This window comes from Thermus caliditerrae, from assembly GCF_021462525.1.
GTDB classification, from domain to species: domain Bacteria; phylum Deinococcota; class Deinococci; order Deinococcales; family Thermaceae; genus Thermus; species Thermus caliditerrae.
Genome location: NZ_JAKEDT010000016.1, coordinates 1 through 51155 on the forward strand (window position 1 = coordinate 1; position 51155 = coordinate 51155).

Annotated in this window: 63 protein-coding genes, 2 tRNA genes and 1 pseudogene (1 of these 66 running past the window's edge); 26 read left to right on the forward strand and 40 right to left on the reverse strand. The window is 67.5% G+C overall.

Going from position 1 to position 51155, the window contains the following annotated elements:
• Window positions 1-1045 (forward strand): TGS domain-containing protein (locus L1088_RS08815; RefSeq protein ID WP_234554612.1); only part of this gene is annotated, 1045 nt, incomplete at its 5' end.
• Window positions 1046-1088: 43 nt separating this feature from the next.
• Here L1088_RS08815 and L1088_RS08820 read toward each other — a convergent pair.
• The 3 genes from L1088_RS08820 to L1088_RS08830 form a co-directional block, all read right to left on the reverse strand.
• The gene (locus L1088_RS08820; RefSeq protein ID WP_234554613.1) at window positions 1089-2024 is read right to left on the reverse strand and encodes a hypothetical protein; all 936 of its coding nucleotides are present in this window, start codon (window positions 2022-2024) and stop codon (window positions 1089-1091) included.
• Window positions 2025-2320: 296 nt separating this feature from the next.
• Entirely contained in the window at window positions 2321-2701 is a 381-nt protein-coding gene (locus L1088_RS08825; RefSeq protein ID WP_234554614.1) for a secondary thiamine-phosphate synthase enzyme YjbQ, read from the reverse strand.
• 10 nt (window positions 2702-2711) lie between these two features.
• Window positions 2712-3515 (reverse strand): class I SAM-dependent methyltransferase, encoded by an 804-nt coding sequence (locus L1088_RS08830; protein ID WP_438948064.1) that lies wholly within the window; start codon window positions 3513-3515, stop codon window positions 2712-2714.
• 22 nt (window positions 3516-3537) lie between these two features.
• Between L1088_RS08830 and L1088_RS08835 the strand changes: the two genes are divergently transcribed.
• The 3 genes from L1088_RS08835 (at window position 3538) to L1088_RS08845 (ending at window position 6055) form a co-directional block, all read left to right on the forward strand.
• Complete coding sequence (locus tag L1088_RS08835; protein ID WP_234554616.1) at window positions 3538-4584, forward strand: glucose-1-phosphate thymidylyltransferase; 1047 nt, start codon at window positions 3538-3540, stop codon at window positions 4582-4584.
• A gap of 35 nt (window positions 4585-4619) precedes the next feature.
• Entirely contained in the window at window positions 4620-5507 is an 888-nt protein-coding gene (locus L1088_RS08840) for a biotin--[acetyl-CoA-carboxylase] ligase (RefSeq protein ID WP_234554618.1), read from the forward strand.
• A 119-nt stretch (window positions 5508-5626) separates the two neighbouring features.
• Window positions 5627-6055: a DUF2203 domain-containing protein gene (locus L1088_RS08845; protein WP_234554620.1), complete on the forward strand. Its 429-nt coding sequence runs from the start codon at window positions 5627-5629 to the stop codon at window positions 6053-6055.
• On the opposite strand, the gene L1088_RS08850 is transcribed toward L1088_RS08845, so the two are convergent.
• A complete protein-coding gene (locus L1088_RS08850) occupies window positions 6000-6398 on the reverse strand; it encodes a metallopeptidase family protein (protein WP_234554622.1) in 399 nt (132 codons plus the stop codon). The genes L1088_RS08845 and L1088_RS08850 overlap by 56 nt on opposite strands.
• Window positions 6395-6808 carry a 23S rRNA (pseudouridine(1915)-N(3))-methyltransferase RlmH gene (locus tag L1088_RS08855; RefSeq protein WP_234554623.1) on the reverse strand — a complete coding sequence of 138 codons (414 nt, stop codon included), beginning with the start codon at window positions 6806-6808 and terminating at the stop codon, window positions 6395-6397. The genes L1088_RS08850 and L1088_RS08855 overlap by 4 nt, the downstream gene beginning before the upstream one ends.
• A gap of 130 nt (window positions 6809-6938) precedes the next feature.
• Between L1088_RS08855 and L1088_RS08860 the strand changes: the two genes are divergently transcribed.
• From L1088_RS08860 to lpdA, 6 genes are read left to right on the forward strand one after another with little or no spacing between them, the layout of a single operon-like run.
• Window positions 6939-8042, forward strand: a complete 1104-nt coding sequence (locus tag L1088_RS08860) for a thiamine pyrophosphate-dependent dehydrogenase E1 component subunit alpha (RefSeq protein ID WP_234554625.1) — start codon at window positions 6939-6941, stop codon at window positions 8040-8042.
• A 12-nt stretch (window positions 8043-8054) separates the two neighbouring features.
• Window positions 8055-9029, forward strand: coding sequence for an alpha-ketoacid dehydrogenase subunit beta (locus L1088_RS08865; protein WP_038040546.1), 975 nt, complete (start codon window positions 8055-8057; stop codon window positions 9027-9029).
• Window position 9030: 1 nt separating this feature from the next.
• Window positions 9031-9240: a type II toxin-antitoxin system HicB family antitoxin gene (locus L1088_RS08870; protein WP_038040548.1), complete on the forward strand. Its 210-nt coding sequence runs from the start codon at window positions 9031-9033 to the stop codon at window positions 9238-9240.
• The gene (locus L1088_RS08875; RefSeq protein ID WP_234554627.1) at window positions 9237-9482 is read left to right on the forward strand and encodes a type II toxin-antitoxin system HicA family toxin; all 246 of its coding nucleotides are present in this window, start codon (window positions 9237-9239) and stop codon (window positions 9480-9482) included. Before L1088_RS08870 ends, L1088_RS08875 begins: the two co-directional genes overlap by 4 nt.
• 8 nt (window positions 9483-9490) lie before the next feature.
• Window positions 9491-10855 carry a dihydrolipoamide acetyltransferase family protein gene (locus L1088_RS08880; protein ID WP_234554629.1) on the forward strand — a complete coding sequence of 455 codons (1365 nt, stop codon included), beginning with the start codon at window positions 9491-9493 and terminating at the stop codon, window positions 10853-10855.
• 10 nt (window positions 10856-10865) lie between these two features.
• Entirely contained in the window at window positions 10866-12251 is a 1386-nt protein-coding gene (gene lpdA, locus L1088_RS08885; RefSeq protein WP_234554631.1) for a dihydrolipoyl dehydrogenase, read from the forward strand.
• Between the two features lie 379 nt (window positions 12252-12630).
• On the opposite strand, the pseudogene L1088_RS08890 reads toward lpdA, so the two are convergent.
• The 4 genes and pseudogenes from L1088_RS08890 to lipB form a co-directional block, all read right to left on the reverse strand.
• A pseudogene (locus L1088_RS08890) lies at window positions 12631-13404 on the reverse strand (NAD(P)-dependent oxidoreductase); the annotation flags it as partial.
• Between the two features lie 9 nt (window positions 13405-13413).
• Window positions 13414-13764 (reverse strand): DUF3054 domain-containing protein, encoded by a 351-nt coding sequence (locus L1088_RS08895; RefSeq protein WP_234554633.1) that lies wholly within the window; start codon window positions 13762-13764, stop codon window positions 13414-13416.
• The gene (lipA, locus tag L1088_RS08900) at window positions 13761-14735 is read right to left on the reverse strand and encodes a lipoyl synthase (RefSeq protein WP_234554634.1); all 975 of its coding nucleotides are present in this window, start codon (window positions 14733-14735) and stop codon (window positions 13761-13763) included. Before lipA ends, L1088_RS08895 begins: the two co-directional genes overlap by 4 nt.
• Window positions 14719-15381: a lipoyl(octanoyl) transferase LipB gene (gene lipB, locus L1088_RS08905; RefSeq protein ID WP_234554635.1), complete on the reverse strand. Its 663-nt coding sequence runs from the start codon at window positions 15379-15381 to the stop codon at window positions 14719-14721. The genes lipA and lipB overlap by 17 nt, the downstream gene beginning before the upstream one ends.
• Before the next feature lie 94 nt (window positions 15382-15475).
• Here lipB and L1088_RS08910 point away from each other — a divergent pair, with 94 nt between their 5' ends.
• Window positions 15476-15670: a hypothetical protein gene (locus L1088_RS08910; RefSeq protein ID WP_038040563.1), complete on the forward strand. Its 195-nt coding sequence runs from the start codon at window positions 15476-15478 to the stop codon at window positions 15668-15670.
• Between the two features lie 98 nt (window positions 15671-15768).
• Here L1088_RS08910 and L1088_RS08915 read toward each other — a convergent pair whose 3' ends face one another.
• The 9 genes from L1088_RS08915 to L1088_RS08955 form a co-directional block, all read right to left on the reverse strand.
• Window positions 15769-16593 (reverse strand): SDR family NAD(P)-dependent oxidoreductase, encoded by an 825-nt coding sequence (locus L1088_RS08915; RefSeq protein WP_234554636.1) that lies wholly within the window; start codon window positions 16591-16593, stop codon window positions 15769-15771.
• A 58-nt stretch (window positions 16594-16651) separates the two neighbouring features.
• Window positions 16652-17095, reverse strand: a complete 444-nt coding sequence (gene rplI / locus L1088_RS08920; RefSeq protein WP_234554637.1) for a 50S ribosomal protein L9 — start codon at window positions 17093-17095, stop codon at window positions 16652-16654.
• A gap of 9 nt (window positions 17096-17104) precedes the next feature.
• Window positions 17105-17371 carry a 30S ribosomal protein S18 gene (rpsR, locus tag L1088_RS08925; RefSeq protein WP_234554638.1) on the reverse strand — a complete coding sequence of 89 codons (267 nt, stop codon included), beginning with the start codon at window positions 17369-17371 and terminating at the stop codon, window positions 17105-17107.
• Window positions 17368-18180, reverse strand: a complete 813-nt coding sequence (gene ssb, locus L1088_RS08930; protein ID WP_234554639.1) for a single-stranded DNA-binding protein — start codon at window positions 18178-18180, stop codon at window positions 17368-17370. Before ssb ends, rpsR begins: the two co-directional genes overlap by 4 nt.
• A gap of 9 nt (window positions 18181-18189) precedes the next feature.
• Window positions 18190-18495: a 30S ribosomal protein S6 gene (gene rpsF, locus L1088_RS08935; RefSeq protein WP_135260584.1), complete on the reverse strand. Its 306-nt coding sequence runs from the start codon at window positions 18493-18495 to the stop codon at window positions 18190-18192.
• Between the two features lie 97 nt (window positions 18496-18592).
• A tRNA-Asn gene (locus L1088_RS08940) sits at window positions 18593-18668 on the reverse strand.
• A gap of 90 nt (window positions 18669-18758) precedes the next feature.
• The gene (locus L1088_RS08945; RefSeq protein WP_135260570.1) at window positions 18759-20111 is read right to left on the reverse strand and encodes an NAD(P)(+) transhydrogenase (Re/Si-specific) subunit beta; all 1353 of its coding nucleotides are present in this window, start codon (window positions 20109-20111) and stop codon (window positions 18759-18761) included.
• Window positions 20111-20413, reverse strand: coding sequence for a proton-translocating transhydrogenase family protein (locus tag L1088_RS08950; RefSeq protein ID WP_038040591.1), 303 nt, complete (start codon window positions 20411-20413; stop codon window positions 20111-20113). The genes L1088_RS08945 and L1088_RS08950 overlap by 1 nt, the downstream gene beginning before the upstream one ends.
• Window positions 20413-21540: an NAD(P) transhydrogenase subunit alpha gene (locus L1088_RS08955; RefSeq protein ID WP_135260571.1), complete on the reverse strand. Its 1128-nt coding sequence runs from the start codon at window positions 21538-21540 to the stop codon at window positions 20413-20415. The genes L1088_RS08950 and L1088_RS08955 overlap by 1 nt, the downstream gene beginning before the upstream one ends.
• Window positions 21541-21646: 106 nt before the next feature.
• Here L1088_RS08955 and L1088_RS08960 point away from each other — a divergent pair, with 106 nt between their 5' ends.
• From L1088_RS08960 to L1088_RS08970, 3 genes are read left to right on the forward strand one after another with little or no spacing between them, the layout of a single operon-like run.
• A complete protein-coding gene (locus L1088_RS08960) occupies window positions 21647-22534 on the forward strand; it encodes a DMT family transporter (protein ID WP_135260572.1) in 888 nt (295 codons plus the stop codon).
• Window positions 22531-23343 (forward strand): EamA family transporter, encoded by an 813-nt coding sequence (locus L1088_RS08965; RefSeq protein ID WP_234554641.1) that lies wholly within the window; start codon window positions 22531-22533, stop codon window positions 23341-23343. Before L1088_RS08960 ends, L1088_RS08965 begins: the two co-directional genes overlap by 4 nt.
• A gap of 1 nt (window position 23344) precedes the next feature.
• Window positions 23345-24484, forward strand: coding sequence for an MFS transporter (locus L1088_RS08970; protein ID WP_234554643.1), 1140 nt, complete (start codon window positions 23345-23347; stop codon window positions 24482-24484).
• Here the strand turns inward: L1088_RS08970 and L1088_RS08975 are convergent.
• Window positions 24464-25558, reverse strand: a complete 1095-nt coding sequence (locus tag L1088_RS08975; protein WP_234554645.1) for a Fic family protein — start codon at window positions 25556-25558, stop codon at window positions 24464-24466. The two genes, L1088_RS08970 and L1088_RS08975, sit on opposite strands and share 21 nt — an antisense overlap.
• Window positions 25559-25641: 83 nt before the next feature.
• Here L1088_RS08975 and L1088_RS08980 point away from each other — a divergent pair, with 83 nt between their 5' ends.
• Window positions 25642-27126, forward strand: a complete 1485-nt coding sequence (locus L1088_RS08980) for a YifB family Mg chelatase-like AAA ATPase (RefSeq protein ID WP_234554647.1) — start codon at window positions 25642-25644, stop codon at window positions 27124-27126.
• On the opposite strand, the gene mgsA is transcribed toward L1088_RS08980, so the two are convergent.
• On the reverse strand, window positions 27123-27500 hold the full coding sequence (mgsA, locus tag L1088_RS08985; protein ID WP_135260577.1) for a methylglyoxal synthase: 378 nt from the start codon (window positions 27498-27500) through the stop codon (window positions 27123-27125). The genes L1088_RS08980 and mgsA overlap by 4 nt on opposite strands.
• Before the next feature lie 22 nt (window positions 27501-27522).
• Between mgsA and L1088_RS08990 the strand changes: the two genes are divergently transcribed.
• From L1088_RS08990 to L1088_RS09010, 5 genes are read left to right on the forward strand one after another with little or no spacing between them, the layout of a single operon-like run.
• Window positions 27523-28554, forward strand: a complete 1032-nt coding sequence (locus L1088_RS08990) for a M42 family metallopeptidase (RefSeq protein WP_234554650.1) — start codon at window positions 27523-27525, stop codon at window positions 28552-28554.
• Between the two features lie 9 nt (window positions 28555-28563).
• Window positions 28564-28887 (forward strand): nucleotide pyrophosphohydrolase, encoded by a 324-nt coding sequence (locus L1088_RS08995; RefSeq protein WP_234554651.1) that lies wholly within the window; start codon window positions 28564-28566, stop codon window positions 28885-28887.
• Between the two features lie 9 nt (window positions 28888-28896).
• Window positions 28897-29802 carry an ABC transporter ATP-binding protein gene (locus tag L1088_RS09000; RefSeq protein ID WP_234554654.1) on the forward strand — a complete coding sequence of 302 codons (906 nt, stop codon included), beginning with the start codon at window positions 28897-28899 and terminating at the stop codon, window positions 29800-29802.
• Entirely contained in the window at window positions 29795-30547 is a 753-nt protein-coding gene (locus L1088_RS09005; RefSeq protein ID WP_234554656.1) for an ABC transporter permease, read from the forward strand. The genes L1088_RS09000 and L1088_RS09005 overlap by 8 nt, the downstream gene beginning before the upstream one ends.
• Entirely contained in the window at window positions 30537-31610 is a 1074-nt protein-coding gene (locus L1088_RS09010; RefSeq protein WP_234554658.1) for a YbfB/YjiJ family MFS transporter, read from the forward strand. Before L1088_RS09005 ends, L1088_RS09010 begins: the two co-directional genes overlap by 11 nt.
• Here the strand turns inward: L1088_RS09010 and L1088_RS09015 are convergent.
• Window positions 31598-33133, reverse strand: coding sequence for a carboxypeptidase M32 (locus tag L1088_RS09015; protein WP_234554659.1), 1536 nt, complete (start codon window positions 33131-33133; stop codon window positions 31598-31600). The genes L1088_RS09010 and L1088_RS09015 overlap by 13 nt on opposite strands.
• A 63-nt stretch (window positions 33134-33196) precedes the next feature.
• Here L1088_RS09015 and L1088_RS09020 point away from each other — a divergent pair, with 63 nt between their 5' ends.
• Together L1088_RS09020 and L1088_RS09025 are read left to right on the forward strand one after the other, a co-directional pair.
• A complete protein-coding gene (locus L1088_RS09020) occupies window positions 33197-34264 on the forward strand; it encodes a prepilin peptidase (protein WP_234554661.1) in 1068 nt (355 codons plus the stop codon).
• Between the two features lie 8 nt (window positions 34265-34272).
• On the forward strand, window positions 34273-35199 hold the full coding sequence (locus L1088_RS09025) for a nitroreductase family protein (RefSeq protein ID WP_267961170.1): 927 nt from the start codon (window positions 34273-34275) through the stop codon (window positions 35197-35199).
• A 15-nt stretch (window positions 35200-35214) separates the two neighbouring features.
• Here L1088_RS09025 and L1088_RS09030 read toward each other — a convergent pair whose 3' ends face one another.
• Window positions 35215-36021: a C40 family peptidase gene (locus tag L1088_RS09030; RefSeq protein ID WP_234554663.1), complete on the reverse strand. Its 807-nt coding sequence runs from the start codon at window positions 36019-36021 to the stop codon at window positions 35215-35217.
• Window positions 36022-36089: 68 nt separating this feature from the next.
• Between L1088_RS09030 and L1088_RS09035 the strand changes: the two genes are divergently transcribed.
• Window positions 36090-36165, forward strand: a tRNA-Trp gene (locus tag L1088_RS09035).
• A 27-nt stretch (window positions 36166-36192) separates the two neighbouring features.
• A complete protein-coding gene (locus L1088_RS09040; RefSeq protein ID WP_135260976.1) occupies window positions 36193-36891 on the forward strand; it encodes an FAD-dependent oxidoreductase in 699 nt (232 codons plus the stop codon).
• Here L1088_RS09040 and L1088_RS09045 read toward each other — a convergent pair.
• The 14 genes from L1088_RS09045 to L1088_RS09110 form a co-directional block, all read right to left on the reverse strand.
• A complete protein-coding gene (locus tag L1088_RS09045; RefSeq protein ID WP_234554665.1) occupies window positions 36802-37785 on the reverse strand; it encodes an A/G-specific adenine glycosylase in 984 nt (327 codons plus the stop codon). The genes L1088_RS09040 and L1088_RS09045 overlap by 90 nt on opposite strands.
• Window positions 37786-37805: 20 nt before the next feature.
• Complete coding sequence (locus tag L1088_RS09050; protein ID WP_234554666.1) at window positions 37806-38216, reverse strand: CoA-binding protein; 411 nt, start codon at window positions 38214-38216, stop codon at window positions 37806-37808.
• Window positions 38213-39058, reverse strand: a complete 846-nt coding sequence (locus L1088_RS09055; protein ID WP_135343794.1) for an NAD+ synthase — start codon at window positions 39056-39058, stop codon at window positions 38213-38215. Before L1088_RS09055 ends, L1088_RS09050 begins: the two co-directional genes overlap by 4 nt.
• On the reverse strand, window positions 39055-39921 hold the full coding sequence (locus L1088_RS09060) for a nitrilase-related carbon-nitrogen hydrolase (protein WP_234554667.1): 867 nt from the start codon (window positions 39919-39921) through the stop codon (window positions 39055-39057). The genes L1088_RS09055 and L1088_RS09060 overlap by 4 nt, the downstream gene beginning before the upstream one ends.
• 16 nt (window positions 39922-39937) lie before the next feature.
• Window positions 39938-41506, reverse strand: a complete 1569-nt coding sequence (locus L1088_RS09065; RefSeq protein ID WP_234554668.1) for a 1,4-alpha-glucan branching protein — start codon at window positions 41504-41506, stop codon at window positions 39938-39940.
• A gap of 4 nt (window positions 41507-41510) precedes the next feature.
• Window positions 41511-42320, reverse strand: a complete 810-nt coding sequence (locus L1088_RS09070; protein WP_234554669.1) for a [LysW]-aminoadipate kinase — start codon at window positions 42318-42320, stop codon at window positions 41511-41513.
• On the reverse strand, window positions 42317-42715 hold the full coding sequence (locus L1088_RS09075; protein WP_135257412.1) for a type II toxin-antitoxin system VapC family toxin: 399 nt from the start codon (window positions 42713-42715) through the stop codon (window positions 42317-42319). Before L1088_RS09075 ends, L1088_RS09070 begins: the two co-directional genes overlap by 4 nt.
• Complete coding sequence (locus L1088_RS09080; RefSeq protein ID WP_135257411.1) at window positions 42712-42945, reverse strand: ribbon-helix-helix domain-containing protein; 234 nt, start codon at window positions 42943-42945, stop codon at window positions 42712-42714. The genes L1088_RS09075 and L1088_RS09080 overlap by 4 nt, the downstream gene beginning before the upstream one ends.
• A 33-nt stretch (window positions 42946-42978) precedes the next feature.
• Window positions 42979-44013, reverse strand: a complete 1035-nt coding sequence (gene argC, locus L1088_RS09085) for an N-acetyl-gamma-glutamyl-phosphate reductase (protein WP_234554670.1) — start codon at window positions 44011-44013, stop codon at window positions 42979-42981.
• Complete coding sequence (gene lysX / locus L1088_RS09090; protein WP_234554671.1) at window positions 44006-44851, reverse strand: lysine biosynthesis protein LysX; 846 nt, start codon at window positions 44849-44851, stop codon at window positions 44006-44008. The genes argC and lysX overlap by 8 nt, the downstream gene beginning before the upstream one ends.
• Before the next feature lie 89 nt (window positions 44852-44940).
• On the reverse strand, window positions 44941-45105 hold the full coding sequence (gene lysW, locus L1088_RS09095; protein ID WP_038040644.1) for a lysine biosynthesis protein LysW: 165 nt from the start codon (window positions 45103-45105) through the stop codon (window positions 44941-44943).
• On the reverse strand, window positions 45099-45416 hold the full coding sequence (locus tag L1088_RS09100) for a paraquat-inducible protein A (RefSeq protein WP_234554672.1): 318 nt from the start codon (window positions 45414-45416) through the stop codon (window positions 45099-45101). Before L1088_RS09100 ends, lysW begins: the two co-directional genes overlap by 7 nt.
• A 9-nt stretch (window positions 45417-45425) precedes the next feature.
• Entirely contained in the window at window positions 45426-45917 is a 492-nt protein-coding gene (locus L1088_RS09105; RefSeq protein WP_234554673.1) for a LeuD/DmdB family oxidoreductase small subunit, read from the reverse strand.
• A complete protein-coding gene (locus L1088_RS09110; RefSeq protein ID WP_234554674.1) occupies window positions 45910-47175 on the reverse strand; it encodes a 3-isopropylmalate dehydratase large subunit in 1266 nt (421 codons plus the stop codon). Before L1088_RS09110 ends, L1088_RS09105 begins: the two co-directional genes overlap by 8 nt.
• 22 nt (window positions 47176-47197) lie before the next feature.
• Here L1088_RS09110 and L1088_RS09115 point away from each other — a divergent pair, with 22 nt between their 5' ends.
• Together L1088_RS09115 and L1088_RS09120 are read left to right on the forward strand one after the other, a co-directional pair.
• A complete protein-coding gene (locus L1088_RS09115; RefSeq protein WP_234554676.1) occupies window positions 47198-47419 on the forward strand; it encodes a type II toxin-antitoxin system HicB family antitoxin in 222 nt (73 codons plus the stop codon).
• Window positions 47409-47615, forward strand: a complete 207-nt coding sequence (locus L1088_RS09120) for a type II toxin-antitoxin system HicA family toxin (protein ID WP_234554678.1) — start codon at window positions 47409-47411, stop codon at window positions 47613-47615. Before L1088_RS09115 ends, L1088_RS09120 begins: the two co-directional genes overlap by 11 nt.
• A gap of 2 nt (window positions 47616-47617) precedes the next feature.
• Here the strand turns inward: L1088_RS09120 and lysS are convergent, their stop codons facing one another.
• The 4 genes from lysS to L1088_RS09140 form a co-directional block, all read right to left on the reverse strand.
• Window positions 47618-48748, reverse strand: a complete 1131-nt coding sequence (gene lysS, locus L1088_RS09125) for a homocitrate synthase (protein ID WP_234554679.1) — start codon at window positions 48746-48748, stop codon at window positions 47618-47620.
• A gap of 143 nt (window positions 48749-48891) precedes the next feature.
• Window positions 48892-49683: an isoprenyl transferase gene (locus L1088_RS09130; protein WP_234554680.1), complete on the reverse strand. Its 792-nt coding sequence runs from the start codon at window positions 49681-49683 to the stop codon at window positions 48892-48894.
• 41 nt (window positions 49684-49724) lie between these two features.
• Window positions 49725-50843, reverse strand: a complete 1119-nt coding sequence (locus tag L1088_RS09135) for an acyl-CoA dehydrogenase family protein (protein ID WP_234554681.1) — start codon at window positions 50841-50843, stop codon at window positions 49725-49727.
• 121 nt (window positions 50844-50964) lie between these two features.
• Window positions 50965-51155, reverse strand: partial view of a UbiX family flavin prenyltransferase gene (locus L1088_RS09140; protein ID WP_234554682.1) — the 3' end only. The gene runs 382 nt beyond the window's last position; 191 of the gene's 573 nt are visible here — the last part of the coding sequence; the start codon falls outside the window, past its right edge — the gene reads right to left on this strand; the stop codon is at window positions 50965-50967.

Here is a 51155-nt window from a genome sequence, read left to right on the forward strand (position 1 = left end):
GAGGGGTGCGGAATGTGGGATCCAAGAATGGCAGCAGGAGTTTTCCAGCTCCCGGGAGTTCGTGGAGGCCGTGACCCGGGACCTCCTGGGGGGCCGGGTCTTCGTCTTCACCCCCAAAGGGCGCATCATCAACCTCCCCAAGGGGGCCACCCCGGTGGACTTCGCCTACCACATCCACACGGAGGTGGGCCACCACATGGTGGGGGCCAAGGTCAACGGGCGCATCGTCCCCCTCTCCTACGAGCTGCAAAACGGGGACATGGTGGAAATCCTCACCAGCAAAAGCGCCCACCCCTCCAAGGGCTGGCTGGAGTTCGCCAAGACCCGAAGCGCCAAGGGCAAGATCCGCCAGTACTTCCGCACCCAGGAGCGGCAGGAAACCCTGGAGCGGGGCCAGGTCCTCTTGGAGCGCTACCTGAAGCGCCGGGGCCTCCCCAGACCCTCGGACAGCCAGCTGGAGGAGGCGGCCAAACGGCTAGGCCTCACCCCTTCCCCCGAGGAACTCTACCTGGCCTTGGCCCTGAACCGCCTCACCCCCCGCCAGGTGGCGGAGAAGCTCTACCCCAAAGCCCTCCAGAAGGCGGATAAGCCCAAGGCCGCGCCCAAAAACGAGTGGGGCATCCGCCTGGAGCAAGACCTCCAAGCCCCCATCCGCCTGGCCTCCTGCTGCGAGCCCATGAAGGGGGACAGCATCCTGGGCTTCGTCACCCGGGGCCGGGGGGTTACGGTCCACCGGGCGGACTGCCCCAACCTGCGCCGCATCCTGCAGGGGCCGGAGGCCGACCGGGTCATCGGGGCCTACTGGGAGGGGGTGGGGGGGAAGGTGGCCACCCTCGAGGTCCTGGCCCAGGACCGGGCCGGGCTCCTGAGGGACGTGATGCAGGTGGTGGCCGAAGCGGGCAAGAGCGCCCTGGGCTCTGAGACCCGCATCCTGGGCCCCCTGGCCCGCATCCGCCTGCGCCTTACCGTACAGGACGGGGAGCGGGAGGGCCTGGTCCAGGCCCTCAAGGGGGTGAGGAGCGTGCAGGAGGTGCGGTGGGTATAGAAGAGGGGCCCGAATGCGGGCCCCTCTTAGGTTTGTTCGCCCTCTACTTGATGTGCACGGCAACGGGGATGTTGGCGATGACTGCGCCGTTCACCCTCACCTCGAGGATGAAGTAGACGGTTCCCGAAAGCCCCGGGTCAGAGAAGGTAACCGTGAAGGTGATCTCGCGCGTCGTACGCAGGTTAACGGTGGCCTTGTCAGGTTCGATCCGGGCAACCAGACCCCTGTCCCCCACAGGAATCAGCCTGACCTCTGCGGAAACGATCGAACCCCCTAGGGCATCCCGGATTGCCGCCACAATCTCGCCGCTCCCAGAACCCACGGGGTAAACCGATCCACCCGTTTCGCTTGCAATGCGCGCAGCTTCAGAGTCTATACCCCCTCCATCCAGGAAGAAAATGCGCACCCCCATGTCCTTGGCTACGCGAATGACGTCGTCTGGCGTGGTTGGGTACGGGTAGCCGCTATCCGAAGGCCTGTGGAAGGGGGCATCTGTGGAAACCAAAAGGAAGCGCAAGCGCCCACTGAGCCATCCGGGCTCTGTGGGTGGAATCGTAGCCCCCGCACAGGAACCGGTCACCTCCCTACCCTCACCCGTCATCGCCTGATACATGGCCTCCAGTTGGGACTCGGGTCCATCGTAGCCATAAAATATCCCCAGCGCCTGAATCGCGGAAACGAAATCGCTCTTGTTCCGAGTCAGCGCCAACTCCAGCTTGTAGCCGTAGTCGCCCACGCTCCCAAAGGGGCTGCAAGGGGCATCCACGAAGCTGGAGAGGCCGAACCGGACATCGGAGACCTCAGAAGCAAGAGCGTTGGCGATGTCCTCCGCTTGACTCTTCCACGTGCTCAAATCGTCTCCAAAGCTTCCGCTCAAATCCACCAACCACATCACATCGGCACCCAACGCACCCGTTCCCGGGTCAGGGAGAGGAACGGTGACCGTCCTCTGAATGGTCCCGCCGGAGGGAAGGTCCACCTGGATGATTTCCCCCGAACCCGACGCAGGGGGACATAAATTACACCCCCAAAGCCCCAAAAGGAAAAGGATCCCCAACCCCAGTAGCTTCCTTTGGCGCCCTGTCATATATTTCACCTCCTTCTTAGTATTCCTATTTTAGCGCCTCCACGCCTCTTAATCAAGCACCTTTGCTCCTAAAGTGATGCACTTTCTGTGGGTAAGCATGTTTCTAGCCGCACGGGCACCCCATACCCCGGCACCCTAAGGCTGGCCCCCTGGGCTACCCGCCGATCCGCCTTTTCCTTCCAAGCCATCTACCGAAGCTCCACCCAGACCTCCCGCTCCCGCGGCCCGTCAAACTCCGCCAGGAAAACCTGCTGCCAGCGGCCAAGGCGTAGCCTCCCTCCCTCGGCGAAGAGGAGGAGGTGCACGCCGGTGAGGAGGCTTTTCAGGTGGGCATGGGTGTTGCCCTCCGCGTGCCGGTCCTTGGGGTGGAAGCGGGGAGCGAGTTCGTCCAGGCGGGCCAGGAGGTCGCGGGCCACATCGGGGTCCGCCCCCTCCTGGACCAGGAGGCCGCAGGTGGTGTGGGGGACGAAGAGGAAAACGAGCCCCGTGTGCCCTTCCATGATATCCTCCACCTTCCTGGTGATGTTCACCACCCCCTCGGCGGGGGTGCGGACCAGAATGCGCTTCATAAGGGATAGCCTAGCCCAGGCGGGAGGTGCGCAGGTAGAAGCTCTTTTCCACCCTAAAGCTTTGGTCCAGGCCGCCGAACTCCCCCTCGGCCCAGGCCCAAAGCCTGGGCATCACCTGGGCATGGACCTCTTCGGGCACGGCTTGGGTGAAGGAGTAAAGCCGGTCCTGCAGGGCCTCGAGGGCCTGGCGCAGGGTGCGCTCCTCCCGCCACTGGACCACCTGCTTGGTCTTGGGCCTGAGGCCAAGCCGCTTTAGGGCTTCCTCCACCTCCTCGAGGCGCTTTCTGTGCAAGCCCCGCACCACCCCCACGCCTTCCGCCTCCACCAGGGAGCGCCACCTTTCCTGGATCAGGCGCTCCTCCTCCGCCTCCATCTCATCCCAGCCCTCCAGAAGCACCCCCCCCGGCTTCAGCACCCTCAAGGCCTCCGCCAGGGCCTTGGGCCAATCGGGGAGGAGGTGCCAGAGGTGGACCACGATGACCCCGTGCACGCTCTCATCGGGCAGGGGAATGGCCCGGGCATCGGCCTCCAAGAGGCGCACCTTGCGCATGACCCCGGCCACCTTCTGGCGGAAGACCTCCAGCATGGCCGGGTCCTTGTCCAGGGCCAGGTAGCGGTAGCCCCGGGCGATGAGGGGCAGGGCGATGCGTCCGGTCCCCACCCCTAGCTCCAGGAGCACCGCCTCCTCCCCCCGCACCCCCAGGGCGTTCCCTATGGCGGTGGCGATGCGGCCTGCCACCTCCGGCGGATAGGCCCGGAGGCGGTCGTAGGCGTAGGCCATACGCACGGAGGCCTTGGGCATCCTTCTTCTCATTTTATGGGGTATACTTCCCGGCGTGAAAGGACTCATTCTGGCTGCCGGACGGGGCACAAGGCTCCGTCCCCTCACCCACACCAGGCCCAAACCCGTGATCCGGGTGGCGGGAAGGCCCATCCTCCACTACGGTCTGGAAAACCTCCTGCAAGCGGGGATAGAGGAGATCGGGGTGGTGGTCTCCCCGGAAACGGAAAAGGACATCCGGGAGGCCCTTGCGGGCTACCGGGTGCGCTACATCCTGCAAGAGGAGCCCCAGGGCCTGGCCCATGCGGTGGCGGTGGCCAGGGACTTCCTGGGCCAAAGCCCCTTCGTCCTCTACCTGGGGGATAACCTCTTCCAAAGGGGGATCGCCCATTTCCTCCAGGCCTTCACCCCTGGGGTGAGCGCGGTGATCGCCCTGGTGCGGGTGGAAAACCCCAGCCAGTTCGGGGTGGCGGTGCTGGAAGGGGAAAGGATCGTGCGCCTTCTGGAAAAGCCCAAGGAGCCCCCCTCGGACCTAGCGGTGGCCGGGGTTTATGTCTTCACCCCGGAGGTCCTGGAGGTCATCGAGGGGCTTAAGCCCTCCGCCCGGGGGGAGTACGAAATCACCGACGCCATCCAGGGCCTCATCGACCGGGGGAAGCGGGTGGTGGGGGTGGAGGTGGAGGGCTGGTGGAAGGACACCGGCCGCCCCGCCGATCTCTTGGACGCCAACCGCCTCCTTCTGGAAGAACTTCTACCCCGGGTGGAGGGGGAGGTGGTGGAAAGCCAGCTCACCGGCCGGGTGGTGGTGGAGAAGGGGGCCAGGGTCCGGAAAAGCACCGTGATCGGCCCCGCCTTTATCGGGGAGGGAGCGGTGGTGGAAGGGGCCTACATCGGGCCCTTCACCTCCTTAGGGCCTGGGGCCAAGGTGGTGCGCTCGGAGGTGGAGTACTCCATCCTCGAGGACCACGCCATCCTGGAAGACGTGGCCTTACGCCTGCAGGAAAGCATCCTGGGGGTGGGGGCCCAGGTGAAAAGCCGCAACGGGCTTCCCCGGGCCCACCGCCTCATCCTGGGGGACCTCTCCCAGGTGGAGCTGGCCTAAGGCCGCCCTGCCCGGGTCAGGAGGGAAAGCCCGGCATGGCCCGCCTGCTCGACCTCCTCACGGAAGGCTTCCAGAGTGGGGAAGCCCTGGCCCGGAGCCTGGGGATAAGCCGCCAGGCGGTGTCCAAGGAGGCCCGAAGGCTCCAGGCCGAGGGCTTCCCGGTGGAGGTGGGCCCTCAGGGCTACCGCATCCTCCCCGGAACCCCCCTCCCCCACCTCTTCCAGCCCAAGGGCCGCCTGGGAAGGCCTTACCGCTACCTGGGCCGGGTGGGAAGCACCCAGGACGTGCTCAAGGCCTGGGCCGAGGCGGGGGCGCCCGAAGGGGCCCTGGTCCTGGCCGAGGTGCAGGAAAAGGGTCGGGGACGGCGGGGAAGGCCCTGGGCAAGCCGCCCGGGGGGAAGCCTCACCTTCTCCCTCCTCCTCAGGCCCTCCCTCCCCCTCCCCCATCTGGGGCTTCTCCCCCTGCTCTCGGGCCTGGCCCTGGTGGAGGCGGTGGGGGTGGGGGGGCTCAAGTGGCCCAACGACCTCCTGGCCCCGGACGGCCGCAAGATGGCGGGGGTCCTCCTCGAGGCCAAGGCCGAGGGGGAGGAGGTGGCCTACGCCCTCCTGGGGGTGGGGGTGAACGTGGCCTGGGCCCCGGAAGGGGCGGCGGCCCTTAAGGAGTTCTCCCCCCTCTCCCGCCGGGAAGTGCTGGAGGCCTTTTTGGAGCGCCTGGAGGCCCTCCTGCCCCTCCTGGAGGTTCCTGAGGCCCTCCTCGCCCGCTACCGCCAGGCCTCCTCCACCCTGGGGCGCTGGGTGCGGGTGAGGACCCCCAAGGGGGTCGTGGAGGGAGTGGCGGAGGAGCTCCTTCCCGACGGGAGCCTCCTGGTGGGAGGGGTCAGGGTGGGAGCGGGAGAGGTGGAGCTTTGGGGCCCTCCGCCCTGAGGAGAAGGCTCCACAGGCACCTCCCAAGGCAGGCTCGCCCCGCGCCTAGGGCTTTCGGAAGAAATTGAGTGTACCGGGCTTAGATTTTCCCACGCGTTCGTGCTAGCATAAGGCCAAGTATGTTCGCCCGCATTTTCACCAAGGAAGAGGCCGACGCCCTCCTGCCCGAACTCCGGCGGGTCCTCTCCCAGATGCGGCAGGCCCGGAAGGAGCTCTCCGAAGTGCAGGCCCGGCTTCCCGAGCCCCGCGGGCTGGAACGAAGGGCCTTGGAGGAGGAGGCCCGCTTCCTCCTGGGCTCCTTGGAAGCCGACGCCCGGTACCTGGCCTCCTTGGGGGTTTTCCTCAAGGACCTGGACCAGGGCCTGGTGGACTTCCCCGCCCGCATTGGGGGCGAGGTGGTCTTCCTCTGCTGGCGGGAGGGGGAGCCGGAGGTGGCCCACTACCACCCCCTCTCCGGAGGCTTCGCCCAAAGGCGGCCCCTGAAGGAGGGGGCTAGCGGCCTTCCCCTTTTCCCCTCCCGCCCCGGCGAAAGGCGTCCAGGCGCCTGAGGTCCTCCTGCACCAGGTCGTCCCGGCCTGCCAGGGACTCCAGGTGGTGCCTTAGCTCGTGCAGGAGGGTTTCCCAGACCTCCCCTTCCCAGTCAAATCCCGGGCCCGCCACCCGCAAAAAGGAACCGTAGTAGAGGGCGATGTGCCGCCCAAGCCCCTCAAATCCCCGGAAGGTGGAAGGGGGGCCGGGGTCCAGGTACTCCCCAAGCCGCCAAACCCCCTCTAGCCCAGGCTCGGGCTTGGCCTGGGGCAGGACGTGCACCCCCTGAAGCTCCCGTTTGAAGGCCTCGGGAACCTCCGCCCAAAGCCTTTCCACCAAGGCTACAAAGGCCTCGTAGGTCATGGCCGATGGTAGGGATGCCCGGCCCTTAAGGTGAGGATCCGGTAAAGCTGTTCCATGAGGACCAAAAGGGCCAGCTCATGCTGCAGGGTAAGGGGGGAGAGGGCAAGGAGGAGGTCGGCCCGCCCCCGCACCCCTTCCGGGTACCCTTCGGCACCCCCCACCAAAAAGGCCACCCGTTCCCCCTCCCAACGCCCCAACTCTTCCAAAAGGCCCTCCGTGGTGAAGAGCTTTCCCCTTTCGTCCAGGACCACCTTGCGGTGGCCCTCCGCTTTGGGCAGGAGGTCCTGGGCTTCCTTGACGAAGTGGACCTCGAGGGGCGCATACCTCCGGATGCGGCCCGCATACTCCTCCACCCCTAGCTGGGCATAGGCCAGCCTGGGCTTCCCCACCGCCACCACCCTAAGGCGCACACCCCCATCCTACGCCCAGGGTATACTCGGGGCGAAGGGAAAGTGGGATGGACCCCCACCCCCCAAAGAGCCCAAGGCCCTTACCCAGGGCGGGCTCAGCAAGCGCCAAAAGCGCGAGAGAGGAGGGTTTATGGTAAAGGACACCCCCCGGTTTTCCCCCTTTACCCAGGAGCCCATAAGGCTCATCGGGGAAAAGGGCGAGTGGTTGGGAGACTTCCCCCTGGACCTGGACGAGGATAAGCTACGCCGCCTATACCGGGACATGCTGGCGGCCCGGATGCTGGACGAGCGCTACACCATCCTCATCCGCACCGGCAAAACCAGCTTCATCGCCCCTTCGGCTGGCCACGAGGCCGCCCAGGTGGCCATCGCCCACGCCATCCGGAGGGGCTTTGACTGGGTCTTCCCCTACTACCGCGACCACGGCCTGGCCCTGGCCCTGGGCATCCCCCCCAAGGAGCTCTTCGGCCAGATGCTGGCCACCCAGGCCGACCCCAACAAGGGCCGCCAGATGCCCGAACATCCGGGCTCCAAAGCCCTCAACTACTTCACCGTGGCCAGCCCCATCGCCTCCCACGTGCCCCCCGCCGTCGGGGCGGCCATCAGCATGAAGCTCCAGGGCACGGGCCAGGTGGCGGTCTGCACCTTCGGGGACGGGGCCACCAGCGAGGGGGACTGGTACGCGGGGATCAACTTTGCCGCGGTGCAGGGAGCCCCTGCCGTCTTCATCGCCGAGAACAACTTCTACGCCATCAGCGTGGACTACCGCCGCCAGACCCATAGCCCCACCATCGCCGAAAAAGCCCACGCCTTCGGCATTCCCGGCTACCTGGTGGACGGAATGGACATCCTGGCCTCCTACTACGTGGTGCGGGAGGCGGTGGAACGGGCCCGCATGGGGGAAGGCCCCAGCCTGGTGGAGCTCAGGGTCTACCGCTACGGCCCCCACTCCTCCGCCGATGACGACAGCCGCTACCGCCCCAGGGAGGAGGTGGAAGCCTGGCGCAAGCGCGATCCCCTGGGGCGCTTCCAGCGCTTCCTGGAGGAGCGGGGCCTTTGGAACCTGGAATGGGAGGAGGACCTGAAGGCGGAGATCCGCGCCGAGCTGGAGCGGGGCCTGAAGGAGGCCGAGGAGGCGGGCGCCGTACCCCCCGAGTGGATGTTCGACGACGTCCTTGCGGAAAAACCCTGGCACCTAAAGCGCCAGGAGGCCCTCCTCCGGGAGGAGCTCTAAAGGAGGCGCGCTATGGCCGTCATGACCATGGTGCAGGCCCTGAACCGGGCCCTGGACGAGGAGATGGCCAAGGACCCCCGGGTGGTGGTCCTGGGGGAGGACGTGGGCAAGAGGGGCGGGGTCTTCCTGGTGACGGAGGGGCTTTTGCAGAAGTACGGCCCCGACCGGGTCATGGACACCCCCCTCTCCGAGGCGGCCATCGTGGGGGCCGCCTTGGGCATGGCCGCCCACGGGCTTAGGCCCGTGGCCGAGATCCAGTTCGCCGACTACATCTTCCCCGGCTTTGACCAGCTGGTGAGCCAGGTGGCCAAGCTCCGCTACCGCTCCGGGGGCCAGTTCACCGCCCCCCTGGTGGTGCGCATGCCCTCCGGGGGCGGGGTGAAGGGGGGGCACCACCACTCGCAAAGCCCTGAGGCCCACTTCGTGCACACCGCCGGGCTCAAGGTGGTGGCCGTCTCCACCCCTTACGACGCCAAGGGGCTTCTCAAGGCCGCCATCCGCGACGAGGACCCCGTGGTCTTCCTCGAGCCCAAGCGCCTCTACCGCTCGGTGAAGGAGGAGGTGCCGGAGGAGGATTATGTCCTTCCCATCGGCAAGGCGGCCAAGCGGAAGGAGGGCAAGGACCTCACCCTCATCGGCTACGGCACGGTGATGCCCGAGGTCTTGCAGGCGGCCGAGGAGCTGGAGAAGGCGGGGGTTTCCGCCGAGGTCCTGGACCTCCGCACCCTCATGCCCTGGGACTACGAGGCGGTGATGGAGTCCGTGGCCAAGACGGGAAGGGCCGTGCTGGTCTCCGACGCCCCCCGGCACGCCAGCTTCGTGAGCGAGGTGGCGGCCACCATCGCCGAGGACATCCTGGACCTGCTCCTCGCCCCTCCCATCCGGGTGACGGGCTTCGACACCCCCTATCCCTACGCCCAGGACAAGCTCTACCTGCCCACCGTCACCCGCATCCTGAACGCCGCCAAGCGGGCGCTAGACTACTGATATGCCCAGGGAGCTCATCTTTTTGGTAGAAGAGGCGGACGAAGGGGGCTACGTGGCCCGGGCTTTGGGGGAGGGCATCTTCACCCAAGGGGAAACCTGGGAGGAGCTGAAGGAGATGGTCCGGGACGCGGTGCGCTGCCACTTCCCTGAAGGAGAAGCCCCGAAGATCATTCGCCTGCACTTCGTACGGGAGGAGGTCTTGGCCCCGTGAGGCTTCCCAGGGATCTGGAGGGAGAAGAGCTCGCCAAACGCCTTTCCCGTTTAGGGTACCGGGTCACGCGGCAGACGGGAAGCCACCTGCGCCTCACCTGGCGGGAAGGGGACCGGGAACACCGTGTGACCATTCCCCTCCACCGTCCCCTCAAGCTGGGTACCCTGGCGGGGATCGTGAGGGAGATCGCCCAGGCACATAACCTGGCCCAGGAAGAACTTTTGGCAATCCTTGACCTCTGAGGAGGCTTATGCCTAGGGAAATCCTGATGCCCGAACTGGCCGAGAGCGTGGTGGAAGGCGAGATCCTCAAGTGGCTGGTGGAGGAAGGGGACTACCTCAAGAAGGACCAGCCCTTCGTGGAGGTGATGACCGACAAGGTCACCGTGGAGCTCCCCTCCCCCTACGAGGGGGTGCTCCTGAAGAAGCTGGCCAAGGAGGGAGACGTGGTGAAGGTCCACGCCCCCATCGCCCTCCTGGCGGAACCTGGGGAGGCGGTGGCCGGGGTGAAGGAAGCCCCCCCCGTGCAAGCGGTGGAGGAGCGCTCCATCGTGGAACCCGGGCTTCCTCCCAAGGAGGAAAAGGAGGACCTCTCCCTCTTCAAGCCCGACACCACCCAGGTGGTGGTAAAAAATCCCTTTCTCCAAGAAACCAAGCCCAAGGAAGAGGCTAGGCCCCAAGGCCGGGTGCTGGCGGTTCCCGCCGCCAGGAAGCTGGCCCGGGAGCTGGGGATTCCCCTCGAGGAGGTGCCGGGCTCCGGGCCCTTGGGCCGGGTGCGGGTGGAGGACGTGCGGGCCTATGCGGAAAGGCGGAAGGCCCAGCCCGCCCCGGAGGCCCCTCGGGAGGCTCCTCCCGCCCTGGCCCCCGGCTTCCCGCCCCCGCCCCGCTACGTCCCCCCCAAGGGCTACGAGGGCTTGGAGGAGCGGGTTCCCCTTAGGGGCATCCGCCGCACTATCGCCCAAGGGCTTTGGCAGAGCCACCTCTACACCGTGCGCACCCTGAACGTGGACGAGGCCGACCTCACGGAGCTGGTGGCCCTCCGGGAGCGCCTGAAGCCCGAGGCCGAGCGCCAGGGGGTGAAGCTCACCTACCTGCCCTTCATCTTCAAGGCGGTGGTGCGGGCCCTCAAGCGGTTCCCCGTGCTGAACACCAGCCTGGACGAGGAAAGGCAGGAGATCGTCTACAAGCGCTACTACCACATCGGCCTGGCGGTGGCCACGGAAAGGGGCCTCATCGTCCCCGTGGTGCGGGACGCGGACCGAAAGAGCATCCTGGAGCTGGCCCAGGAGATCGCTGACCTTTCCGCCAAGGCCCGGGAGGGGCGGCTGGCCCCGGAGGAGGTCACGGGCTCCACCTTCACCGTCACCAACATCGGCTCCGTGGGCGCCCTCATGAGCTTCCCCATCATCAACGTGCCCGACGCCGCCATCCTGGGGGTCCACTCCATCCGCAAGCGCCCCTGGGTGATGCCGGATGGCTCCATAGAAGCGCGGGACATCATGTACCTTTCCCTCTCCTTCGACCACCGCCTGGTGGACGGGGCCGAGGCAGCGGCTTTCACCCGCGAGGTGATCCGGCTTTTGGAGAACCCCGAGCTCCTCCTTCTGGAAATGTAGGATGGACCCCATGAAGACCTACGACCTAATCGTGATCGGCACCGGCCCCGGAGGCTACCACGCCGCCATCCGGGGAGCCCAGCTCGGCCTGAAGGTGCTGGCGGTGGAGGCCGGCGAGGTGGGCGGGGTATGCCTGAACGTGGGGTGCATCCCCACCAAGGCCCTTCTGCACGCGGCGGAAACCCTCCACCACCTCAAGGTGGCCGAGGGCTTCGGGGTGAAGGCGAGCCCCGAGGTGGACCTAAAGAAGCTTGCCGCCTGGCGGGAGAGCGTGGTGAAGCGGCTCACCGGGGGCGTGGCGGGGCTTTTGAAGGGCAACCGGGTGGAGCTTGTGCGGGGCTACGCCCGCTTCGCGGGGCCTAAGGAGATCGAGGTGAACGGGGAGCGCTACGGGGGAAAAAGCGTCATCGTGGCCACGGGGAGCGAGCCCGTGGCCCTCAAGGGCTTCCTCTTCGGCGAGGACATTTGGGACTCCACCCGGGCCCTAAAGGTGGAAGAGGGCATCCCCAAGCGCCTCCTGGTGATCGGGGGCGGGGCGGTGGGCCTCGAGCTGGGCCAGGTCTACCACCGGCTGGGCTCAGAGGTGACCCTCATTGAGTTCATGCCGGAAATCCTCCCCGCAGGCGACCCCGAGACCGCCGCCCTGTTGCGCAAGGCCCTGGAGAAGGAAGGCCTCCGGGTGCGCACCGGCACCAAGGCCGTGGGCTACGAGAAGAAGAAAGATGGCCTCCACGTCACCCTGGAGCCCGCCCAGGGGGGCCAGGGGGAAACCCTGGTGGTGGACAAAATCCTGGTGGCCGTGGGCCGCAAGCCCCGCACGGAAGGGCTTGGCCTGGAAAAGGCCGGGGTAAAGGTGGACGAACGGGGCTTCATCCAGGTGAACGCCCGCATGGAAACCTCCGCCCCTGGGGTCTACGCCATCGGGGACGTGGCCCGTCCCCCCCTTCTCGCCCACAAGGCTATGAAGGAGGGCCTGGTGGCCGCCGAGAACGCCGCCGGGAAAAATGCCCTCTTCGACTTCCAGGTACCCAGCGTGGTCTACACCGGACCCGAATGGGCCGGGGTGGGGCTCACAGAGGAGGAGGCCAGGAAGGCGGGCTATAAGGTGAAGGTGGGGAAGTTCCCCCTTTCCGCCAGCGGCCGGGCCCTTACCCTAGGGGGGGCGGAGGGCCTTATCAAGGTGGTGGGGGATGAGGAAACCGACCTCCTTCTTGGGGTCTTCCTCGTGGGCCCCCAGGCGGGGGAGCTCATCGCCGAGGCCACCTTGGCCCTGGAGATGGGGGCCACGGTCTCGGACCTCGCCCTCACCGTCCACGCCCACCCCACCCTCTCCGAGGGGCTCATGGAGGCGGCGGAGGCCCTCCACCGGCAGGCCATCCACATCCTGAACCGCTGATACCACCCCACGGGGAGTTCGTCCCCGTGGGGGCCCTGCTGATGCCACCCCACGCGGACTTTGTCCGCCTGGGAGCCCCGGTGATACCACCCCACGGGGACTTCGTCCCCGTGGGGGCCCCGGTGAAAGGGTATCCAAGGCCCCCGCCAGGCGAAGGGAGGGAAGGGTTCAACGGCAAGGGGTATTATAAGAACTCCTTTTGCAGCCTTCCCTCAATATCCCCCTGGCCGCAAGTGGTAGATAGTGTATGGCCAGTTGCCTGACCCCATCCTGGCGGATAGATTCACAGGGAGTTCTTATTACACCCGAGCACAAAGGTTGCCCCATCGGCTAAAGCCAAAGCGGCTTGCTTATCGCCTCTTTGGGGCCCCCCCCCCCNCTCCCGGGTGAGGCGAAGCAGGGGGCTTGGGGCCTTTTCCCCGTCCAGAACCCCCATGGCGATGCCCAAGTCCTTCACCAAAAGGCCCAGGGCAAAGGTCTTGGGAAAGGCGCGGCTTATCACGCGCTCGGGGATGAGGTTCTCCGTGGCGTTGGAGCGGCCCGAGGAGGCGTTGATGACCTCGAGGGCCTTCTCCGCGGACACCCCTTGCCGCACCAGGGCGAGAAGCCCTTCCCCCGCCGCCCAGAGGTTCACCGCCAGGAGGGCATTGTTGATGGCCTTCACCGCGTGCCCCGCCCCCACGGGCCCCACGTGGACCACCTTCTTGGCGTAGGCCAGGTAGGGCTTCACCCTCTCTACGGCCTCCTCTGGTCCCCCCATCATCACCGTGAGGGTACCCTTTTCCGCCCCAATGGTCCCACCGGAGACCGGGGCATCCAGGTAAACCACGCCCCGCTCCAGGAGGCGCTCCGCCAGCTTGCGGCTTCCCTCGGGCTCCCCGCTGGTGGCGTCCACCCAGTAGGTGCCGGGGCGGAGGTGGGGCAGGAGGGCTTCCGCCACCTCGGCCACCTCCTTGGTGGTGGGCAGGCAGGTGAAGATCACCCGGGCCTCCGCCACCCCTTCCAGGGGCACCGCCTGGGAGCCAAACTCCTCCTGGTGCTTAAGGGCCTTGGCGAAGGTGCGGTTCCAGACCAGGGTGGGAAACCTCTTCGCCAGATGACCGGCCATGGGGTAGCCCATGGCCCCAAGACCGAGGAAGGCGACCTTTTCCATGCCCCCTTTTTACCAGAGCCTGAGGAGCTTGGCGAGGCCCCGGAGGAGGAGGAGGAAGAGGAGGCTGAAGCCCATGGCCACGGCGAGGAAGACGAAGAAGCCCACCCCAAACCCCTCACCCAGGACCATCTGCCTAAGCCATAGCCCCGCAGGGAAGGCAAGGGCCCAGGTGAGGAGGAGGTTTTTCCAGGTGGGCCGGCGGTAGGTGCCGAGGAAGGGGGCCAGGAGGAGCCAGACGAAGAGAACGGGGAGGACGTTCCGGGCAAGCCCCCCTGCGTTTACGGGCTGGCCGTGGGAAAGAAGCCCCACCCCGGCGAAGAGGAGGAGGGCCAGAAGGTCCAAGAGGAAGAGGCGGCTCATGGGCGGGAGGTGGCCTCCAGGAAGACCCGGTCCGCCCGGTAGGAGCTCCGCACCAGGGGCCCGGAAAACACCTCCTTGAAGTCCAGCTCGTACCCCCAGGCCTCGTACCGCTTGAAGTCCTCAGGGGGCACGTAGCGCTCCACCGGCAGGTGGGCCGGGGTGGGGCGCAGGTACTGGCCCAGGGTGAGGATGTCCACCCCCGCGGCCCTGAGGTCCCGCATGGCCTCGAGGATCTCCTCCTCGGTCTCCCCCAGGCCCAGCATGAGGCTGCTCTTGGTGAGGATATCCGGGCGGTAGCGCTTGGCGTGGGCCAGGACCTTCAGGGTCTGCTCGTACCCGGCGCGGGGATCGCGCACCTTGGGGGTGAGGCGGCGAACGGTTTCCAGGTTCTGGGCGTAGACCTCAGGGGAAGCGTCCAAGACCGCTTCCACCGCCTTCAGGTCCCCCTGGAAATCGGGGGTCAGGGCCTCCACCAGAACCCCAGGGGCCTTGGCCTTGATGGCCCTTATGGTGGCGGCGAAGTGGGCGGCCCCGCCATCCGGGAGATCGTCCCGGTCCACGCTGGTGAGGACCACGTAGCGGATGCCGAGCCTGCTGATGGCCTCGGCCACCCGCTGGGGCTCCTCGGGGTCCACGATCCCGCGGGGGTTCCCCGTGTCCACGGCGCAGAACTTGCAGGCCCGGGTGCAGACGCCGCCCAGGATCATCACCGTGAGGGTGCCGTGGGTCCAGCACTCCCCCACGTTGGGGCAGATGGCCTCCTGGCAGACGGTGTGAAGTCTGAGCTCCTCCACGGTGTGCTTCAGGGCCTGGTACTTGGCTCCCGTGGGCAGGGAGGCCTTAAGCCAGGCGGGCTTTTGCCGGTCCACGGGCTCGGGCCGGGCTTGGGCTAGGCCGTTTTTCACCACCTTAAGCTCGATCACCTCCCCCGTGGGGGCGAGGAGCTCCACCGTTTCAAACTTGGGCTTCATGCCGTTCCTCCCTGTAGCGGGGCGCCAGGCCGAACACCTCCGCGAAGGCCTGCACCACCCTTTCCTTCACCTCGGGCATGGGCACCTTGCGGCCCAAGAGCTTCTCCAAAGAGGTCACCCCCTTGCCCTTCAAGCCGCAGGGGATGATGACGGAGAAGTCGTTGAGGTCGGTGGACACGTTCAGGGCGAAGCCGTGGAAGCTCACGTCCTCCTTCACCGCCACCCCGATGGCGCAGAGCTTGTCCTCCCCCACCCAGACCCCCGCGTACCCTGGGGTGGGGTAGGCCTCCAGGCCGTAGCCCGCCGCCACCTTCACGATGACCTCCTCGATCTGGCGCAGGAAGCGGCGCACCTCCCGGCCCACGGGGAAGATGGGGTAGCCCACCAGCTGCCCGGGGCCGTGGTAGGTGACGTCCCCGCCCCGCTCCACCCAAAAGAGCTCAAAGCCGTTTTCCCGGTACCAGCTTTCCGGGAAAAGCAGGTTCTCCCCCGTGGCCTTCCGGCCCAAGGTGATAACCCGAGGATGCTCCAGGAGGAGGAGGGTGGGGGGACGCTTTCCCCTTACCACCTCCTGGTGCACCTCCTTCTGGTACGCCCAGGCCTCCTCGTAAGGTAGAAGGCCAAGGTCCTCCACCAAGAACTCCACGTCCCTAAGCATACGCCAGGCCCAGGGCAGACAGGCCACCGCCACCACAAACCCCCATGACTGGGGCCTGACCTGGGAAGGCAAAGATGGGGGCATGGGTGTGGAAAGCCGCCTGGAGATGCTTTTGGAAATGGAACCCGAGGCCATGGACCCCGCCTTGGCCGAACAGTTGCTGGACGAGGTGCTGGCGGTATTGCGCCGCCACCTCCCGGTGCAGGCCCTCGAGGCCCGCCTAGAGCGGCGGGACGGCCACGTGCTCCTCCTGGCCGCCGCAAAGCTCGCCCCCTAAGTGTCCGCACACAAAGGTTGCCCCATCGGCCAAGGCCAAAGCGGCGTGCTGATGGCCTCTTTGGGGCCCCCGTCGTGGCGCAAGCCGCGACGGGGTGCTTAAACCCCCAGGGCCCGGGCCAAGAGCCGGTCCCGCAAGGGGGTGGGCAGGAGGCGCAGGAGGAGGGTCTGCCAGGCCCTATCCCGCCTGGCCACCAGGTAGCGGGCCCGGGGACGGGGGCTTTCCAGGGCGCGGAGCACCGCCTCCGCCACCCTTTCCGGGGGAAGTCCCCGCCTCGCGTTCCTCCGGGCCATCCTCCGGGCCACCTCCAGGTAGCGCCCGTAGATCCCTTCCGTGCCGGGGGGAGGCGGGAGCAGGTAGCCCTCCGCCGCCCGTTCCGCGCGCTCCCAGATGGGGGTGGCCACGGAGCCCGGCTCCAAGAGGATTACCTTCACCCCAAAGGGCGTTAGCTCCACCCTTAGGGCGTCGGCCAGGGCCTCGAGGGCAAACTTGCTGGCGGCGTAAGGCCCCAGGAGGGGCAGGGCCACCAGGCCGGAAACCGAACCCATGAGCACCACCCGCCCTCCGCCCTCCCGCAACAGGGGCAAGAAAGCCCGCACCGTGGCGAAAGCCCCCAGGACGTTCACCTCCAAGGCTTGCCGGAAGGCGGAAGGGGGCACCAGCTCCAAGGGCCCCGCCACCGCCACCCCCGCGTTGGCCACCAGGCCGAAAAGCCCCCCTCCCCCCAAAGCCTCCCGTGCCTCAAGGAGGTCCTCCTCCCGGGTCACGTCCAGGAGAAGGGGCTCCACCCCTAAGGCCCTTAGGCGCTCTGTGTCCTCCTCCTTCCGCACCCCGCCGTAGACCCGGTACCCCCTGGCGGCAAGGAGCCTGGCCGTGGCCAGGCCGATGCCGCTACCCGCTCCCGTGATGAGCACCCGCCGCATGGAAAAAGCTTAAGGGGCCCCGCCTGGGGGCCCCTTGCGGCCTGCCGGGCCCTGGCCCCTACTGGGCCACCACGCTCACCTTCACCTGGATGGGCACCTCGGGGTGGGGCTTGTAGGTGAGGACGTACTCCCCCAGCTCCTTGATGGGCTTCTCCAGCCCTAGGCGCTTGGGGTCAATGGTGATGCCGTGCTGGCGGGCGAGGGCTTCGGCGATGTCCTTGGCGGTCACCGAGCCGTAGATCTTGGTCTCCCCCGCCCGCACCGGGATGGTGAGGGTGAGGTTCTCCAGGATCTCCTTCAGGCGCTCGGCCTCGGCCTTCCTTTCCGCCAGGCGCTTGGCCTGGGCGCGGATCTTGGCCTCGAGGGCCTTCAGGTTGCTCTCCGTGGCCAAGACCGCCAGACCCCGGGGCAGGAGGTAGTTCTTAGCGTAGCCAGGCTTTACCCGCACCACCTGGCCCACGTCGCCCAGGTTCTCTAGGGGTTCCAGCAAGATGACCTTCATGCGTACCCCCTACTTGCGCACCAGCTTCTCCGTGAAGGGAAGAAGCCCCAGCACCCGGGCCCGCTTGATGGTGCGGGCCAGGATGCGCTGCTCCTTGGCGGAAAGCCCCGTGCGGCGGCGGGGAAGGATCTTCCCCGTCTCCGACAGGAACCGCTTCAGAACCTCCACGTTGCGGTAGTCCTTCAGGTCAAACTCCCCCAGGGTGGCCTTGACCTTGGCCTTCCTGGAGGGGCGCCGCTGCGCCTCTTTCTTGGGTTTAACGTTCTTGTTGTTCAAAACGGCAAATCCTCCTCCGGCGGGAAGTCTTCCAGTCCTTCGTCGATGTCCACCCCACCCGTCTGGACGGAGGGCTTAGCCTCCTGGGGCCTGCTTCCGCCGGCTCTTTCAGGCCCACGGGTGGGTTGCTCCAGGCGGAGGGCTTCCACACGGGTCTGGAAGCGCCTCTCCCCGCTGGAGCTCGTCCAGGAGTCGTTCACCAAACGGCCGATGACCAAAAGCCCGTCGCCCCGCTTGAGCTCCCCGGCCCACTCGGCCAGGTCACGCCAGGCCTGAACCTCGATGAAGTGGGTCTTCTCCTCCTCGGCTCCCTGGCCACGGCGGCGCTCGTTCACCGCCAGGCCGAGCCGCACCACCGCCGTCCCCTGGGGGGTGTAGCGCAGATCCGGGTCGCGGGTCAGGTTCCCCATGAGGATCACTTGGTTCAGGGCGCGGCGGAGCCGGGGCTGGCCGCGGGTGTCCGCCAGGGTCTCGCGGCCCCTTTCCGCCAGGGGGTCCACGAAGTCGGCCCGCACTTGCACCTCGCTCCGCTTCTCCCCCTCCCGCTCCCACTGGCGGTACTCCAACCGCCCCTCCACGAAGAGGAGCTGGCCCTGCCGGAGCGCATCCCCCCACATCTCCGCCTGGCGACCCAGAAGGCGCACCCGGTGGTACCAGGGGATCTCCCGCTCCTGGCCCATCTCGTCCACCAGGACGTCCTGGCCCGCCAGGTTGAGGTCCAAGATGGCCATGCCCCCCGCCGTGTACTTCATGTCCGGCTGGGCGGTGAGGGTGCCTATGAGGAATACACGGTTCAGGCCTCTTGCCATGGAAACAGTCTACGCCTTGGTGAGGAGGGGCTCCTGGGTTTTCACCACCATGACCCGGCGCACGTTGTCGCGTAGGCGAAGCTCCCGGGCCAGGTCGTTCACCCGGTCCTCGGGCATCTCCACCTGGTACCAAAGAAAGTAGCCCTGGGGGTCCTTGGCGATGGGGTAGGCCAGGCGGCGAAGGCCCCACTCCTCCACCTTCTCCACCCGGGCCCCAAAGGCCTCGAGAACCTTGCCAATGATCTCCTTCTCCAGGGCGAGCTGGCTCTGGTCCAGGTTGGGATTCAGGATGACGTTCACCTCGTACTTGCGCATCTCCACCTCCCTTCCGGGCCCGGCAGGCCGCACGAGGAAGGATTATACCCGTTTCGCCCCCCAAATAAAAGACCCAGGGGGCCCTAAGGCCCCCACCTGGCTCCGCGGGCAGGACTCGAACCTGCGACCAACCGGTTAACAGCCGGCCGCTCTACCAGCTGAGCTACCGCGGACCGACCGCATTAGGCACTATAGCAGGCCCCCCCCAAGGCGTCAAGAAGCAAGGACCCGGGGAGGCTCCCCGGGTCCGAAGCCCGCGAGCCCTAGAGCTTCTTCAGGGCCTGGGTGAGCTGGGTGAGGACGTTCTGGGCGTCCCCGTAGAGCATGCGGGTGTTGTCGGCGTAGAAGAGCTCGTTCTCCACCCCGGCGAAGCCCTTACCCTGGCCGCGCTTGATGACGATCACGTTCTTGGCCTTGTCCACGTCCAGGATGGGCATGCCGTAAAGGGGGCTCCCCGGACGGCGGGCGGCGGGGTTCACCACGTCGTTGGCCCCGATGACCACCGCCACGTCCACGGTGGGGAACTCGGGGTTGATCTCCTCGAGGTCCTTCAGCTTGTCGTAGTCCACCCCGGCCTCCGCCAAAAGCACGTTCATGTGCCCCGGCATCCGCCCCGCCACCGGGTGGATGGCGAACTTCACCTCCACCCCCTTGCTCTCCAAGAGGTCGGCCAGCTCCTTCACCTTGTGCTGGGCCTGGGAAAGGGCCATCCCGTAGCCAGGCACGAAGACCACCTTGCTGGCGTAGGCCAGCATCACGGCGGCATCCTCCACGTCGATGGGCTTGAGGCTCCCCTTGACCTCGCCCGCCTCCTGCTCCACGCCGAAGCCGCCCACCAGCACGCTCCACACCGAGCGGTTCATGGCCTTGGCCATGAGCACCGTGAGGAGGGTACCCGCAGCCCCCACCAGGGTCCCCGCCACCATCAGGGCCGGGTTCCCCACGGCGAAGCCCTCAAAGCCCACCGCCATGCCGGTGAAGGCGTTGTAGAAGGAGATGGCCACGGGCATGTCCCCACCACCGATGGGCAGGGTCATGAGGATGCCGAAGAGAAGGGCCAGGAGGAAAAAGAGCACAATGCTCAGGGTGGGGTCGTTCCAGAGCAGGGAGAAGCCCAGGAGCACCGTGAAGAGGAGCACCAGGGCGTTCACCACCTTCTGCCCCGGGAAGAGGATGGGGCGGCTTTTCATGATGCCCTGGAGCTTGGCGAAGGCGATGAGGCTACCCGTGAAGGCCACGCTGCCGATGAGGCCCCCCAGGATGGCCAGGGCCATGAGGCCCGGGTTCTCAAAGGCTCCCTTCAGAAGCTCCACCGCGGCGATGGTGGCGGCCGCACCGCCGCCCATGCCGTTGTAGATGGCCACCATCTGGGGCATGTCGGTCATGGCCACCTTCACCGCCGCCCACCAGGCCACCACCGAGCCCACCAGGAGAGCGATGAGCATGAGGCCAAAGTTCTGCATCCCCGGCCAGAAGAAGGTGGCCACTACCGCCAAGGCCATGCCCCATCCCGCCCACACGATGCCGCTTTTGGCGGTGGTGGGGTGGGCCATGCGCTTCAGGCCCACGATGAAGAGGATGGCCACCACGAAGTAGGCCGCCTGGATGAGGTCCATTACTGACCACCCCCCTTGCCCGGCTTCTTCTCAAACATCTCCAGCATGCGCACCGTGACCGCATACCCCCCGGCGGCGTTGGCCGCTCCCAGGATCACCCCCAGGAAGCCGATGAGCTTCTCCAAACTGGTTTCCGCGTGGCCCAGGACCACCATGGCCCCCACCACCACCACCCCGTGGATGAAGTTGGACCCCGACATCAAGGGGGTGTGGAGGATGACGGGCACCCGCGTAATGAGCTCGTACCCCAAGAAGGCCGTGAGCACGAAGATGTAAAGGGCAGACCAGAAGCCAAACTCCATCACGCACCTCCCACGAGGGCCTTGGTGGGCCCGTGCAGGATCTCCCCCTCCTTCATGAGGAGGGCGCCTTGGATAATCTCGTCCTCCCACTTGGGGGCAAACTCGCCCTTTTCCATGAGCAGGCTGGAGAGGTTCAGGAGGTTCTTGGCGTACATCTCTGAGGCGTGGACGGCCAGCTCGCTGGGCAGGTTCAAGGGGCCAAAGATCCGCACCCCCTTCACCTCCACCACCTCCCCCGGCCGGGTGAGGACGCAGTTGCCGCCCGACTCGGCGGCCAGGTCCACCACCACGGTGCCCGGCTTCAGGCGCTCCATCATGTCCTCCGTGAGGAGGATGGGGGCCCGACGGCCCGGCACCTGGGCGGTGGTGATGATGGCGTCCATACCCGCCACGTGCTCCCTGAGGGCCTCGTGCTGGATACGCTTTTCCTCCTCGGTGAGCTCGCGGGCGTAGCCGCCCTCCCCTTCTGCGCTGATGGGGAGCTCAATGGGCTTGGCCCCCAGGGAGAGGGCCTGCTCCACCGCTGCCTTGCGCACGTCGTAGGCGAAGACCTGGGCCCCCAGGCGCTTGGCGGTGGCGATGGCCATGAGGCCCGCCACCCCCACCCCCATGACCATCACTTTGGCGGGGCGGATGGTGCCCGCGGCGGTGGTGAGCATGGGGAAGAACCGGGGGGAAAGCCTGGCCGCGTGCAGGGCGGCCAGGTACCCCGCCACCGTGGCCTGGCTGGAGAGGGCGTCCATGCTCTGGGCCCGGGTGATGCGGGGGATGAGCTCCATGGCGATGACCGTGGCCTTCTTGGCGGCCAGGGCCTTCACCAGGTCCAGGTTTTTGTGGGCCTGGACAAAGCCCACCACGATGGCCCCGGGCTCGAGGGCTCCGATCAGGTCCTCAGGAGGCGGCTGGACGGTGAAGAGGAGATTGGCTCCCTTTAGGAGCGCACCTCGCTCCACCACTTCCGCCCCCGCCTCGAGGTAGGCGGCGTCGGGGTAGTAGGCGCCTTCCCCGGCACCCTTTTCCACCCGCACCCTGGCCCCCTGCTTCACCAGGCGGGCCACCACCTCGGGCACCAGGGCTACCCTTCTTTCCCCAGGAGCCCTTTCCTTTGGAACCGCAACGGTCACCATAGGACCTCCTTCCGGGCCAGTATACCAACCCCGGTATGGGCATTTGCCCCATGGGCAAGCGCTGACCTACTGGTCAGAGGCCTGGAGCTTATGAAAGAATGCCCCCATGCGGCCCTCCGGGCTCAAGATCGCCGCCGTGCTCCTCCTGGGCATCCTGGCCATCAGCTTCGGCTCCATCCTGGTGCGCCTGGCCCTGGCGGCCTCCGGGGACTCGAGCCTCGCCTTCAGCCTGGTGATGAGCGCCGGGCGCATGGGCCTGGCCGCCCTGCTTCTGGCCCCTGGCTGGCGTACCCTCCCCCGAAGCCGGGCAGGCCTTCCCTACGCCTTAGCCGCCGGAGGGTTTTTGGCCCTTCACTTCGCCTTTTGGATCACCTCCCTCTCCTACACCTCGGTGGCGGCCAGCACCGCCCTGGTCACCACCAACCCGGTGTGGGTCACCCTCTTCGGTTGGCTCTTCTTCAAAGAAATCCCTTCCGGCCTCACCCTCTTGGGGGTGGGGATAGCCCTCTTGGGAGGGCTTTTGATCGGGCTCGGGGACGCCCAAGGGGGGTCAGGAAGCAACCCCCTCCTGGGGGATATCCTGGCCCTCCTGGGCGCTGTGGCCGCATCCCTCTACTTCCTCCTGGGCCGGGAAGCCCAGAGGCGGGGCCTCTCCATCCTGGAGTACGTGCGCCTGGCCTACACCGCCGCGGCCCTCCTTCTCCTTCCCCTGCCCTACCTCTTCGGTGGGGGCTACGGAGGCTATCCCCTGGCGGTCTACGGCTATATCCTCCTCATGGCCCTTCTGCCCCAGCTGGTAGGCCACACCAGCTTCAACTGGGCCACCCGGCACATCCCCCCGGTCCTGGTCACCCTGGCCATCCTCTTTGAGCCGGTGGGGGCGAGCCTCCTGGCCTTCCTCCTCTTCGGGGAGCTTCCTGGGGTTCAGGTCCTCCTGGGGGCCCTGGTCCTCCTCCTGGGGGTGGGGCTAGCGGTGGTGGGAGGTCGGCGGTGATCTACGTGGCCTTGGCCGCTTTGCTTTGGGGCCTGGGCGGGGCCCTGGCGGGCCGGTTCATGGAGGCCATCCCCCCTTCGGTCCTCATCCCCTTGCGCTTCCTCCTGAGCTTCCTCCTCCTCCTGCCCCTGGTGTTGCGCTTTCCCCCCAGCGCCCGCGAGCGCCCGCGGCTTCTTTGGGTGGGGTTCGCCCTCTCAGGGGCCCAGGCCTTCTACTACCTGGCCATCCACGCCACCACCGTGGCCACGGGCATCTTCCTTCAGTACCTGGCCCCGGCCCTCCTGACCCTGTACGCCTTGGTGCGGGGCGAAAGGCTACCTCTGAGAGCCCTCCTTGGCGTGGCCCTGGCCCTCCTGGGGGCCTACGCGCTGGTGGTGGGACCCGGGGGTCTGGCGGGAGGCCCCTTGGGGGTGGGCTACGGCCTCCTCTCCGCGGTGTCCTTTGCCCTGTACGCGGCCCTCTCTTACGGGCTCAAAACCCCGCCCCTGGTGAGCCTGGGGGTGGCCACGGGGGTGGGGAGCCTTCTCTCCCTGCCGGTGCTCCTCCTGCACCTGCCCCAGGTCCTGGCCCTGGACCTGGAAGGCTGGGGCGCGGTGGCCTACCTGGTGGTCTTCGGCACGGTGGTGCCCTTTGGGCTTTTCCTCCTGGGGGTGCGCACCTTTCCCGCCCGCCAGGCCACCTTGGTGGCCATGCTGGAACCGGTGGCGGGAGCGGTCTTCGCCTGGCCCCTGGCGGGGCAACCCTTGCGGCTGGAGGCCCTCCTGGGCGGTGGCCTGATCCTCCTGGGCGTGGCCCTGAACCGGAGGTGATATGGCGGCGCGCGTGTTTTTCCTCTTCACCCTGGGCTATTTCCTCTCCTACTTCTACCGCTCGGCCAATGCGGTGCTTTCCAAGGACCTCTCCCAAGACTTAGGCTTGGGCCCGGCGGAGCTCGGCTTCATGACCAGCCTCTTCTACCTGGCCTTCGCCGCGGTGCAGCTTCCCTTGGGAAGCCTCCTGGACCGCTACGGCCCCCGGGCCGTCACCCCGGCCCTCCTCCTCGTGGCCGCCTCCGGCAGCCTGGTCTTCGCCCTGGCGCCGAGCTTCCCCGTCCTGGCCCTGGGCCGGGCCCTGATCGGGGTGGGAATGGCCGCCGCCCTCATGGGGGCGCTGAAGGCCTTCAGCCTGTGGTTTCCCAAGGGCTACGCCACGGTCTCCACCCTGCTGGTGGGCCTGGGGGCCACAGGGGGGCTTTTGGCGGCCACCCCCCTGGCCCTCATGAAGGAGGCCATGGGCTGGCGGGGGGTCTTCCTCCTGGGGGCCGGGGTGGTGGTGCTGGTGGCCCTGCTCCTCTACCTGGGGGTGCGGAACACCCCCCCTGGGGTTCCCTGGCCCCGGGGGGAAGGAGGCGGGGGGCTGAGGGAGGTCCTGGGCAACCCCAGGCTCCTGCGGGTGGCCTTTTTGGCCTTGGCCTTTGCGGGAAGCTTCCTGGCCCTGCAGACCCTCTGGGCCGGGGCCTACGCCTACCACCTGGGCCTTTCGGCGGTGGCGGTGGGGAACCTCCTCCTCCTCTACTCGGGGACGGCGGTCTTGGGCTTCCTCCTCTCCGGATACCTGGCCGACCGCTTCGGCACCGCCCGGGTCCTGGTCCTCTCCGCCCTCCTCTTCGCCCTGGGCCTGATCCTCCTCCTCCTCGGGTTCCTCCTCCCCGCCTACCTTCTCCTCGGGTTCTTCGGGGCCTTCAACATCCTCACCCTCACCCAGGCCCGGGAGCTGGTGCCCCCCCACCTGGTGGGCCGGGGCACCACCTTGGTGAACCTCTTCGGCATCGGGGGTACCTTCCTCCTGCAGTGGGGGGTGGGGGTGGCGGTGGGGGCCTTGGGGTACGGGTGGGCCTTCGGCGGGCTTCTGGGGCTTCTCTTCCTGGCCCTTTTCCTCTACTTGCCTTTGCTAACCCCTAGGAGCCCATAGGCTCTGCTGGAGGTCCCGGATCCTGTCCTCCCAGGAGGGGCGCTCTGGGGGGAGGGTAGGGGGAAGAACCGGCGGATGCTCCCGGGTGCCCAAAAAGAGCCAGGGGTGGGAAAGGGGGCGTTTGCCGCCTCGAGGGCGGTAGACCACCAACCGCCCCCGGCTCACCCACTGGTAGACCAGAACCCGGCTCACGCCCAAATCCTGAGCCACCTCCTCCAAAGGCTTTAGGTCGTGAAAGCGGATCAGGGCCAAGGCCACCAGGTTGTCCAGCCGAGGCGCCAAGGCCTCCGCCAACAAGAGGGCCAAGGGCCGGAACTCCCCCAGGTCCAAAGCCCGCAAAAGGGCCTCCGGCTCCGGGGGAGGGAAACCCCGGTGGAAGCCCCGATCCGCCTCCTGCAAGGCGGCATAGTAGCGCTCCCGTTCCTTCTGGGTAAGACCCTTGATAGCCAGAGGGGGAAGGCCTTGGAGAAGAGCCAGGTAGTTGAGGAGGATGCGCCCTACCCGGCCGTTGCCGTCACGGTAGGGGTGGATGGCCTCGAAAAGGGCGTGGGTCTTGGCCAGGGCCTCCAGCGCCTCCCGCTCCCGCAACAACCAGAGCGCCAGCTTCACAAAGGCCCGCAGGTAGTCCGTGGCCTCTAAGGGGGGTTGCACCGGGGCCCCGGCGATCTGCCGCTTGATCCCGTCGGCGGGCTGGCCCCTGTAGCGATCCTGGGTGGTTCCCTGGAAGAGCATGGCGTGAATGTTGTTGATCAGAGGGAGGTCGAGGTGAAGCTGGCTCTCCTTGTGGTATTGGAAGGCCAGGCCGTAGGTGTACTGGGCCGTGCGGAAGTAGTTGAGCACCTCCAGGGAACCCCTTCGGCCTTGGACCACGGCTTCCAGCTCCCTCTCGGTGGCGAAGTATCCCTCCATGGCCAGGGAGTGGCGGGTGTCCTCTTGGAGCATGTACAGCCACTCCTCGTTGGCCACCTGGAGCAAGGCCAGGGGCAAGCCCCCCAAGCGCTCCAGAAGTCCGCGGCGCTCCGCCAGGGCCGCCCGGACTTTGTCATATGAGCCCCAAGCCCCAAGGCCCGGCATAGCCCTATAGTAGGGCCTCTAAACCCCTGTATGCCAAAGGGCACTCCCCGGAAAAACTGACAACCCTGTGATAAACTCCCTCCATGCTAGCCCAGGTCAGAAGCTACACCCTCTTCGGCCTGGACGCGGTTCCCGTCACCGTAGAGGTGGACGTCAGTCCTGGGCTTCCCAGCTACGCCCTGGTGGGCCTGCCGGACAAGGCGGTGGAGGAAAGCCGGGAAAGGGTAAGGGCCGCCCTCAAAAACGCGGGCTTCCCCTACCCCCAGGCCCGGGTGGTGGTGAACCTGGCCCCGGCGGAGCTCAGGAAGGAGGGCAGCCACTTTGACCTGCCCATCGCCCTGGGGCTCCTGGCGGCCCAAGGGGTGGTGCCCTTGGAAAGCCTTTCCGGCCTGGCGGTGGCGGGGGAGCTGGGGCTGGACGGAGCCCTTCGCCCGGTGCCCGGGGCGGTGAACCTGGCCCTGGGGGCCTTGGCCGAGGGGAAAAAGCTTCTCCTTCCACTGGAAAGCGCCAAGGAGGCCGCCTTGGTGGAGGGGGTGGAGGTCTGGGGGGCGGAAAGCCTCCTCCAGGCGGTGGTCTACCTCAAGGGGGAGGAAGCCACCCAGAGGGCCGAGCCGGAGGACCCCGCGGTCCTCCTCGAGGCCCTGGACCTCCGGGACGTCAAGGGCCAGGCCAAGGCCAAACGCGCCTTAGAGATCGCCGCTGCAGGCTACCACCACCTCCTCATGGTGGGAAGCCCCGGCTCGGGAAAGACCATGCTGGCCAGGCGCCTCCCCTTCCTCCTACCCCCCCTCTCCCAGGAGGCCGCCCTCGAGGTGAGCCGCATCCACTCCGCCGCAGGCCAAGCCCTGAAGGGCCTCCTCCGCAACCCCCCTTTCCGCGCCCCCCACCACACGGTGAGCTATGCGGGCCTCATCGGGGGCGGGGCCATCCCCAAGCCGGGGGAGGTTTCCCTGGCCCACCGGGGGGTGCTCTTCCTGGACGAGTTCCCCGAGTTCTCCCGGGACGCCTTGGAGGCCCTGCGCCAACCCCTGGAGGACGGGGTGGTGACCGTGGCCCGGGCCAAGGCCAGCCTCACCTTTCCCGCCCGCTTCCTCCTGGTGGCGGCCATGAACCCTTGTCCCTGCGGCTGGTACGGGGATCCCGAAAGGGCCTGCACCTGCACCCCCGCAAGCCGCGGGCGCTACGTGGGCAAGATCTCCGGGCCCCTCCTGGACCGGTTTGACCTGGTGGTGGAGGTGCCCCGCCTCACCCCCGCCGAGCTCGCCCGCGCCCCCGAGGGGGAAAGCACCGAGGTGGTGCGGGAACGGGTCTTGAGAGCCCGGGAAAGGATGCTCGCCCGGCAGGGGCGGCCCAACGGGGAGCTTGCGGGCAAGGCCCTGCGCGAGCACGTGCGCCTCACCCCTGGGGCCGAGGCCCTTCTTCAGGCCGCCGCCAAGAAGATGCTCCTTTCCGCCCGAAGCTACGACCGCCTCCTGCGGGTGGCCCGCACCGTGGCCGACCTCATGGCCTCCGAGCAGGTGGAAGAGGCCCACGTGGCTGAGGCTTTGAGTTACCGCAAAACCCTTTAGCCCGCCTGGCTGGCCAGCCAGGGGATGAGGGCCTCCGCCGCCTGGGGGTTGGTGGCCAGGGGCACCCCGTGCACGTTGCACACCCGCATGAGGGCCTGCACGTCGGGCTCGTGGGGCTTAGGGGTGAGGGGATCCTGGAAGAAGAGCACGCAAAGCACCTTTCCCTCAGCTACCTTGGACCCGATCTGCATATCTCCTCCCAGGGGACCGGAAAGAACCCGCTCCACCTCGAGGCCGGTGGCCTCCTGGATGCGTTTCCCCGTGGTGCCCGTGGCCAAAAGGGGAAAGCGGGAAAGAAGCTCCCGGTGCCGTTGGCAAAAGGCCACCATCTCCTCCTTCTTGGCATCGTGGGCGATGAGGGCCAGGGCCTTCATGGGGGCATTGTAAGCTTTGGCCATGGACTACGCGCCCGACCTGGAGTTTTTAGAAAAGCTCCTTTTGGCCGCCGGGCCCTCGGGCTTTGAGGAGGAGGCCACCGGGGTCTTCCTGGAGAAGGCGGCGGGGTTCGCCCAGGCGGAGCGGGACCGCCACGGCAACGCCTACGCCCGCCTCAACCCAGGGGGCAGGCCCAAGGTCCTCCTCCTGGGGCACGCGGACGAGATCGGGGTCATCGTGAGCCACGTGGAGGAGAAGGGCTTTTTGCGCCTGAAGCCCCTGGGGGGCTGGGACCCGCAGGTGCTGGTGGGCCAGCGCCTGCGCTTTTTGGGGAAGCGGGGGCACGTGCTGGGGGTGGTGGGCCGGAAGGCGGTCCACGTCCTGAAGGAGGAGGAGCGCAAGAAGGCGGTGGAGCTTGAGGACCTCTTCGCCGACATCGGGGCGGGAAGCCGGGAGGAGGCCTTAGCCCACCTCGAGGTGGGGGCGGTGGGCGTCTTGGACCAGGCCCCCCAGTGGCTTCTGGGGGAGCGCCTGGTGTCCAAGGCCCTGGACAACCGCCTGGGGGCCTTCGTGGTCCTCGAGGCCCTCCGCCTGGTGGCGGGGAAGACCGAGGCGGAGGTGGTGGCGGTGGCCACGGTGCAGGAGGAGATCGGGGCTTTTGGCGCCCGCACCGCTGCCTTCCGCGAGGCCCCCGACCTGGCCCTGGTGGTGGACGTGCACCACGACAGCGCCGCCCCCGGCATGGATAAAGCCCGGGTGGGGGAGGCGGAGCTGGGCCGGGGCGTGGTGCTGGACGTGGGGCCCTTCGTGGACCGGGAGGTCCTGAAGGGCCTGCGGCAGGCGGCGGAAGAGGAGGGCATCCCTTACGTCCTGAACGCCCACGGGCGGTGGTCCGGCACCGACGCCGACGAGGTGGCCAAGGTGCGGGAGGGCATCCCCACGGGCATCGTTTCCATCCCCTTGCGCTACATGCACTCCCCGGTGGAGATGGTGGACTTCCGCGACGTGGAGCGGGCAGTGCGGCTTCTCGCCGCCTACATCCTGCGCCTCTAGGGAGGACCCATGGAAACGCCCCTCACCTTCAAGGAAGCCCAAAAGGAGGTGGACGCCTGGATCGGCCAGTTTAAGGAGGGGTACTTCCCACCCCTCCTCATGCTGGCCCGCCTCACCGAGGAGCTCGGGGAGGTGGCCCGGGTCCTGGCCCACCGCCACGGCAAGAAGCCCAAGCCCGGCGAGGCCGAAGGGGACCTGGCGGAGGAGCTCGCCGACCTCCTCTTCGTCCTCATCTCCCTGGCCAACCGGGAGGGCATAGACCTGGAAGAAGCCTTCCTCAAGGCCATGGCCAAGTACCGGGAGCGGGACCAGGAGCGCTGGAGCAGGAAGTAGAATGGCCCCGTGGAACCCGCTCTTCTAGAGGCCCAGGGGCTCAGGAAGCGCTTTGGGGCCCTCGAGGCCGTCCGGGGCGTGAGCCTGGCGCTTCGCCCGGGGGAGGTGCTGGCCTTCTTGGGCAAGAACGGGGCTGGCAAGACCACCACGGTGAAGATGCTCTCCGGCCTCCTCCTCCCCGACGCGGGGGAGGTGCGCCTCCTTGGCCAAGATCCCTTCCGCGACCCCTGGGCCCTAAGGCACCTGGGGGCAGTCCTGGAGGGCAACCGCAACACCTACTGGCGGCTCACCGCTTTGGAGAACCTGGTCTACTTCGGGGTAGCCCGGGGCCTGCGCCTGGCTGCGGCCCGGAAGCGAGCCCTGGCGCTTCTGGAGGAGTACGGCCTTTGGGACAAGGCCCACACCGAGGTGCGCCACCTCTCCCGGGGAATGCAGCAGAAGCTGGCCCTCCTCCAGGCCCTGGTCCACGATCCCGAGGTGCTCCTCCTGGACGAGCCCACCCTGGGCCTGGACGTGGATACCAGCCTCCAGATGCAGGACAAGATCCGCGCCTTGGCCAAAGGGGGCAAGGCCATCCTGCTCACCACCCACCAGTTGGAGGTGGCCGAGGCCCTGGCCCACCAGGTGGCCATCATCCACCGGGGAGAGGTGGTGCTGGAGGAGAGCAAGGAAGCCCTCCTCGCCCGCTTCGCCGGGGAGCACTACGTGCTGGAGCTGGAAGCCCCCCCACCCCCTGGGGTCTTGGCCCAGCTCCGCGCCCTGGGGGTAGAAGGCGAGGGCCCGTTCCTGGTTCGGGGGGACGGGGAGGCGCTTTGGCGGGTGCTGGAGGCCCTGAAGCCCCTGCCCCTCAAGAAGGTGGCCAAGGCGGAGGCGGACCTCTTGGAGGTTTTCTTGAAGGTGGTGGGGCGTGCTTGACCTCTTGCTGGTGGAAGTCTGGAGAAGCCTTTTGGCCCTCCGCCGTTACCCCCTGGAGCTTTTGGGGGCGGTGGTCACCTTGAGCCTCATCTTCTACCTCCTCTTCCTGGGGGCCCGCTTCCTGGCGGGGCCCGGGGTGGAGTTTGGAGGGAGGCTCGAGGCCGTGCTGGTGGGCTACCTGCTTTGGACCTTCACCCTTTCCGCTTACAACGGCCTCTCCTTCGGCCTTATGGAGGAAACTCAGACGGGAACCCTGGAACAGGTCTTCCTCACCCCCTACGGGCCGGTGCGCCTCTACCTGGTTCGGGACCTGGCGGGCCTCTTTACCCAGGGGCTTTTGGTCTTCCTCATCGCCCTGGTCCTGATGGCCCTCACCGGGGCCCGGCTTGCCTTCACCCCTCAGGTCCTCCTCCCCTTCCTGGCGGTGCTCCTGGGAGGCTATGGCCTGGGCTTCGCCGTGGGCAGCCTGGCTCTCCTTTACAAAAGGATCGGCCAGCTCCTGGGCCTCTCCCAGTTCCTCCTCCTCTTCCTCCTGCAGGCCCCCGGAGAAGGGCTCTTCCGCCTCCTGCCCTTGGCGCCGGGAGCGGCGCTGGCCCGCAGGATGCTGGCGGAAGGGGCCCCCCTTGACCCTGCCCCCCTTTTCCTTAGCTTCCTGAACGGCCTCGTCTACCTGGGGGCGGGGCTTTTCCTCTTCCGCCGTGCGGTGCGCCTGGCCAAGGGGCGCGGGCTCCTCCATGGCTACTAAGGCTCTCCTTCTGGCCCTGGGGCCCGCTTTAGCCCTGGGGTTGGGACGCTTCGCCTATGCCCTGGTCCTGCCCCTCATGCAGGGGGCCTGGGGCCTTTCCTACGCCGAGGCGGGCCTTTTGGGTAGCGCCAACACCCTGGGCTACCTCCTGGGAGCCTTCCTCAGCCACCGCCTCCTGGGGAGGACAGGCTACCGCTGGGGCTTCTTTCTGGCCCTCCTCTTTCAGGGAGCGGTACTGGCCTTCACCGGGCCCGGGGGGTTTCCCTGGGTGTTCGCCCTCAGGCTTTTCCAGGGCTTCCTGGGCGCCCTGGTCTTCGTGGGCGGGGCCGCCCTCCTCATGACCCTAGGGGGCTCGGGCCGGGCCCTGGGGGTCTACTACGGGGGCGTGGGGGTGGGGCTTCTCCTGGCCCCCTGGATCCTCCTGGGCGTGGGGAGCCCGGAAGCCGCCTGGGCCCGGCTAGGGGTTTTCAGCCTGCTCCTGGGCCTTCCGGTCCTCCACACTTGGCCCCTCTTGCGGGAACCCCCGCCCCCGGCCCGGGGGGAAGGGGGCCTGGGGCCCATCCTCCCCCTCCTCCTGGCCTATGGCCTCTATGGGGCGGGGTACATCGGCTACATGACCTTCGTGGCGGCCGCCGTGGGGGAAGCCCTCCTCCTCTTCACCCTCCTGGGCGTAGGGGCCCTCCTCACCGGACCCCTTTGGGGTCCCTGGGTGGAGCGGGTGGGGGGAAGGCGGGGGCTTTTCCACGTGCTTCTGGTCCTCTTCTTGGGGAGCCTACCCCCTTTAGCCCAAAGCCTTCCTGCCCTCAGCGCCTTCCTCTTCGGCCTCTCCTTTTTAGGCGTCATCACCGCCCTCACCCAGGCCTTCCGCGCCCTCCTGCCCCCTTCCGCCTGGCCCAGGGCCATGGGGCTTTCCACCGCAGCCTTCGCCTTGGGGCAAGCGATGGGGCCGACGGCGGCAGGCTTCTTTGCGGAAGTAGCGGGCACAGGGGAGGGGGCCCTCTGGGCGGCCAGCGTCCTCCTCCTCCTGGCCCTCCTGCCCGTCCTGCCCCGTCAGAGGCCGTAAAGGGCCCGGTACTTCCCCTCCAGGTAAGCCAAGAAGGGCTGGGCGCTGGGGGATTGGCCGGTCACCCGCTCCACCAGGGCCCTAGGCCGGAGGCGGCTCCCCTCGGCGTGGATCTTCCTCCGGCTCCAGTCCAAAAAGGGCCGGAACTCCCCCCGGCGGAAGAGGCCCTCGAGGTCCCCAAGCTCCTCCTGGGCCTTCCCGAAGAACTGGGCGGCGTAGAGGTTGCCCAGGGTGTAGGTGGGGAAGTAGCCGAAAAGCCCCCCGGACCAATGCACGTCCTGCATCACCCCGTCCTTGTAGTCCTTGGGGGCCACCCCCAGGTAGGCCCGGTACTTTTCCGCCCAGGCCCCGGGCAGGTCCTCCAGGGCAAGCTCCCCGCGGAAGAGGGCCAGCTCCAGCTCCAGGCGCACCAGGATGTGGAGGTTATAAGTGACCTCGTCGGCCTCCACCCGGATCAGGGAGGGCTCCACGGCGTTCACCGCCCGGTGGAAGTCCTCCAGGGCCACGTCCTGGAGGCTGGGGAAGAGCTCCTTGGCCCGGGGGAAGAAGCGTTCCCAGAAGCCCAGGGAGCGGCCCACCAGGTTCTCCCAGGTGCGGCTTTGCGACTCGTGCACCCCCAAGGAGACCGCCTCCCCCCTTGGGGTTCCCCAGTGCTCCTTGGGCAGGCCCTGCTCGTAGAGGGCGTGGCCCATCTCGTGCAGGGTGCCGAATATGCCGGCGTTGAAGAAGTCCTCGAAGTAGCGGGTGGTGATGCGCACGTCCCCAGGGCCGATGGAGATCTCAAAGGGGTGGGCGGTGGGGTCCAGGCGGCCCCCTTCCAGGTCGTAGCCGCAGGCCTGCAGGAGCTCCAGAGCAAAGGCCCGTTGCGCCTCTTTGGGATAGGGGCGGTGCAGGAAAGCGGTGTCGGGCCGCCTGCCGCTTCCCAGGATGCGGTCCAAGAGGCCCTGGAGGCCCTCCCTCAGCTCGGCGAAGAGGGGCACCAGTTCCGCCGCCCGCATCCCTGGCTCGTACCCATCCAGGAGGGCGTCGTAGAGCTCCCCGTAGGGCGGGTCCCCCGGAGCCACGGGGAGGGAGAAGAGGATCTCCGCCTTCTCCTTGGTGAGGGCAAAGATGCGCTTCAGGTAGGGCAGGAAGCCCCGCCAGTCGTCCCTGGGACGGGCCTCTTCCCAATAGCTTTCCCCCTCGCTCTGAGCCTGGGCCAGCTCCACCATAAGGCGCTCGGGGATGGCCCGGGCCCGCTCGTAGGCCTGCCGCCACTCCCGCACGTTCACCGCGGCATCGGAAAGGGGGTCTTGCACCAGGGAAGAACCCTCCACCACCCCTAGCCACTCCCCAATCCTGGGGTCGGTGGCCCGCTGGTGGAGAAGCCGGGCCAGGGCCGCCATCTGCCTCGCCCGGTGCTCATGGCCCTTCCTGGGGATCATGGTGCGCTGGTCCCATGCGGCCAAAGCGCCCAAAGAGGCCAGGTAAGCCGTTTCCCTTTGAAACTCCAAAAGGTGCTGATAGGCGGTTTCCGGCGTCACGGGGGCATCATACTCCCCTCCCGCCAAAACACCGTGAAAGCCTTCCTCCCATAAAATGCCCCCATGTGGCCCCTCTTCGCCCTGGTCTTAGGCCTCCTGGTGGGCTCCTTCCTGAACGTGGTCATCCATCGTCTGCCCAAAGGGGAGTCCATTGTCTTCCCCCCCTCCCGCTGCCCCCATTGCGGCCACCGCCTTGGCCCTGTGGACCTGGTCCCGGTTCTCTCCTACCTGGTCCTTGGGGGAAGGTGCCGCTACTGCCATCGCCCCATCAGCCATCGCTACCCCCTGGTGGAGGCCCTGACCGGGGGGCTTTTCCTCTTGACAAGCCTCTTTTATCCCCCTTCCTTGGAGACCCTCCTGGTCTTCGCCTTCTTGGGCCTTCTGGTAGCCCTGGCCTTCATCGACCTGGACACCTACGAGCTTCCCGACGGCCTCACCTACGGCCTCCTCTTCCTGGGGCTCCTTTCTGCCTACCTCCTCTCCTTCCCCCGCCCCTTTGTCGAGGCCCTGGACGGGGCCCTCCTCGCCGCCGGGGCCCTGGCCCTTATCGCCGGGTACGGGGGGCTTTTCCTGAGGCGCTTCCGGGAAGGGAGGGCGGAGGTGCCCGTGGGCCCCCACCAGGTGCACATGGCGGCCCTCTTCGGCACCCTCCTGGGACCAGGGGTGGGGATGGCCCTGGCCTTCCTCACCTGGGCCCTTTCGGGGCGCACCGGGAAGGCGGTGGTTCTCCCCGACAGGGTCACCCTGCCCCTTCTGCCCCTTTTCCTCCTCCTCTCCCCCCTCCTGGGCGGGGATTTCCTCGAGGCGCTGAAAGGGACCCTCCTGGCCGCAGGGGGTCTGGCCCTGGCGGGGGGGCTCTACTGGGCCTTGCGCCCCTCACCGCCAGAGACGGAAGAAGAGCCCGTGGCCATGGGCTACGGGGATGTGAAGCTTTTGGGTGCCTTGGGGGCCTGGCTTGGGCTTTACGCCTTCTTGGGGCTCTTCCTGGGGGTCTTCGCCGGGGCCCTCCTGGGCCTCCTCCTCCGCCAGCGCAAGATCCCCTTCGGCCCTTACCTGGCCTTGGGCGGGGTGGTGGCCTTCTTCTTCGGGGAAACCCTATGGAGGGCGTACATGGCCTGGCTAGGCCTATAGTGGGGAGGATGGCGGTGGACCTTCTTCCCATCCTGGCCCAAAGGCGCAGCGTGCGCCGCTTTAAGCCGGTGCCCATACCCGAGGAAGACTTGGAAAAGCTCCTCTTCGCCCTGCAAAGAGCCCCCACCGACGCCAGTGCCCAGCTTTACAGCGCCATCCGGATTACGGACCCCGGGCTCAGGGAAAGGGTGGCCCAGCTTTCCGGTAACCAGGAGCACATCCGCCAGGCAGCGGAGTTCTTCGTTTTCCTGGCGGACGTCCATCGCCTGGAGAGGCTTCTCGCCTATCGGGGGGAAAGGATGGCCTTCTGGCCCAAAACCGCCTTGCACTTCGCCCTCTTAGATGCAGGGCTTGCCGCCAGCTACCTGGCCCTTACCGCTGAGGCCTTAGGTTACGGGGTCTGCTTCATCGGGGGGGTGCTGAACGGGGTGGAGGAGCTCATCAACCTCCTGGAGCTTCCCAAAGGGGTCATCCCCGCGGTGGGCCTGGCGGTGGGGGTGCCGGACGAGGCGGGCCCCCCCAGGCCCCGGCTTCCCCGGAGGCTGGTGGTGCACGAGAACCGCTACCGCCCTTACGGGCCTGAGGACCTGGAAGCGGGCTTCCAGGCCATGGCCCCCTACAGCCGCGTGGGAGACTGGGGGAGGGTGCTCAAGCGCTACTTCGCCCAGGGCGGGGCCATGGAGGGGCGGGAAGGACCTTATGGCCGGGCCCTCGCCCGCCAGGGCTTTGACCCCGACCTGCCCCAAGGCGCCCCCTTCTACTCCCTGGGAGCCCTCCTGGAGGAGGCCCTGAGGGAGGCCCGGGGGGTGCTCTTCCGGGAGGGAGAGGCCTGGCTGGAGCGGGAGACCGAGGCCTTCCGCGGGGAGGGTCGGCCCGGGGAGGCCCTCCTCACCGCCCTCGGGAAGGCCCGGGGAGAGATCAAAGACTGGCCCTGAGGCCCCGGCGGGCACCTATTTCCCCGCCTCCTGCACCACCCGCCGGGCGCCCCGGTAGGCCTTCTGATAGAAGGGGGCCTCGAGGCTCTCGATGACCACCCGGCTCCCGTAGCTAGAGGCGTGGGCGAAGACACCCCGGCCCAGGTAGATGCCCACGTGGTCCACTTCCTTGCCCCCGAAGCTGAAGAAGACCAGGTCCCCAGGGCGCAGGGTGTCCGCCGGAGGCAGGGTGCGGAACTGTTCCCGGCTGGTGCGGGGCAGGGCCACCCCCAGCTCGGCGTAGACCTGGGCCACGAAGGCGGAGCAGTCCAGGGAGGTGGGGGAGCTGGCCCCATACTTGTAGGGCACCCCCAGGTAGCGGAGGACCACCTTCAGAAGGGGGCTTTCCGGGTCGTAGTCCTCCTTGGCGTCCGAAGGGGGCTCCGTTTGGCGTTCCCCAGGAAGGGCTGCAGGGGCCTCCTCCCCCGGAGCTAGCGCCTGACCGGAGGCCCCAGGAAGCTTGAGCACCTGCCCCACCCGGATCTCCGGGGAAGCGAGGCCGTTGAGGCGCATCAGGTCTTCCACCGTGGTGCCATAGCGCCGGGCCAGGGAGAAGAGGGTGTCCCCGGGGGCCACCACGTGGGTGCGCTCTGTTTTCTCCGGGAGCCTGAGCACCTGGCCGGGTTGGATGAGGAAGCTCTCCAGCCCGTTCAGGCGCATGAGCTCCTCCACCGTGGTGCCGTAGCGCCGGGCCAGGGAGAAGAGGGTGTCCCCAGGAGCCACGGTATGGGTCTGGGCCAGGGCCAGGGAGAGGAAGAGGGCCAGAACCAGACCGCGGGGCATGGCCCCATTCTATGCCCGCCGCGCCCCTTGGCCTCCACCAAAGGGTGTGCTACAATCCCTGGAGGCGGGGGCCGTTAGCTCAACTGGCAGAGCACCGGTCTCCAAAACCGGGGGTTGGAGGTTCGAGTCCTTCACGGCCCGCCAAACGGCCCTTCGGGGCCTTTTTTCGTTATGGGCGCGTATCAGGTCCTCATCGTGGGGGCGGGCTTCGCGGGGAGCGAGGCCGCCTACCGGCTGGCGCAAGAAGGGGTGCGGGTGGGCCTCCTCACCCAGAGCCTGGACTCGGTGATGATGCCCTTCCTCCCCCCAAAGCCCCCCTTTCCCCAAGGGAGCCTGCTGGAAAGGGCCTATGACCCCAAGGATGAGCGGCTTTGGGCCTTCCACGCCCGGGCCAAGTACCTGCTGGAGGCCGAAAGGAACCTGCACCTTTTCCAGGCCACGGCCACGGGCCTCCTCTTGGAGGGAAGCCGCGTGGTGGGGGTGAGCACCTGGGAAGGCCCCCCGGTGGAGGCGGAACGGGTGGTGCTGGCGGTGGGGAGCTTCCTGGGGGCTAGGCTCCGGATAGGGGAGGTGGAGGAGGAGGCGGGGAGGCTTTCCGAGGCCAGCTACCCCGACCTTTTCCAGCACCTCCTGGCCCTGGGCTTCCGCTTCCTGGAGCGGGAGGGCGAGGTACCCGAAACCCCCACCACCCCGGGCTACCGGGTGCGCTACCACGCCTTCCACCCTGAGGAGTGGGAAGCGGCCACCTTCCGCTTGAAGCGGCTAGAGAGGCTCTACGGCCTAGGGCTTTGCGTGCGGGAAGGGGACTACGCCCTCATGAGCCAAGAGGGCCTGCGCCTGGCGGAGCACCTTCTCCATGAGCTTGGGTAGGGGCTTCTCCCAGGGGTCCTCCCCCTCCCCTTCCCAGGGGGCCAGGTAGACCTGGACCTCGAGGCGGCGGTGGGTGAGGGCGTGGCGCACCTTCCCCGCAGGCCTGGGGGCCACCCCGAAGGCCTGGGCCCGCTCGGGGAGCTCCTCCAGGGGGAAAAGCGGCACCCCGTATAGCCCTTGGAAGCGCCCGGAAAGCCGCTCCAGGTGGACCCCCTTCCGCCCCAGGAGGACCAAAGCCGCCAGGGCCTCCTCCCGGACGGCCCGACGCCGGGGCCTGGGGTAGCGCTCCGGCTCCTCCTGGCCCCGGCAGAAGGCCCTAAGGGGGCAGGCCAGGCAGCGGGGGGCTTTGGGGAGGCAGACCATGGCCCCCAGGTCCATGAGGGCCTGGTTCCAAACCCCCGGGTCTTCCCCTTGCGGCAGAAGGCGTTGCGCCAGGTCCTGAAGCACCTTAGGGGCGGGGTCTTCCAAGGCGAAGAGCCGGGAAAGGACCCTCCTTATGTTCCCGTCCACCGCCGCCACCCGCTCCCCAAAGGCCATGGAGGCCACCGCCGCCGCAGTGTAGGGGCCGAGGCCGGGAAGCTTCAGGAGCTCGGCGTAGCTTCGGGGCAGGGCCTCCACCTCCTGGGCCAGGCGGTGGAGGTTCACCGCCCGGCGGTAGTAGCCCGCCCCCTGCCAAACCTTGAGCACCTCCTCCAAGGAGGCTGCCCGCAAGGCGGCAAGGGTGGGGAAGCGCTCCAGGAAGCGGCGGTAGTAGGGCATGGCCTGCTCCACCCGCGTCTGCTGGAGGAGGACCTCGGCCACCAAAACCCGGTAGGGGTCCTTCTCCCCCCGCCAGGGAAGGGTACGGGCCTGCTCCCGGTACCAGGCGAGGAGGGCCTTCTGCCAGGCTTCCATGGGAAGTAGGACCTTCGCGGTCAAAGGGAAAAGAGCCGCCGGTGTTCCACCATGAGGCAACGGTCCGCCACCACCAGGAGGCCCGCCTGCCTCAAGGCGGCCTCAAAGGCAGGGTGGCGGATGCCCGACTGGAGCCACACCATCCCAGGGCGGAGGGCCAGAACCTCCTCCAGATGGCCCATGAGGGCCTCCGGGGGGCGGAAGATGTCCAAGATGTCCACGGGCTCGAGGATCTCCCCCAGGCTTCCCGCCACCTTGGTCCCGAAAAGCTCCTCTCCCCTAAAGCGGGGGTTCACGGGCAGGAGGCGGTAGCCCTGCTCGAAGAGGTACTTGGGCACGTAGTGGGCAGGGCGAAGGGGATCCTTGTGGGCCCCGAGGACGGCGATGGTGCGCGCCCTTTCCAAGTAGGCTTTGAGCTCCGCATCCGTCATGGCCGGTAGTCCAAGGGGCGGAGGTAGAACTCCCCGATGGCGGTGGAGGAAAGAAGCGCCACGGTGGGCAGGGCCCGCTTCCAGTGGGTGCGGTTCACCCGCTCCTTGACCCGCGCGATCTCCTCAGGGGTGTAGCCCAGGCTCTCGATGTAGGCGTCAGGGTAGCCCTTCAGGTAGTGCTCCAGGATGACGTCGGCCCGCAGGTAGCGCACCCCCAGGTCGGCCTCGTCCGTCTGGCCCGGGATGAGGTCGGCGGTGGGGGCCTTGGCCACCACCGCCTCGGGCACCCCAAGAAAGCGGGCCAGGGCCCAGACCTGGGTCTTGTAGAGGTCCCCCAAGGGGTTCACAGGGGGGGTATCGTCCCCGTGCCAGGTGAAGTAGCCGAAAAGCCTTTCCGTCTTGTTGCCCGTGCCCAAGGGCAAGGCCCCGTAGGCCTGGGACTTGTCGAAGAGCACGATCATGCGGGCCCGGGCCATGACGTTGCCCTTGCGGTGAGGGGTGAGGTCCGGGGTTTGCGTGGCGTAGCCCTCCACCATGGGGGTGATGTCCACCTCCTCCAGGGCCACCCCAAAGGCCTCCGCCACCAGGTGGGCGTGCTCCCGGGAAAGGGGGCTACTTTCCCGATGGGGCAGGAAGAGGGCATGGACCCTTTCAGGCCCCAGGGCCCGCACCGCCAGGGCTAAGGTGGTGGCGGAGTCCACCCCTCCCGAGACGGCCACGACGGCCTTTTCGTAGCCCCGCCAGGCGAGCTCTTCCCGTATGAAGCGGGTGAGGAAGTCAGCCACCAGGGGCCAGTTGAGCTCTAGGGTCTCCTGGGCCTTGGGAGCTTCCAGAACGGTCATCTTCCCTCCTTTTGCAGCACCCGTTCCAGGTCGGGAAGGAGAAGGGGCAAGGCGGCCTGCAGGTCGGAAAGGAGGGGGCTATCGTAACGCACAGGGGGGATGCGTTCCCGGTCCAGGGCGAAGAGAAGGGCCGCTTCCTCAAAGAGGGGGGCCTCCGCCAGGATCCGCCCTTCGGGCCCCACCGCCAGGCTCCCTCCGCTCATCCCCTTCCCCGCCTCAAACCCCACCAGGCTGGAGAGCACCACGTACACCCCGTGCTCCGCCGCCACCGCCCGGGCCAGGGTGCGCCAGCGCTCCACGTTTTCTGGGCGCTCCCCATGGAAGCCCCGAGCCGGGCTGGCCGCAGGCACGTAGAGGACCTCGGCCCCGTCCAGAGCGGCGATGGCCGCGGTGATGGAGTGCCAGAAGTCCTCGCAGATGAGGATGGCCGCGCGGCCAAAGCGGGTCTGGAAGGCCCCCACCCGGCTTCCCCGGGCCAGGTAGCGCTCCTCGTCAAAGACCCCGTAGGTGGGCAGGAAGACCTTGCGGTGCACGTGGACGATGCGGTGGGGAAGCTCCAGGTAGGCGGCGCTGTTGTAGTAGGCTCCCTCGTCCCGCTCGTAAAAGCCCACCACCACGTCCAAAAGCCCCTCGTACCCCGCCCGCCGGTGGACCTCGGAGAGAAGCTCCAAAAGCTCAAACCGGGTCAGGGTCAGCTCCCGCACCCCCCCTTGCAGGAAGTAGCCGGTGAGGGCGGCCTCGGGCAGGACCACCACCTCGGGGGCGTGGGAGCGGAGGGCTTTCAGGTGGCCCTCGAGGCGGGCCAGGTTCTCCTTCAGCCTGGCCTTCTCAGGGCGGAACTGCAGTATGGCGTGCCGGATCACAGACCTATCCTACGCTTCAGGAAAGGACCAAACCGGGCTCCAGGTAAAGCTTGGGGTCGGCTTCCGGGAAGGGGTTATCCCGCTCCTCCAAGGCCTTGAGCTCCTCCGGGGAAACCCCCTGGAGGAGACGGAAGAAGGCCTCGGCATGCCCCTGGTAGCGCTCCTTGGCATACTCCGCCGCCTGGCCGGTATCGATGAGGAAGGGCCAATCGGAGGCCTCGAGGAGCAGAAGCTCCCGCATGGCCTGCTGGAGCACCCTTGGGGGCAGGCTTCCCCGGCGCACCGCCTCCCGCATGGCCCCCTCCGCCCGGTAGACCAGGCGCCAGTAGTCCAGGGTTCCCTCGCTGAGCCAAACCCGGTGGTCCCCACCTCGGCCCCAGGAGCCCTCGGGCAAAGCGGCCCGCACCGCCTTGCCCTGCACCGCCTCCTTGGCCGTCACCGCCCGCACCCCTTCCGCCCGGACGAGAAGCCGGAGCACCTCTTCCAGCCAAGCCACCCCCTCGTACCACCAGTGGCCGAAGAGCTCGGCGTCGTAGGGGGCAAGGATGACCCCATCCGGGTGCTGCCGGGCCAGGCGCTCCAAGAGCCCCACGAAGTGAGCGGCGTGCTCCCGCACCTTGGCGAAGGCCGCCTCGGGGTCGTAGGGGGCCTTCTGGGCCAGGTCCGCCTGCCGGTGGGTCACCCGCCAGTGGTGGAGGCCGGAAAGGGGGTCCTTGCGGTGGAACTCCCGGTAAAGCCCCTCCCCGGGGTAGCCGTGGTCCGCGCTCCAGACCTGGAGGGCGGTCTCCTGGTTGCGGGCCAGGACCCGCAGGCCCGACTCCAGCTCGTGCACATAGAAGGTGGCCTCGGCGCTCTCCACCTCCAAGGAGGCCTCCCCGTAGGGGGAAAGGGCCTTCCCCCCCTGGACCAGATGGGCGTCCACGAAGGTGTAGCGGATGCCCGCGCGCATCAGAAGCTCGTCCACCCCGGCCCTGAAGCCCTCCCTCGCCCCCTCCACCGGAGGCTTCCAGAAGCCCCTAGGCCGGTAGGCCATCTCCGGAAGCCAGTAGCCCGTGGGGTCCTTGGCGAAGTGGCGGCGGTAGGTGGCCACCCCCGTCTTGATCTGGGCCCAGAGGGCCTCGTCGTATCCCAGAAGCGGAGAGTAGCCGTGGGTGGCGCTGGAGGTGAGGAGCTCCACCTGCCCCCGCTCCTGGGCCCGGCGGAAGGCCTGGAGGAGGTCGCCCCCTAGGTGGTGGAAGTGGTCCAGGGTGAGCTCCCAGAAGGCCACCTGGTGGCGGGCGCTGGCCTCGAGGTCCGTCCCCTGGTAGCGCAGGTAGTCGCCCTGGGCCCGCTCCAGGCGGTCCTTGGCGTAGGCGCGGAAGCCCTCCTTGATCCGGCCGTCGGCCAGCTGCTCCGCCAGGATGGGGGTGATGCCCAGGGTGAAGCGGGCCTCCACCCCCTCCTGGTGAAGCCTCTCCAAGGCCCGCAGGAGGGGCAGGTAGGTCTCGGCCATGGCCTCGTACAGGGTCTCCTCCCCAAAGGGCCACATCCCGTGGGAGCGCACGTAGGGGAGGTGGGCGTGGAGGACCAGGGCGAAGCGCGCCATGGGTCTAGCGTACCACGGTGCCCTCCCCGGCCAGGGCCCGCCTGATGGGGTTTTCCACCCGGGCGTCGGCGAAGACCACCCGCTTGACCCCACCCCGCACCGCCTCCACCGCCCCCATCACCTTGCGCTTCATCCGCCCCTGGGCTAGGGCCAGGTACTCGGGGGCCTCCACCTTTTCCACGGGGATCTCCCGCACCAGGCTGGCCTCGTCGGGGTAGTTGGCCAAAAGGCCGGGCACGTTGGAGAGATAGACCAGGGCCTCGGCCCCATAAGCGGTGGCCAAGAGGGCCGCCACCTGGTCCCCATCGGTGTTGATGGCCTCCCCCTCGTAGCTGATGGCGGGAGGGGTGATCACGGGCAAATACCCCGCCTCGAGGAGGAGGTCCAAAAGGGCCCGGTTCACCCGCTCCACGGTGCCCGTGTAGTCCCCGCGGTGGATCTTCACCTTGCCGTCTTCCACGTACTTCACCGCGGTCTTCCTGCGCCCTTCCAGAAGCCTCCCGTCCACCCCGGAAAGCCCGAGGGCGTTCACCCCTTCCTTCTGCAACAGCTCCACCAACCGCTTGTTGGTGAGGCCGCAGTAGACCATGAGGAAGATGTCCAGGGTTTCCTTGTCCGTGAGGCGGCTCACCTGCCCCCCAGAGTGGGTGAGGAAACGGGGCGGGTGGCCCAGGGCCTCCGCCACCCGGTTGGTGAGGGCGCTCCCCCCGTGCACCAAAAGAAGCCTCACCCCCTCCTTCCACAAAGCGGCGGCGTCCTTAGCCACCGCCCCGTAATCGATGCCCTCGGCACCGCCCACTTTCACCACGATCACGGCAATACCTCCAGGTACTCTAGCCCCTTGGGCCGAAAACGCAGAAAGTGCCTGCGGTCCAGGGTCAGCACCCGCCGCACCCGGTGCCGTTCGGCCAGGGCCACCAGGCTAGCGTCCACGAAACCCACTTCGGGATGAGCGACCATGAGTTCCAAAGTCCGCTCCAGCTCGGGCATACCTAGAGGAAGGAGCACGCCTTCTCCCCGCAAAAGGCCTTGGAGAAAACGCTCCACCGGGCCTGGCCCCAGGTGCTTCCTAGCCAGATGATCCACCTCGGGAAGCACGGTGATGGGCACCAGAAGCTGCCCTCGGAGCAACCCCCGCGCCACCTGGTGTAAGGGATGCCTCCGGTCCAGAAGCACCAAGATGCCGCTGGTGTCCAAAAGGAGGCTCAAGCCTCCTCCTCCAGGGCCCGAAGGAGCTCCTCCTCGTCCCGGTCAATGTAGCCCGGATCCCTACTCTCCCCCACCCCCACCCACGAGGGAAGTACCCCCTCCCTCTTGGCCTCGGCGAAGCGCTCCAAAGCTTCACGGATCAGCTGGGCCTTGGAACGCCCCTCCCGCCGGGCCAGCTGGGAAAGGAGAAGGTCCAGCTCCTCGGGCAAGTAGAGGGTGGTCCGCTTCATGGCGTATATGCTAGCACCTACTCTGCCCCAGCCTCAAGGATGGAGCCCGGGAAACTCCAGCCCCAGGGTCTCAGGCCAGCCCATGCGGATGTTGAGGGCCTGCAGGGCGTGGCCGGCGGTGCCCTTCACCAGGTTGTCGATGGCCGCCATGACCACCAGGCGCCCGGTGTCCTCCTCTAGCTCGAAGCCGATGTCCGCGTAGTTGGTGCCCTGGACGAAGCGGGGGTCCGGGTAGCGGTGCACGCCTTTCTTCTGCTTGACGATGCGGATGAAAGGCTCCCCCCCATAGGCCTCCCGGTAGGCCTGCCACACGTCCCGCTCGCTCCAGCCGTCCAGGAGAAAGGCCTGGGCGGTCATGAGGATGCCCCGCACCCGGTCGGTGGCGATGGCAGTGAGGTGGACCTCGGGACGGCCGGGCAGGTGCTCCACCACCTCGGCGGTGTGGCGGTGGCCCGTGGGCTTGTAGACCCGGAGGGAGCCCGCCCGCTCGGGGTGGTGGCTGGCTGGGCTGGGCTCGGCCCCCGCCGCCGAGGTGGAGATGAGGAGGGTGACGAAGATGGGTCCTGGCTTGAGCACGCCCCCGCGGAGGAGGGGGTAGAGCCCCAGGATGGTGGCAGTGGCGTTGCACCCCGCCCCCGCCATCCAGTCCGCTTCCCGCAAGCGGTCCCGGTAGAGCTCGGGCAGGGCGTAGACGAAGCGGCCCAGAAGCTCGGGCCGGGGGTGCTCCCCGTAGTACTTGCGGTAAAGCTCGAGGTCCTTGAGGCGGAAGTCCGCGGAGAGGTCGATGAGGATGGGGGCTAAGCTGGCGTAGCGCTCAAACTCCTGGGCGAAGACCCCGTGGGGCAGGGAAAGGACCAGGATGTCGGCGGGCTCCAGTTTCTCCGGGGGGATGAACTTCAGGTTGGTTCTGCCCCGCAGGTTGGGATGGACGAAGGCCACGGGCTCCCCGGCGAAGCGCCTCGAGGTCACCTGCTTCACCTCCAGATGGGGGTGGCCGAGGGCCAGGCGCAAGAACTCCCCCCCCGCGTAGCCCGAGGCCCCCACGATGGCGAGGGTCTTCTTATCCACGGGCCACCTCCCAGGCGTAGCGCAGGATCTCCCCGGGGATGTCCACCCCGGTGGTGTGCACGGAGTTCTTGAACTCCATGGTGTGGTTCACCTCGTTCACCAAAAGGCCCCGCTCGGACTCAAAGAGGTCGATGGCCACCACCCCGCCCCCCACCGCCTGGGCCGCCCGCACGGAAAGCTCCGCGATCTCCGGGGTTACGGGGCAGTTTTCCGCCTGCCCGCCCCGGGCGGTGTTGGTGATCCAATGCTGGCTGCGGCGGTAGATGGCGGCGATGGCCCGATCCCCCACCACGAAGACCCGGATGTCCCGCCCGGGCTTCCTTACGTACTCCTGGAGGTAGAGAAGCTGGTGCTGGAAGCCTCCTAGAACCTCCTTGTGCTCCAGGATGGCCTCGGCGGCCTCCCGGTCAGTAATCTTGGCGAGAAGCCTTCCCCAGCTCCCGATCACGGGCTTCAGCACCACGGGATAGCCCCATTCCTCCATGAGCTTCAGGGCCTCCTCCGCATCGGTGAGGAGGGCGGTTCTGGGCTGGGGCAGGCCATGGCGCTCCAAGGCCACGCTGGTGGCCCACTTGTCCCCGCAGGTTTCCATGACCTCGGGCCGGTTCACCACGGGGATGCCCAAGGCGGTGAGGTACCGGGCCACGGCCAGGCCCCGGCTCTGGCTCACGCACCGCTCCAGGGCTACCGTGACCCCTTCCAGCTCCTTGGGCCTCTCCCCCAAGACCATGCGCAGGGCGGGGGCGTAGACCTTTTTGTAGGGGATGCCCAGGGCCTCGGCCCGCTCAAAGAGCATCTTTTCGTCGGGGCGGATGCGGTCGTACAGGATGGCCAGCATGGCGATGGCTCTTCCCCCTTCCAAGAACCCCCAGGCCGGGCTTCAGCCCGGTCCTGGGCCTCGAGGCTCCCTACCCTAAGGGGATAGCCTCACTCTCCCCAGTCCTCCGCCTCCTCCGGGGCGGGCTCCAGGCGAAGGGGGTCCAGCCCCACCACCTCCAGCTCCGCGCCGCAGTCCTCGCAAACCAAAAGCTCTCCCAGTTCCGGGTTCTCCAGGGTAAGCTCCGCACCGCACTCAGGGCAAGTGGCTACCATTCCTCGTCCTCCTCCTCTATCTCACTCCAGTCGGGGATGAAGCGGAAGCCGCACTCGGGGCACTGCACCTCCTGGCCCCGGTCCTCTTCGGACACCTCCAGGGTGTACCCGCAACGGGGGCAGTCCACGAAGAAGCCCTCTAAGCCCTCCTCCGTCACCTCCACCTCCAAAGGGTCCAGGGAGACCACCTCCAGGAAGGCCCCGCAGGCTTCGCACTCCAAGACGTCCCCCACCTCGAGGGTCTCCAAGTCTTCGGCCAGCACCACGCTGGCCTCGCCGCACACCGGACAGGTGATCTCCAGGTCCTCCATGAGCCCAGTCTACTCCCCCGGGAAGCGGCCGTGCTTCTTGTAGTAGTCCAGAAGCGAACCCTCCTTGAGCGCCTCCAGGAGGAAGGGGGGTGGGGGGCGGAGCTGGAAACGCTCTTCCCCCCTCCGCAACACCCCCCCTTCCAGGTCCAACTCCACCTCGTCGCCGTCCTCTAGCGCATCCACCACCTCCTCCGACTCAAAGGGAATGATCCCCAGGTTCACCAGGTTGCGGAAGAAGATGCGGGCGTAGCTCTTGGCGATCACCGCCCGGATGCCGAGGCGCTTCAAGGCCTCGGGGGCGTACTCCCGGCTAGAGCCAAGCCCCGCGTTCCTCCCAAAAACCAGGATGTCCCCGGGCCTTACTTCTTTGGAGAACTCGGGCCGCAGGTGGGCGAAGGCAAAGGTGTGGAACCGGTCCTCCCCCACCATGAAAGGAGCGTACTTGCCGGGAAGGATGTCATCCGTGTTGATGTGGTCGCTAAACTTCCAAACCCTAGGCATGGGCTTCCTCCTGAGGCAAAGAGGCTAGGTCCTCGGGGGTGGCGATATACCCGGCCACGGCGCTGGCCGCGGCCACCCGGGGGCTCGCCAGGTAGATCTCGGCGTCGGGCGCCCCCATCCGCCCCCGGAAGTTGCGGTTGCTGGTGGACACGCACACCTCCCCCGGGGCCAAAACCCCCATGTGCCGCCCCATGCAGGGGCCGCACCCCGGGGTGCCGATGGTAGCCCCAGCCTGAAGGAGGGTCAGGAGGGTGCCGTCCCGGGCCGCCTCTTCCAAGACCTGGGAGCTGGCGGGGATGACGAGAAGGCGCACCCCCGGGGCCACCTTCCGCCCCTTGAGCACCTCAGCGGCGGCCCTCAGGTCCTCGATGCGCCCATTGGTGCAGGTGCCGATGAAGACCTGGTCCACCCGCTTGCCCCGGACCTCGGCCACCTCGTGCACGTTGTCCACATAGAAGGGTACGGAAACCCTGGGAGAGAGGGTGGAAAGGTCGATCTCCACCTCCCGCACGTAGCGGGCGTCGGGGTCGGGGTAGAGCCAATCGGGCACCCGGTAAAGCTGCAGGATCTCCCCCGAGGGCACCACCAGCCCCGCCTTGGCCCCCGCCTCCACCGTGAGGTTGGCCAGGGTCATGCGCTCCCCCCGGCTCAAGGACTCCGCCCCGTCCAGGAGGTGGATCTCCACCGCCATGTAGGTGGCGCCCTCGGCGGTGAGGAGGCGCACCATCTCGAGGGCGGCGTCCTTGGCGGTGACCCCTCTAGGAAGCCTCCCCCGGAAGGTCACCTTGACGCTTTCCGGCACCCTGAACCAGGTACGGCCACTGGCGGCGGCCAGGGCGATGTCCGTGGCCCCCATCCCCGTGCCGAAGGCCCCCACCGCCCCGTAGGTGGTGGAGTGGGAGTCCGAGCCCACCACGATCCAGCCCGGCTGGGCTAGGCCCTCCTCCACCAGCACCTGGTGACAGACCCCCCGGCCCACGTCAAAGACCCGGATGCCGTGCTTATGCCCCCACTCCCTGATCTCCTTTTGGGCCTTGGCCACCTCGAGGTTCGCCGCCGGGGCCACGTGGTCGATGACGATGGAAACCCTTTCCGGGTACCGGGGGGTGGCCCCCAGGTACTCCAGGCGCCGGAAGAAGCTCCCGGCGATGGAGTCCACCACCATCACCTGATCCACCTCCACCACAAGAAGCTCCCCCGCCCGCGCCTCTCTTCCCGCCTTATGGGAGAGGATCTTTTCCGCCAAAGTCAGGCCCATGCCCGCCTCCTATACTGAGGGTATGACCTACACCGCCCTCGTCTATGAGGACCCCGAAACCCCGGGCACCTGGATCGCCGAGTTTCCCGCCATTCCCGAAGCCCATTCCTTTGGCCGAACCCCCGAGGAAGCCTTGGACCACGCCAAAGAAGCCTTGGAGTTGGTACTGGCTTACCTGAAGGAAACAGGCCGCTCTCTTCCTCCTGATGTCCGCACGGTGCAGGTGGGGATAGATGCCGCCTAGACCCGAGGAGGTAGCCAGAAAACTTCAGCGCCTGGGGTTCGTGGAGCGCATGGCCAAAGGAGGGCATCGGCTTTACGCCCACCCCGATGGCCGGATAGCCGTGATACCCTTCCACAGCGGAGAGCTTCCCAAGGGCACCTTCAAAAAGATCCTGAAACAGGTTGGCCTCACCGAGGAGGAGTTCCGCCAACTCTAGCCTCATGCCGTGATCCACTCCCTAAGGATCCGGTCCAGCTCCTCCAGGGTGAGCTGGCCCCTATCCGCCAGAGCCTTGATGTGCTGGGTGATGCGGGCCAGTTCCTCCTCCCCGTAATGGAGGCCAAGCTCCTCCGCCCGCGCCTTGATGGCGTGCCGCCCGGTGAGCTTGGAGGCGATGATGAGCTTGCGCCGCACGCCGAAGACCTCCGGCGGGTAGGGCTCGTAAGACTCCGGGTTGAGGTAGATAGCCTTGAGGTGCATCCCCGCCTTGTGGCTGAAGGCCGTCTCCCCGGTGATGTAGTTGTTGAAGGGGACCTCAATCCCCACCATCTTGGCCACCATGCGGTCCAGCTCAGGGAGCATCTCCAGCCGGTACTTGCCCTTTACGTACTCGGGCTGCAGGGTGTACATGCGGGCCAGGAAGCCCCCCAAAGGGGTAATCCCGTTCCGCTCCCCGATCCCCAGGATGGTGGTGTCCACATGGGTGGCCCCCGCCTCAATGGCCTCAAAGGCGTTGGCGATGGCGCAACCCGTGTCGTTATGGCCGTGGAACTCGATGTCCACATGAGGCCCCACCACCCGCCTCACCTCCCGCACCAGGGCGTAGACCTGCCTTGGCGTGGCGATGCCCACGGTGTCCGCCAGGCCCACCCGGTCCACGTAGGGGGCGATGGCCTCGTAGATCTGCAAAAGGTCGTGCTCGTCGGAGCGGAAGGTGTCCTCGGCAGAGAAGCGCACCTCCACATGGGGAGCGGCCTCGCGGATGAACTGGATGACCTCCCGGGCCTCTTCGATGATCCGGGGGATGTCCCGCCCGTGGGCCGCCCGCAGGTACTTGCTGGTGCCGAAGAGGAGGTCGATGCCCTGGACCCCGGTTTCCACCGCCACCTTGGCCGCATCCAGGCGGGTCTGGATGTGGGTCACCACCTTAGCCTTCAGGCCCAAGGAGGCCAGCACCTCCGCGTCCTTGCGGGACTGGGGGGAGGCCATGGGGGTGGTCACCTCAATGTACTCAATCCCGAAGGCGTCCAGGGCCTTGGCGATCTCAATCTTGTCCGCCGTGGAAAAGTTGGCCCGCTCGAACTGCTCCCCTTCCCGCAAGGTGGAATCGATGATCTTCCATTCCCGCATGCGCCCCTCCCCAAAAGAAAACCGGCCCGAACTCGGGCCGGGGGATAAGAAACCCTTAGAGGGCTATCCTACCCCCCGGCGACCGAGTTTTTTCTCTAGGGCCAGCATCTTGCCTGTAAGGGTATACGAAAGGGCGCATTTTGTCAACGCCCAAACCGCCTCTCGCGGGCCTGATAGCTCCTTAGGGCCCGCAGGAAGTCGATTTTGCGGAACTCGGGCCATAGCACGTCGGCGAAGTAGAACTCCGAGTAGGCGGACTGCCAGAGGAGGAAGCCGGAAAGCCGAATCTCCCCCGAGGTGCGGATGATGAAGTCGGGGTCAGGGAGGCCTGCGGTGTAGAGGTACTGGGCGATGGCCTCGGGGGTGAGGGTTTCGGCCACCTCTTTGGGGGAGCGCCCTTGCTCCCCGGCCTCGAGCAAAAGCCGCTTCACCGCATCCACGATCTCCTCGCGCCCCCCGTAGCCCATGGCGATGTTGAGGACCATCCCCTGATGGTGGCGGGTGCTCTCCTCAAGGCGGGTGAGGGCCTTCAGCACCTCCTCGGAAAAGCCTTCGCGCCGCCCGATGACCCGGACCTGCACCTGGTGTTCCAGGATGCGGTGGTCCTCGGCCATCCTTTCGGCCTCCCGCACGAAGAGGCGCATGAGGGTCTCCACCTCCTCGGGGGAGCGCTTGAAGTTGTCGGTGGAAAAGACCCAGACCGTGACGGTGCGGATGCCCATCTCCAGGCACCACTCCAGAACCTCATAGGCCTTGTGCACCCCGAACTCGTGCCCCTTGGTGGGCGAGAAGCCGAGAGCCTTGGCGTAGCGGCGGTTCCCGTCCAGGATGAGGCCCAGGTGCTTGGGAACCGGGCCTCCTTTCACCTCCTTCAGGAGGCGCCTTTCGTAGAGCCAGTAGAGGGGCCGGGTGAGGGAAAGGAGGCGGCGGAGCATACCCTCTCCACCCTAAGCCGGGGGGATGAGAAAGGAAAGGGCTAGCGGTATAGCTCCCGGGCGATGATGTGGCGTTGGATCTCCGAGGTGCCCTCGTAGATCTCCGTCACCTTGGCGTCCCGGTAGTAGCGCTCCACCCGGTAGTCCCGGTGGTAGCCATAACCCCCAAGCACCTGCACCGCCTCCCGGGTCACCTCCACCGCCACCTGGCTGGCGAAGAGCTTGGCGGCGCTGGCCTCGAGGGTGAACCGCTCCCCCTGGTCCTTTTTGCGAGCTGCCTCCAGGACCAGGGCCCGGGCAGCGGCAATCTTCACATGCATGTCCGCAATCTTGAAGGCGATGGCCTGGTGCTCGCGGAGCTTCCTGCCAAACTGCTCCCGCTGGTCAGCGTAGGCCTTGGCGATCTCAAAGGCCCCCCGGGCGATGCCCACCGCCTGGGCCGCCACCCCGATGCGCCCCGAGTCCAAACCCGCCAGGGCGTAGGCCAGGCCCCGCCCCTCCTCCCCCAGGAGGTTCTCCTCGGGGACGAAGACCTCTTCCAGACGCACCTCGGCGGTGTGGGCGGCGTGGAGGCCCATCTTCTCCTCGGGGGGGCCGAAGGAAAGCCCTGGGGTGTCCTTCTCCACCAAGAAGGCGCTGATGCCCCTCTCCGTGCGGGCCATGACCACGTACAGCTGCGCCTGGCCCGCGGAGGTGATCCAGCTTTTGGTGCCGTTCAGCACGTAGCCCCCGGGAACCCTCCTGGCCTCCGCGCGGATGCTGGCCGCATCCGAACCCGCATGGGGCTCGGTGAGGCAGAAGGCCCCGATCCACTCCCCCCGGGCCAGGGGGAGGAGGTATCTGCGCCGCTGCGCCTCGGTGCCGAAGCGAAAGAGCATGTACTGGGGAAGCCCGCTGGTCACGGAAACGATCACCGCCACGCTGGGGTCAGCGGCGGCGATCTCCTCGAGGGCCAAAGCCCAGGTGACGGAGTCCAGGCCCGCACCCCCCCAGGCCTCGGGGGTGGTCATGCCCAGAAAGCCGAGCTCCGCCAGGGCCTTGAGCTGAGGCCAGGGGTACTTGCCCTCCCGGTCGTACTCCGGGGCCAGAGGGTAGAGGACCTCCTTGGCCAGCTTGCGCACCGTGTCCAGAACCAGCCTTTGCTCCTGGGTCAGGGTCATCAGCCCTATCGTATCACCGCACTTGCGCAAAAAAACGCCATGCTTCCGCCTGGCAGGGGACGCACAGCCCTAACCCCCCCACCTGGGGCCCCCACGGGGACAGAGTCCGCGTGGGGTGGTCTCACTCCCCCCAGCGGGGGGACCGCTGGGCGCTTAAGCCTAGGTGGTCCAAGATGCGCTGGGTGATGAAGCCCAAAAGATCCCCAATCTCCTTGGGCCGGTGGTAGAAGCCCGGGCTTGCCGGCAGGACCACCGCCCCCGCCTCGGCCACCTGGACCATGGCCCTCAGGGTGGGGAGGGGCAGGGGGGTTT

What these genes read in the sequence shown, in the direction of transcription:
- L1088_RS08825 (WP_234554614.1), bottom strand. Translation starts at nt 2,701, where the DNA reads ATGAAGCGCATTCTGGTCCGCACCCCCGCCGAGGGGGTGGTGAACATC.
- L1088_RS08830 (WP_438948064.1), bottom strand. Translation starts at nt 3,515, where the DNA reads ATGAGAAGAAGGATGCCCAAGGCCTCCGTGCGTATGGCCTACGCCTAC.
- L1088_RS08840 (WP_234554618.1), top strand. Translation starts at nt 4,620, where the DNA reads ATGGCCCGCCTGCTCGACCTCCTCACGGAAGGCTTCCAGAGTGGGGAA.
- L1088_RS08845 (WP_234554620.1), top strand. Translation starts at nt 5,627, where the DNA reads ATGTTCGCCCGCATTTTCACCAAGGAAGAGGCCGACGCCCTCCTGCCC.
- L1088_RS08850 (WP_234554622.1), bottom strand. Translation starts at nt 6,398, where the DNA reads ATGACCTACGAGGCCTTTGTAGCCTTGGTGGAAAGGCTTTGGGCGGAG.
- L1088_RS08860 (WP_234554625.1), top strand. Translation starts at nt 6,939, where the DNA reads ATGGTAAAGGACACCCCCCGGTTTTCCCCCTTTACCCAGGAGCCCATA.
- L1088_RS08865 (WP_038040546.1), top strand. Translation starts at nt 8,055, where the DNA reads ATGGCCGTCATGACCATGGTGCAGGCCCTGAACCGGGCCCTGGACGAG.
- L1088_RS08870 (WP_038040548.1), top strand. Translation starts at nt 9,031, where the DNA reads ATGCCCAGGGAGCTCATCTTTTTGGTAGAAGAGGCGGACGAAGGGGGC.
- L1088_RS08880 (WP_234554629.1), top strand. Translation starts at nt 9,491, where the DNA reads ATGCCTAGGGAAATCCTGATGCCCGAACTGGCCGAGAGCGTGGTGGAA.
- lpdA (WP_234554631.1), top strand. Translation starts at nt 10,866, where the DNA reads ATGAAGACCTACGACCTAATCGTGATCGGCACCGGCCCCGGAGGCTAC.
- L1088_RS08895 (WP_234554633.1), bottom strand. Translation starts at nt 13,764, where the DNA reads ATGAGCCGCCTCTTCCTCTTGGACCTTCTGGCCCTCCTCCTCTTCGCC.
- lipA (WP_234554634.1), bottom strand. Translation starts at nt 14,735, where the DNA reads ATGAAGCCCAAGTTTGAAACGGTGGAGCTCCTCGCCCCCACGGGGGAG.
- L1088_RS08910 (WP_038040563.1), top strand. Translation starts at nt 15,476, where the DNA reads ATGGGTGTGGAAAGCCGCCTGGAGATGCTTTTGGAAATGGAACCCGAG.
- L1088_RS08915 (WP_234554636.1), bottom strand. Translation starts at nt 16,593, where the DNA reads ATGCGGCGGGTGCTCATCACGGGAGCGGGTAGCGGCATCGGCCTGGCC.
- rplI (WP_234554637.1), bottom strand. Translation starts at nt 17,095, where the DNA reads ATGAAGGTCATCTTGCTGGAACCCCTAGAGAACCTGGGCGACGTGGGC.
- ssb (WP_234554639.1), bottom strand. Translation starts at nt 18,180, where the DNA reads ATGGCAAGAGGCCTGAACCGTGTATTCCTCATAGGCACCCTCACCGCC.
- rpsF (WP_135260584.1), bottom strand. Translation starts at nt 18,495, where the DNA reads ATGCGCAAGTACGAGGTGAACGTCATCCTGAATCCCAACCTGGACCAG.
- L1088_RS08945 (WP_135260570.1), bottom strand. Translation starts at nt 20,111, where the DNA reads ATGGACCTCATCCAGGCGGCCTACTTCGTGGTGGCCATCCTCTTCATC.
- L1088_RS08950 (WP_038040591.1), bottom strand. Translation starts at nt 20,413, where the DNA reads ATGGAGTTTGGCTTCTGGTCTGCCCTTTACATCTTCGTGCTCACGGCC.
- L1088_RS08955 (WP_135260571.1), bottom strand. Translation starts at nt 21,540, where the DNA reads ATGGTGACCGTTGCGGTTCCAAAGGAAAGGGCTCCTGGGGAAAGAAGG.
- L1088_RS08960 (WP_135260572.1), top strand. Translation starts at nt 21,647, where the DNA reads ATGCGGCCCTCCGGGCTCAAGATCGCCGCCGTGCTCCTCCTGGGCATC.
- L1088_RS08970 (WP_234554643.1), top strand. Translation starts at nt 23,345, where the DNA reads ATGGCGGCGCGCGTGTTTTTCCTCTTCACCCTGGGCTATTTCCTCTCC.
- L1088_RS08975 (WP_234554645.1), bottom strand. Translation starts at nt 25,558, where the DNA reads ATGCCGGGCCTTGGGGCTTGGGGCTCATATGACAAAGTCCGGGCGGCC.
- L1088_RS08980 (WP_234554647.1), top strand. Translation starts at nt 25,642, where the DNA reads ATGCTAGCCCAGGTCAGAAGCTACACCCTCTTCGGCCTGGACGCGGTT.
- mgsA (WP_135260577.1), bottom strand. Translation starts at nt 27,500, where the DNA reads ATGAAGGCCCTGGCCCTCATCGCCCACGATGCCAAGAAGGAGGAGATG.
- L1088_RS08990 (WP_234554650.1), top strand. Translation starts at nt 27,523, where the DNA reads ATGGACTACGCGCCCGACCTGGAGTTTTTAGAAAAGCTCCTTTTGGCC.
- L1088_RS08995 (WP_234554651.1), top strand. Translation starts at nt 28,564, where the DNA reads ATGGAAACGCCCCTCACCTTCAAGGAAGCCCAAAAGGAGGTGGACGCC.
- L1088_RS09010 (WP_234554658.1), top strand. Translation starts at nt 30,537, where the DNA reads ATGGCTACTAAGGCTCTCCTTCTGGCCCTGGGGCCCGCTTTAGCCCTG.
- L1088_RS09020 (WP_234554661.1), top strand. Translation starts at nt 33,197, where the DNA reads ATGTGGCCCCTCTTCGCCCTGGTCTTAGGCCTCCTGGTGGGCTCCTTC.
- L1088_RS09025 (WP_267961170.1), top strand. Translation starts at nt 34,273, where the DNA reads ATGGCGGTGGACCTTCTTCCCATCCTGGCCCAAAGGCGCAGCGTGCGC.
- L1088_RS09030 (WP_234554663.1), bottom strand. Translation starts at nt 36,021, where the DNA reads ATGCCCCGCGGTCTGGTTCTGGCCCTCTTCCTCTCCCTGGCCCTGGCC.
- L1088_RS09040 (WP_135260976.1), top strand. Translation starts at nt 36,193, where the DNA reads ATGGGCGCGTATCAGGTCCTCATCGTGGGGGCGGGCTTCGCGGGGAGC.
- L1088_RS09045 (WP_234554665.1), bottom strand. Translation starts at nt 37,785, where the DNA reads ATGGAAGCCTGGCAGAAGGCCCTCCTCGCCTGGTACCGGGAGCAGGCC.
- L1088_RS09050 (WP_234554666.1), bottom strand. Translation starts at nt 38,216, where the DNA reads ATGACGGATGCGGAGCTCAAAGCCTACTTGGAAAGGGCGCGCACCATC.
- L1088_RS09055 (WP_135343794.1), bottom strand. Translation starts at nt 39,058, where the DNA reads ATGACCGTTCTGGAAGCTCCCAAGGCCCAGGAGACCCTAGAGCTCAAC.
- L1088_RS09065 (WP_234554668.1), bottom strand. Translation starts at nt 41,506, where the DNA reads ATGGCGCGCTTCGCCCTGGTCCTCCACGCCCACCTCCCCTACGTGCGC.
- L1088_RS09080 (WP_135257411.1), bottom strand. Translation starts at nt 42,945, where the DNA reads ATGAAGCGGACCACCCTCTACTTGCCCGAGGAGCTGGACCTTCTCCTT.
- lysX (WP_234554671.1), bottom strand. Translation starts at nt 44,851, where the DNA reads ATGCTGGCCATCCTGTACGACCGCATCCGCCCCGACGAAAAGATGCTC.
- lysW (WP_038040644.1), bottom strand. Translation starts at nt 45,105, where the DNA reads ATGGTAGCCACTTGCCCTGAGTGCGGTGCGGAGCTTACCCTGGAGAAC.
- L1088_RS09100 (WP_234554672.1), bottom strand. Translation starts at nt 45,416, where the DNA reads ATGGAGGACCTGGAGATCACCTGTCCGGTGTGCGGCGAGGCCAGCGTG.
- L1088_RS09105 (WP_234554673.1), bottom strand. Translation starts at nt 45,917, where the DNA reads ATGCCTAGGGTTTGGAAGTTTAGCGACCACATCAACACGGATGACATC.
- L1088_RS09110 (WP_234554674.1), bottom strand. Translation starts at nt 47,175, where the DNA reads ATGGGCCTGACTTTGGCGGAAAAGATCCTCTCCCATAAGGCGGGAAGA.
- L1088_RS09115 (WP_234554676.1), top strand. Translation starts at nt 47,198, where the DNA reads ATGACCTACACCGCCCTCGTCTATGAGGACCCCGAAACCCCGGGCACC.
- L1088_RS09120 (WP_234554678.1), top strand. Translation starts at nt 47,409, where the DNA reads ATGCCGCCTAGACCCGAGGAGGTAGCCAGAAAACTTCAGCGCCTGGGG.
- lysS (WP_234554679.1), bottom strand. Translation starts at nt 48,748, where the DNA reads ATGCGGGAATGGAAGATCATCGATTCCACCTTGCGGGAAGGGGAGCAG.
- L1088_RS09130 (WP_234554680.1), bottom strand. Translation starts at nt 49,683, where the DNA reads ATGCTCCGCCGCCTCCTTTCCCTCACCCGGCCCCTCTACTGGCTCTAC.
- L1088_RS09135 (WP_234554681.1), bottom strand. Translation starts at nt 50,843, where the DNA reads ATGACCCTGACCCAGGAGCAAAGGCTGGTTCTGGACACGGTGCGCAAG.